Origin of the sequence: Sphaerisporangium flaviroseum (assembly GCF_039537005.1) — a bacterium.
Lineage (GTDB): Bacteria > Actinomycetota > Actinomycetes > Streptosporangiales > Streptosporangiaceae > Sphaerisporangium > Sphaerisporangium flaviroseum.
In genome coordinates this window covers 1-57671 of the sequence record NZ_BAAAZR010000039.1, presented here as the reverse complement: position 1 = coordinate 57671, position 57671 = coordinate 1, and the positions used below count along the sequence as shown (strand labels likewise).

The window sequence follows — 57671 nt, the reverse complement described above, 5'->3', positions numbered from 1 at the left end:
TCCAGGGCGTCGCGCAGGTGGGGATGCCAGCCGGCGATTGCGGGGAAGACTTGCGCGTCCTCGCTGGTGTGGTGGAACTCCAGTGACTGGCAGAACGCCAGGCAGTGCTGCCGGAGTTGCAGTCCAAGCCCCGGCGCCGGCGGTTCGCCCGGGCCCTGGTGGGCCGCCCGCGCGGCGAAGTGGGCGTCGGCCTCGGCGCGCACGTGCCGCAACTGCGAGCGCAGCCAGGTATGGACCTCCACGAGCTTGCCGGCCAGGTCGGTGACCTCCCGCGGGCCCTCCCCCGGCGAAGGACGCTCCAGCACCACGACCGGCAGGATCCGGCTGGTGGCGGCCTGGTAGTCGGCGTACCCGGGCGCCGCCCGCACGATGTGCTCGAACAGCCGGTCACGCCGCGCGCCCTCGGCGGGGACAGCGATCGCCTCGAACACCTCGGTGCCCAGCTCCACCCGCACCATGGGATGGGCGAGCAGGTTGTGGTACCAGGCGGGGTGACGGGGCGCGCCGGCGGCGGACCCGACGACGAGCAGCAGGTCGCCGTCGCGGACGTAGCCGAGCGGAACGGTGTGCTCCTGTCCCGACTTCGCGCCGGTGGTGGTCAGCAGCAGTAGGTCGCCGCCCTCGAAGGGCCCGCCGACCTTTCCCCCGTTGGTTCGGAACTCCTCGATGATCGGTTGGTTGAACGATGTGGGCATACGGTGTCGAATCTCCAAAGAATCGCGTGGTCCGCGGTGATGGTGGATGACGGTGATCGCGCGCAGCGCGCGGCGACCGCACGCGAATCCCCGGTCCGGGGTGTGGACGGCCATTGGGCACGTGAAGCCGTGGACGTTCGCCGTTACGCGGCGGTCGCCGGGAGGCCTGTCGTGCCGAGGTCGCACGGCGACGCAGGGCAACGCTGTGCCCGGCACCACGAAGGACAGGGGACGACGTACGGAGGCGCGTACGTCAGGCGCAGGGTGCGGAGTAAGAACTCATGGCATCGCCCCTCGGTGAAAGGTGCCGCCCGATCACCGGCCCGCCCACTGCTCTTCGGCCGGTGTCACGCGACACGCGCACTATTACAGCCACCCGGTAGCCGCCCTGTCAACGCGGACGATCGCACGGGGACCCCGGCATCTCCGGGCCGCGCCTTCAGCGAAGGGCCGTCACGCCATGGGCCGGTGCTCGGCGATCCAGGCCGTCGCGAAGTCGACCAGGGCGCGCTGAGGCATCAGGCGAGCGGTCGCGTTCCCCACCCGGCCGACCGGCAGCCCGACGCCGGCCTCGAACGCCGCGCCGAGGTCTTCGAAGTCGTCCTCGTTCTCCGGTACGTCGGTCCAGGTCATCCACCGGGCCGGAATCAGGCGCTGTGCGAGGTGAGAACGGGCGGCACCGGCACCTGGAGGTATTCGAGCAGCGCGGCGAGTTCCTGGTCGAGCAGGTATCCGACCCTGGTGATCTCGGGGTCGCCGAAGCTGGAGAACCGGGTGCCCGGCTGGTCCACGGTGAACCAGGTCTCCCCTTCCGCGTCCTCGTAGATCGCCGTGCGGAGAGGGGCGTACAGCAATATCGCGGGATTGCGGTGGAACATGCGCTGGGCGATCGTGTGGTTTCCCATCAGGTACTGCACGCAGCGCCACCGGTCCCCCGACAGCCGCAGAATCGGGCCGAAGTCCGCGCTCCAGTAAATGAGGAAGTCGTGCGGAGCGTTCTCGGCCGTCGCCTCGATGACGGTGTCCCAATCCGCGTTGTCGTCGGCGAGCCGTGCGAAGCGTTCGGCGTCGAACTCCGGGACGGCTTGTTCGTAGCGGGCGCGGAAGGCGTCGAACGGTTCACCGACCGCGATGGCCAGGCGGTTGACCTCATGGGAAACGGCTTCTATCCGTTCGTGTGCCGGCTGGGACATGATTCCCCCGAGACGTTCTTCGATCACAACGGGTGTGACCGTCCACGGGCACGACACACCTGCTCTGGCGAACCATCGACGTCCGCTGCCCGACCTTTGCCCATCGGGGAGAACACGCCGGCGGGGTTCGCGACGACTCGGGGGCCGCTTCCGGCGCGGCTACCGGTCCGCGGCCCGCCTCACCACCGGCCTTCCCGAGCAGCGCTACCTGGAGAGCCGGGCCGCCCGGCCGGCCCCGGAAGGCCACGCCGATCGATCCGCCTGAACCGGGGCCTCGTGCGGGTGTAGTAGTAGATGCCATAGTTCGAGACATCGGGGATGGTATGTCGGCAGGGGAACCGGTGGTCCGCGCGGCCGCGCACGAGGACCTGGAAGCGATCAGCGCGATCTACACGCATTACGTCACCGGCAGCGTCGCCACCTTCGAGGAGAACCCGCCCACCACGGCGGACTGGGCGCGCCGGCTGGAGGATCTGGCCGGCCGGCGACTGCCGTTCCTGGTCGCCGACGTGGACGGCCAGGTGGCCGGATACGCGTATGCGAGCCCATGGCGTCCCAAACCGGCCTACCGGTACACGGTGGAGGACTCGATCTACCTGGCGCCCGGCTGGACCGGCAGGGGCTTGGGGCGGGCGTTGCTCGACCGGCTCCTCACCGACTGCGCGCGAGCCGGCACCCGGCAGGTGATCGCGGTCATCGCCGACACCGGAGACGAGGCCTCGGTGGCCTTGCACCGCGCGTTCCGGTTCCGCGACGCGGGCCGGCTGACGGGCGTCGGACGCAAGCACGGACGCTGGGTCGACACGGTGCTCATGCAGCGCGACCTGTCCACCAACGGCGCCTGACCAGCGCCCCCGAGGCCAGAGGCCCGGTCGTGGGCGAAGACCCGGGTCCTAGGCGAAGGTCCAGGCGAGGTGGGCCAGAGCGGCGTCCGCGTACTGACGGGCGCCGGTGGTCACCCCGTAGACGATGTCCTCGATGAGACGGCAACGGGCGTAGAAGACGGCTCGCTCCCGGCCGGCCTCGTCCCAGTCGCCCTGGTCGTGGGCGAGCGCCAGGTCGAACACCTCCGGACCCAGGTCCCGGTAGATCAGCGCGAGATCGCGCACCGGATCGGCCAGGGCCGCGTCGCCCCAGTCGATGACGCCTGTGACGGTGTTCGCCTCGACGTCCACCAGCACGTGCTCGGCGCCCAGGTCGTTGTGGCAGAACCTCAGCGCGGGCGGTTCCGCCGGCGGCGTGCGCCCGAGGAAGTCCTCCACCAGACGGCGAGCGCTCGCGGGCATGTACCCCACGATCTGCTCGTAGTCCCGTTCGGCGTCCTGCCGCCACGACGTGAGCGGGTAGGTGTCCCGCTCCACCAGGTTCGCCACCCTGTCCACCGGGGTCTGGTGCAGGCGGCCGGCGAACCCGCCCAAGGTGGCCGCCAGCCGCTCGGGCTGGGCCACCGGGTGCTCGTTCAGCGGAAGTCCGGGGAGCTTCCTGTACGCCAGGGCGCCCGCCTCGACGTCGGCGAAGACGGGCTCGGGGACCGGCAGCGTCGACCACTCGGCCACCACGGCCAGCAGCTCGGCCTCACGCCGGATGGCTTCGCCGCGACCGGCCGGATCCTTGCTCATACGGATGACCAGCTCGCCGTTGACCTCGTACGCGAGGTTGTCCAAGCCCTCACCCAGCACGGTGAGGGACCTGACCTCGTAACCGGGAAGGTGCCGGGCCAGCAGTGCGCGGGTCTGCGGGATCACACCCGCACCCTAACCACCCACCGGCCTCCCGGCGCGCACTAGCATGGGCCCAGACGCGAGAAGGGAGCGCCGTGACGACCGAGCGAGGCGACGAGCCGCACAGTGACCTGCCGAGCGAGCTGTCCGCGCCGGCACACAGAGCGCTCACCCAGGCCGGCTACCGGCGTCTGGAGCAGCTGACCCAGGTGAGCGAGGCGGAGGTCGCCCGCATGCACGGCGTAGGGCCAAAGGCACTGGCCCAGCTCCGCCTCGCTCTCCAACATCGCGGCCTGTCGTTCAACGACTGAACCTGCTGTGACCTCGGTATAACCGGCCATGGTGATCGTTGCTCGATGGGTCCGGCCCGAGGTGGTGCGCAAGGCACACGTGAGCCGGTCGCTGGCCAAGCTCGGGCTGGTCAACCGCGTGCAGGTCGCCATCATGGTCCACGAGGCCGGCCTCCTGTAACGGCAAGGCGTTCTCGTGTCATCCCGGCTCCAGCGGCCACGCGAGCAGGTCAGACGGTCGCGACCTCATTCGCCACGCTGGAAGCGGCCTGACCCTGCATGATGCAGGATCGAAAATCTGTAGCGGCCACAGTAGACATTCACCCGTCTTGCGGCTAGTGTTTCCGACATCGCAAGGAACGACTTAACGGGCAGCGCAGAAATCAGCACCACGACGAACTGCCCGGTTGAGCTGGATGACGGAAGTGAACGGCAGAAGGTCGGACGTGCCGGGGCCAGTGCAGTTGCTAGGGGTCCCGGCCGTGGACGCGCTGCCGCGGCGGCCAGACGGGCCGTCGTAGCTGGAAAGTTCGAAGTCGAGAAACGAAGAAAGGAGTGTTGAACGCCATCAGGATCGCCCGTTGCCGGCTGAGTCATGCCGCTCGGGTGCCGCAGCTCCACGGATTGGAAGGTGGTCTACGGTCACGCATATGCGATCCCCGCATCCCCGCCGTCAAGGCCGGTCGATGCGGAATACAGGAAGCCGGCCAGGTGGCCGGTAGATGGTGTTGAACCTCTTTGGGCCCCGGTGCCGATCGGCACCGGGGCCCCTGTCGGCGTTACGGAAGGCTTGATGGATCAACCGCATTTGGCCGTAAGCGGCACCACGCCCGGCGGCGGACCCGATGACAAGTTCGACGACGAGGACTACCCCGCCTACAGCATGGGCCGGGCCGCGGAGATGCTCGGAGTCACGCCGGCGTTCCTGCGCAGTCTGGGTCTCGCCAAGCTCATCTCGCCCCAGCGCTCCAGCGGCGGTCACCGCCGCTACTCGCGATACCAGCTCCGCCTCGCCGCCAGAGCCAGGGAGCTGGTCGACCAGGGCACACCCCTGGAAGCCGCCTGCCGCATCATCATCCTGGAAGACCAGCTCGCCGAGGCGTTGCGCATCAACGCGGAGCTGAAGCGCGGCACGCCTCCACACGGGTGACCCGAAGACCGAGGCGGCGGCGAACTGTAGGGCCTGGGTCCCGGCTGGACGGGCGATCGACTCACATAGCCGCTGAACTGCCTGGGTGAGATCTCGACAGGCGCAGTGTCCCGAGTTCGCCGAGTTGCTCGACGGTGGCGATGGGCGGCTGCACGGTCAGGGTCTCCCTACCCCGGCCGTCGCCGTGTCCTCCTCAAGCCGTACGGAGAAGGACGAAGGAGCTTGCAAGGTCCGCGCCGGAAGGTTATGCAGGTGCGGAGGTGGTGACATGCCGATCGTCTTCGTCCACGGCGTCGCGACGCGCCGCGATCCCGGATACGCGAAGTCGGAGGCCGCGCGGGCGGCGCTGATGCGCGGCTTCCTCGTGCCCGCAACGGGCCAGGTCCCCTTCTTCGCGCCCTACTGGGGAGGGCAGGCCGCCGCCTTCGCCTGGGAGCACGCCTCGCTGCCGCAGGGTGACGAGGAGGTCTTCGGGCCCGGCGAGGAGACGCCGGCGATCCTGCTGGGCGAGGTCTGGGAGTCCGAGCCACCACCGGATGACCGCGTCGTCCTCCAGGTGGCCCGCAACTCGTTCGCCGACGGGATCGACCTTCTCTTCGGCACGGCCGCGGAGGACGTCGACCCGGAGGAGGCGGACGGATTCGCGCGGCTCGCGGTGCGCGCCGCGAAACTGACCCGACCGGCCTGGCTGGACACCGCTCGGGACGACGTCGAGGTCATCAATCGGCTTGCCGAAGACCTGAGCGAAAGCGCGGACGAGGAGGAGGCCTTCGGGCCGGACCGGGCTCTGCTGCACGTCTATGAGGGACTCTCGCGGATCCGGGGCGCGGCCGGGCGGATGACCGGCCGGCTCGCCGTCAAGGCTCTGCGGCCGTCGCTCAACCGCTCGGCGTCGATGTTCCTCGGCGACATCCTCGTCTATCTTCGCCAGCGCGAGCGGCTCCGCGCCGACGGGCCGATCGCGACGACCATCGCCACTGATCTGCGTCGCGCCTGCGAGGCATGCACCGCGGATGATCCGCAAGTGATCGTCATCGCGCACAGCATGGGCGGCAACATCGTCTACGACCTGCTGTCCGGTCTGCGGCCCGACCTGTCCTGCGACGTCCTCGTGACGGTCGGGTCCCAGGTCGGGGTGTTCGCCGAGCTGGGATTGTTCGACGCGGTCCGGGCGCCCGCGAACCCCGCCACCGACCGGATTCCGAAGCCTCCCGGCGTCGATCGCTGGATCAACGTCTTCGACCTCAACGACATCCTGGGCTTCGCGACGGAGAGGATCTTCGACGGCGTACGGGATTTCCGGTACTCGACCGGCAAGGGCGCTTTCGCCGCGCACTCGACCTACTTCATCCGCCCGAGCTTCTATGACCGCCTCGCGACCCGGCTGAGAGAAGCCTCATGACGCGGATGTTCTTCGAGGCCGACCGGCCGGGACCGGCTATGCATGCGCTGGTCATCGGGGTCGGCGGCTATGCACACCTGCCCCATGGCGGCGGCCGGACGATCGCGGATCCGTTGCGCTACGGGAACCTGGGTCAGCTCACCTCGCCGCCCCGATCCGCGTTGGAGTTCGCGAACTGGCTCCGCGAGAGCGATCCGATCCGGTGGGCTGCCCCACTCGCCTCGATCGACCTCCGGATCTCTCCGGCGCCGGCGGATCCCGATCCCGGCGGACCGGGGGTCGGCTTTCCCGACGCGACCATCGACTCGATCACCGAGGCCTATGACGCCTGGAAGGAGCGCTGCGCGACCGACGAGAACAACGTCGCCGTCTTCTACTTCTGCGGGCACGGCCTGCAGAGCGAGGAACAGCTGCTGCTGGCCAGCGACTTCGGCCGGTACGAGGGGAACCACTTCCGCGGCGCGTTCGCGTTCGACAGCACCCGCGCCGGATTCCTGCAGCGTCCGCCTCGCACGCAGTGCTTCTTCATCGACGCCTGCCGCGAGGTGGTCCCCGGGGTGACCGCACCCCTCGGCGGGGCGACGGCGGATCCGCTCGACCGGCCGGACGCCACGCGCCGGCGACGCTGCGATCACGACCTCACGCTGCAATCCTCAACGCCGTTCGCGACCGCCCGGAGCCGGCCCAAGAACGTCTCGTACTTCACGGCGGCCCTGATAAAAGCGTTGAAGGGCGGCGCGGCGCTCACCGACGAATTCGCCGACTGGGTGGTGCGCACCGATCGCATCGCGATGGCGATCGACAGCCTGGTGGAGGCCGAGGCCGGACGGCCGATGCCCACCGCGAAGGGTCCCGCGTTCCTGCCCACGGTGCTCTACCGCCTCGACGGTCCCCCGGACGTCGAGCTCACGCTGGCCTGCGTACCCGAGCCCGCGCTCGGCCGGGCGACGCTGTTCTACGAGCCGCAACACTCCGGACGCGCCGTACGCACGCCGCCGATGCCGGAGAAATGGAAGGTCACCGTCAAGGCCGGGTATTACCGGATCGGCGCGGAGTTCGAGGACCACACCTACGACGCGGTGAGCCGAACCGAACTGATCAATCCGCCGACCACGGCGCAGACGCTGAGGACGGTCGGCCGATGAGCTTTCATCTCAACCTGCGGACCCACGAGCAGGCCCTGCGGGGCGTTCCGGTGGTGGTCGACGTGCTGGACGACGGCCTTCACGTGGTCGACCAGCGCACCGTCCGCGTGAACCAACGCTCCAGCTTCGACCTGCCGGCCGGCCAGTACGCGCTGCAGGTGACGCTGCCATCGGGCGACCGGCTGACGGAGACGGTCACCTCCGCGCCCGGCTCTCCCGACCACGACATCGCCCTCTGGGAGATCTCACCGCACGAGTCGATGCAACGCACGGTGGTACTCAAGAGCGGGCCGGCCGGCGGCGGCCGCAGGTTCACCGAGCCCGGCTTCCAGTCGCTCTGGGTTCGACTGTGGACGCGTGTCGACGGTGTGTGGGGTGTGGGTGCCTGGCCGGATGCGGTCGCCCACTGGGACGACGACGCGGTCGCTTATGTGTTCCCCACCGGTCGCCGGCCCCACATGCTGCAGATCGGCGGACCGCGGATCCCGTGGCGAATGGTCTCGCTGCCCGCCGCCGAGGAGCTGGAAGTGACCGTGCAACCGGCGGGCGACGAGCAGACGCCCAACGTCACGCTGACCGTGGCGACCGAAGACAACCTCGCCGAGGCGACCCTGGGGTACCTGACCGCCGGGGCCGTGACACACGCCGGGCTGATCAGTGACCAGGCCGAAGACCTGCTTAATCGCAAGACGACGAATCCGGCGGGGGCAGCGGTCGGTGGCTACTTCCTGCTTCGCACGAGCAGCCTGGAACGGCTGCACAACTGGCCCCGGAATCTCGCGAACTGGATGCAGTGGATGCCCGACGGCGCGCTGATCCACGCGTGGCAGCTGATCCGGGAGCAGCAGGAGTCCCGCGAACCGGTTCCCGCCCGTCTCGACGAGGCCCGCGAGTTGCTGCTCGTGACCGTCGAACGGGGGCTTCCCGTCTACACCGAGGGGCTCCGCCTGCTGGTTTCGGGTCTGAAGCTGTTCGACTTCCAGGCCGAGGGCGCCGACCCGGAGATCCGCGACGCGCTGGACCGGATCCGGCCGTTCGTGGCGGCAGCGGATCTGACCCAGCCCACTACCAGCTTCCTCGGCTCCGGCCCGTCGGTCGCGTCGACCGCGCCGGCCTACGGCCTGCCTCGCTCGCGTCGCGGACTGGCCATCGTGTACGACGTCGCGGTGGCCGACCTCGTCCCGCTGGGCCTCGTCGAGGCCGGCACGTCGCTGTGGCTGAATCCGCCTCCGGTGATCGGCCCGGCCGAGGCGCAGATGACACCGCACGGCACCGTCCGGCTGGCCGACGGCCGGGAGTTCACCGACCTCTTCGCCGCCGCGGCCGCGGCCAACCGGACCGACATCTGGTACTCGTGGGTCGCCGAGGACTCCGGTCCGCTGGCGTTCGCTCGCGACCGGGCGCGCCGGGGGCAGCTGCCGCCGCCGTGACCCAGACGAGCCACGTCACGGCCTCGTGCGTTCGGGGAACCCGGTCCAGCGCAGGTCGGGCGGGAGGTGGCTCATGTCGTTGAACATCACGATCGCGGGGGGCAGGCCGTTGCGGTACTCGATGACGGTCAGAGCGGTGTTGGCGCTGTTCAGTCCGAGCCACCGGGATGGCGGCGCGTCCAGGGCGTGCCGCATCAGCCACGCGATCTGGAAGGCGTGCGTCACCAGGACTTCGTGTGTATCGGGCCGGGTCTCTTTCGTGGCCGGGTCGGGGACCTTCGCGAACCGGGCGACCAGCGCCTCGGCGAGTCTATGGCCCGAGGCCACCTCGGCGTCGTCGTAACCGTCGAAGAAACCGGCCCAGGCCGGGGGCGTTTCGGCCGCACTGGGAACGTAGGGCACGTGGTCGACGAGTTCGGCTGCCTCGGTCACGGGCACGTTCGGGAGATGCCGGGCGATTTCGTGCGCGCTCGCGACGGCGCGTGGGAGCGGGGAGTGCCACACGGCGTCGACCGGTACGTCGGCGAGCCGTTCGCCCAGCAGGCCGGCCTGCCGGCGCCCGACGCCGGTGAGCTGCCCGAACGCGTCGGCCGCGCCGTGGCGTGCTATGTAGAGGTGTCGCGTTGTCATGAGTGGTCAGGGACGCGGTGTCCTTGGCGTGCCCGCGTCCCATCTCCTTCCGATCCATAGGTGTGGGTTCGGAGCCGGGATGCCTGAGAGGGCGGCTCTTGGTCTGGGAGAGACCGAGGATGATCGGTCACGCGTTGGCCCGCGTGACAGTGCCGGTGGTGCCGTCGATGGTGATGATGGTGCCGTCGTGGAGCCTGCCGGTCACGTTCGGGACGCCGAGCACGGCCGGGATGGCGTGCTCGCGAGCGACGATCGCGGCGTGGGAGAGCACGCCTCCGGTTTCGGTGATGACGCCGGCCGCGATGCGCAGCAGCGGCGTCCAAGCGGGGTCGGTGAAGGGGCAGACGAGGATGTCGCCGGGGCGCACGCGCGCGAAGTCGCCGGGGCCGCGCACGATTCTCGCGGTGCCGGTCACGGTACCGCGGCTGCCGGGTGTTCCGGTGAGTGCGGCGACCGGGGTGTCCGAGACAGTGGAAGGCGCCGATGGTGGTGGGGGTGCGGCGGTGACCGGCCGTGCTTGCAGAATCCAGGTGCGGCCGTCGGCGATCGCCCATTCGATGTCCTGCGGCCCACCGAGTACGGCGGCCATCTCCCTGCCCAGTTTGGCGAGCTGCGTGGCGGTCGCGTCGTCGATCGTCGGTCGGTCCCGGGCACGGGTGGGCACTTCGCGGATGACGAGCTGCGTGCCGCGCCGGTCAAGGCGGGTCTCTTTGCTCGCGAGGGTACGGGTGACCGACCCGTCGTCGGCGACGCGGTAGGCGTCGGGGGTGACCGTGCCCCCGACGATGCTGGGGCCGAGGCCCCAGGACGCCTCGATCCGGGTGGCGTCGTCCGGGTCCGCGGGGGTGAACATGACCCCGGACACCTCGGCGTCCAGGTGGCGTTGGACGATGACGGCCATCACAGGATCGCCGGACGGCCGGTCGTCGCGGCCGGAGGCGCCCCGGTAGTCGATGGCACGTGGAGAGAACAGCGAGGCCCAGCAGGCACGTACGGCATCGGCGACCTTGATGAGTCCGTGTACGGCAAGGAAGCTGTCGTGCTGACCGGCCGCCGATGCCTGAGCGGTGTCTTCATTCGCCGCCGATGATCTTACCGCCACGGGCGGATCGCCGAGCTCGTCGAGTGCGCGTCCCAGCGCGCCGATCAGGGTGGCGTCGACCGGACGGGCCTCGATCACCCTCCTCGCCGCGTCGAGATCGTCCGGCTCGCCGGCGAACCGCCCGAGGTCCAGGTCGCGGACGGCGGAGAGGTAGGCCGCGAACGAGACGACGAAGCCGTCAGGAACCGGCAGACCCGCGCGGAGCAGCGCACCGAGTGCGCCGGCCTTGCCCCCGCAGGTGTCGGCGACAGCGTCCATGAGGGGTACGATCACCCACCCCAACCTTTCAACATATTATTGACAATAATCCGTTGATTGTGCAGGGTGAGTTGCATGCCACGCAAGCACGACATCGCTCACAGCATGCGCACCGACCACATCCAGGCCCGCCATGAGCAGCACGCGCGTGAGCATCTTCTGAGCCTGGGCGCAGATGTGCTCGACGCCCGCCCCTGGCGCCCTTCGCCCGCCCCGCCGTCTGCGGTCGACCTCGCGCAGTTCGCCGTCTGGCGCTGCGCCGACCTGGACCCGCAGGGCATCCTGAGCGCGCTCGCCCTCCTGCCCGCCGCACGCGCCGAGGTCGAAGGACTCGAGGCCGCCCTGCTGTTCATGGCCCGCGGCGCCGGACTGACCTGGGCGCAGATGGCGCACGCGATGGGCTTCAACTCCCCGCAGGCGTGCCAGCAGTGGTACACCCGCCTGGCAGCGCGACAGGACGCCGGCTCGTGACGCGGGACTCCCCGCCCGACCTGCTGGTCCTGCACGCCGTGCGCGTCACCGGGTACGCGGACACCCCGGTGATCGCTCAGCGGTACGGGCTCGATACGGCCGAGACCAAAGAGATGCTGCACGACGCCGAGGCACGTGGGTGGGTCCAGCACACCGCCTTCGCCGGCACCGGAGGCTGGTCGCTGACCGAATCGGGCCGCACCGAGAACGAGCGCCGGCTCGCGGCCGAGCTCGCACGCGTCGGCGGTGCCGACGAGGTCCGTGACGTCTACCGCGGGTTCCTCCCGCTGAACGCCCTCCTGCTACGAGCCTGCACCGATTGGCAGCTCCGGCCCACCGCCGGCGATCGGCTCGCCATCAACGACCACTCCGATCCCGCTTGGGACGCGGGAGTCCTCCACGAGCTCGCGGGCATCGACCGCGCACTCCCGCCACTCGCAGAGCGGCTCGGGAGCGTCCTCACACGGTTCCGCGGTTACGACACACGATTCACCACGGCCCTGGCGCGCGCCCGAGCCGGAGAGGGCGCCTGGGTAGACCGCACCGACATCGACTCCTGCCATCGTGTCTGGTTCGAGCTCCACGAAGACCTCATCGCCACGCTCGGCCTCGACCGGAACGCGAAACCCTGACCTCACACTCCGGCGCGGAGAGAAGGGCGGCCGGGGAGCAGCAGCGGGGTCGCCAGCAGGAGCACGCCGGCCAGGCCGATGGCCGTACGCGGGCCGAGCAGGCCGCCCAGCACGCCCCAGACGGCCGTCAGGAGCGCGGTCGAGGCCTTGGTCGTCACCGCCCAGGCGGACAGCACGCGGGCGACCCGGTGGGTCGCGGTGCGCTCGAGGCGGTAGGTGGCGCAGACGGGGTTGAAGACCCCGCAGCAGAAGATGAGCCCGAGCTCGACGCCCATCACCAGCAGCAGCCCTCCGGTGCCCGGCCCCAGGAAGGCCAGGCCGACGGGCCAGAGCGCGCGCAGCGCCCCGGCCACGACCAGGACCTGGTGCTGCCCGAACCAGGTGACGAGCGGTCGGGCCAGCCGCGAACCGAGCAGCCCGCCGATCGAGGGCGCGGCGAAGGCGAGGCCGTACTGCCACGGTGCGAACCCGAGGTGGCCGAGCATCAGGACGGCCAGCAGCGGCTGGGTGGCCATCACCAGGCCGTTGAACCAGGCGGTGTTGAAGAGCAGCCGGCGCAGCGTCGCGTCGGCGAGGATGTACCGCCAACCGTCGAGCAGGTCCCCGGCCCGCATGCGCGCGGCCTCCCGGCGCCGGGGCCGCGGCTCGTGCCCGCCCATCGCGCCGATGCCCAGGGCCGACAGCAGGTAGCTGACCGCGTCGGCCACCACCGTCGCCACCGGGCCGAGGAGCCCGATCGCCGCGCCGCCCAGCGGTGGTCCGATGATCGTGGTCGTCCAGGCCGTGGACTCGAATCGGGCGTTGGCGACCAGCAGGTCCTCGGCCCGCAGCAGCGTCTTCAGGTACGCGCCGGAGGCGGCGCGGAAGGTGATGTCGGCCGCCGCGACGATGGCCGAGACCAGCAGGAGCTGAAGCAAGGTGAGCACACCGAGCGCGAACGCGGTGGGGATCGTCAGCAGCGCCGCGAACCGCACCAGGTCCATGGCGATCAGCACCTGCCGCTTGCGGCGGAACTCCACCCACGGGCCGAGCGGCACCGCCACGACCGCGCCCACCAGAGCCCCCACGCAGGAGAGCGCGGCGACCTCGGCCGGTCCGGCGTGCAATACCTGAATGGCGATCAGCGGGAACGCGCCGAAGGCGAGCCACGTACCGAGCGCGCTGGTCCCGTACGCTCCCCAGAGCCACCCGAAGCGCCGCCCCAGCCGATGTCCGCTCCTCACGCCCGACGCCCCCCGCTGCTCACCCGCACAACCGATCCGCGATCGGACGTATCAAAGCGCGCGCCATACCCAGGGATCAAACAACCACAAGGTCGTCGGCCACAACGAACGGTTGTACCCCTAGGGTGTCCGCATGGACCTCGACTCCGTCCGGACCTTCGTCGCCGCCGCCGACGCGGGGCGGTTCCAGGAGGCCGCCGCCGAGCTGGCGGTCACCCAGCAGGCCGTCTCCAAGCGCATCGCCGCGCTGGAGCGCATCCTCGGCGTGCGGCTGTTCACCCGCACCCCGCGCGGCGCCGAGCTCACCATTGACGGGCAGGCGTTCCTGCCCCACGCCCGCGAGCTGCTGCGCGTCGCCGAGCGCGCGGTCGCGTCTGTGCGCGCCGGCAGCCGTCCGCTGCGCGTCGACGTGATCGCCTCACGCAGCGGGGCGTCGGGCCTGATGCGCGGCTTCCACCGCGCGCACCCCGAGATCGAGCTCGACGTGGTGATGCTGTTCGATATCGAGACGGCCGTCGCCGCCATCCGGTCCGGTGTGATCGACGCGTCCTTCCGCGCCGTCGCCGTGCCCGGCCGGCTCCTTCCCGAGGACATCGAGTCCGTCCGGGTGCTCGACGAGGCGCTCCAGCTCCTCACCGGGCCCGCCCACGCGCTGGCGGGCTCCCGGTCGGTGACCGTCGCTCAGCTCGCCGGGCACCGGATCTGGATGCCGGGGATCGTCCCCGGTACCGAGTGGGCCGCCTACTATGACGATCTCGTCGCCGAGTTCGGCCTCGCCATCGAGGCGACCGGCCCCAACTTCGGCTCCGACGCGCTCCTCGACACCATCGCCGACACCCCGGCCCTGGCCACCTTCATGGGCGAGCAGACCCGCCTGGTGTGGCCCGCCGACCACGGCCTGCGCCGCATCCCGGTGACCGACCCGACGCCCGTCTACCCGCACTCGCTTTTGTGGCACCGCGACAACCCCCACCCGGCGCTGGCCACCCTCCGCGCCCACCTCGCCGCCACGGCGGCCGGTCACGACGCCGCCGGGACCTGGGCGCCGGGCTGGACCCGGCGCTCATAGCGACAGATCAGCGAGCGTCGACGCACGCCCCGACGAATGCTCCCTCACCTGAGGGATACCGAGCCTCTATCCCGGCCTTCACAAAAGCGGGCGGAATCGCATCGCAGAAGGTCCAGCGTTCAGTGGAGTCCGCGTCTCCGGCCTTCACGTTGACGTACGTAGCGAGTTCGTCGAGGATCTGGACCACCTGGTTCCGTTTAACCTCCTTGTCCCCCGGCATGACGAGCACCACCGGGTTGGCATCCCCGAAGAGCGCCACCGCTGTCGGAACCAGCCACCCCAGGGCCGCCAGGGCGAGAACGACTCCGATGACGGCGAGCCATTTTCCCGCCGAACCCTTCGACGGCCGGGGCGCGGCCGGCGGAGGTGCCTGCGGGGGTGGCGGAGCCGTCTCGGACGTCCAGCGGCCGCCGTCCCACCAGCGCAGGCACGGCTGGCCGCCGGGGTCGGGATAGTAGCCGGGCCGAGGCGGAACGGCGGGCTGCGGCTGCTGCGGTGTGTTCACTGCTTCTCTCCGCCTTCAACGTGCTGCCGCGAAAGGGCACCCGTGATCTAGTAGCGAAGGCAAGGTAGCAGTCCCTTGTCGGACAGGAAACCCGTCGCGCCGGACGGGGGGCGAAGGGCGGTCCCGGCGGGAAGCAGCGCGCCGGCCGCGACCAGCGCGCCCGCCATGCATGCGATTATTCTGCTCAACCGATCTCCTCCTTGAGCATGCGCTTATAGAGAAACGGGCCCCGGCGTTTCCGGGTCCACTAATCGACCAGTGCACAGGACCGGCCTGTCTTCGGGCTGTCTCCGTTCTTTCTCCTTTCTGTCGCCTCGTATTCCTGCAACCGTCCGCGCATGATCCACGGCTCACGGAAATGGTCGCCGAAACGCAGCGAGCTTTCGTCGGAATTTATGGCTCGTGTCCCGGCGCGTGAGGTAGATATGGTGTATGCGGGAAATACGCGAGATATTGACGGATGAACACGGTGTTCCGGTGATCAGCTATGTGCGGGGAACGAGGGACGGCCGGCCGTGGGCGCACATGGTCGAGGTGATCGGGCCGCGCCCGTCCGAAGTGCTCGCGGCCCAATTGCCCGGGTGGTTCGTATCGGCGCCCGAGGAACTGTGCCGGGAACTCGTCGGACATGGCGCCCGCACCGTGCGGCATGCGTACGTGCTCCGCTACGACCTGCGAGAAAGGGAGAACCCGCCGGTGCAGGCGCCGGAAGGATTCAGGTTCGTACCCTGTGACCGGGAACCGAAGGACGTCCTCCCCGCCTGGCGGGCGGCGTTTCCTCCAGAACATCCGGACCACTACACGCGCTCCGATGAAGAGATCCTTCAGGAGGAACTGATCCCTCTCTTCGAGGGCAGGCTGATCGGCCCGGTGCTTCCCTGCGCCTCGCTCGTCGTGGACTCCGACGACCGGGTGGTCGCCGGAATGGTGGTCAACGACTGGGACGGAATCGCGTGGATCGCGAACGGGTTCCGCCATCCCCTCGACGCGCCCCGGGGTACCGGAGCGGCGCTTCTGCGCCATGTCGGGTGGAAGGCCGACCGCGACGGGCTGGAGACCCTAACCGGCACCGTCAGTCATGGCAACCCGGCCCTGAGCACCTGGAAGCGGCTAGGGTTCACCGTCCAGGAGACGACCATGACCGTTCTGCTCTGACGGGCCTCGCCTGCGGGGTAGGCGCACCGGCAGGCTCTCCAGGGCCTCTGTACCGAGGTCGCTGGACCTCCGTGTCACCGGCCCCGCGAGCACGGCCCGCGTCCATCCCGCGTCGCACGCGGCTTGCACGGCCGTTCGCAACGCCTCGCGTGTGATCGGGGCGCCAAGGCAGTAGTGACCGCCGCGGCCGAAGGTGAGGTGCCGGTCGGCGTTCGACCGGGACCCGTCGAACGCATGGGGCTCAACGTACGTCGCAGGGTCCCTGTTGGCCGCGGTCAGCAACAGCAACACCCGATCCCCGGCCGGCACCAAGCGGGATCCGAGCTTCAGGTCCTCACGGGCCACCCGCGGCACGAACCGGAACGGGCAGCTCATCCGCAGCGACTCCTCCACCCAGAGCCGCTGCCGTCGCACTTCTTCCGGGAATCCCGCTTGTGGCAACTGGTGCAGGGCGGCCGCGACCGCGTGGGTCAGGGGATCCACTCCGCCGGTCAGAAGCTGGGCGAACGCGGCGACGACCTCGAGTTCCGACAGCCTTCCCTCGGCGGCTCCCGCCACCAGAAGGTCGTCGGTGCGGTCGCGGGCCAGGCGATCGGCGACATGGCCACCGATGGCGTCCAGAGCGGCCAGTGCCGTCACGCCCAGGTCGGCCCGGGGTTCCGGTGTGGCGATGAACGCCAGCAAGCGGCCGGCCTGATCCTGCACGGCCGCACGCGCGTCGTCCGCGATGCCCAAGGCCAGGCAGGTGACGTCCGCCGCGTAGGGACGGGCGAACTCGGTCACCAGGTCGACCGTTCGCCCCTCTGCCTCGCCCAGTGCCGCGACCAGACGGTCCGCACGCTGCCGCATGTCCGGGATGTACGCCTGGACGGCTCTCGCCGTGAAGCTCCCGGCGAAGGCCCGGCGGACGCGTTGCTGGTCGGGCGGGTCGGAGAAGACCATCCAGGCACGGAAGAAGTCCTCCAGCCGCCGGAGTGAGCGCCTCTCCCCGTCCGGCAGCCGGCTCATGAACGCCGGCACCGCGTCCGCCGACAGGTGCGGGCTGCGCAGCCCCTCCTCCACTTCCGGCCCGCTCAGCACCAGCCAGGATCGCAGCTGTTCGTTGTATTGCACCGGGTCCACGACCCGCAGTTCTTCCAGAACAGGATGGGGGTGAGCCAGAAAGCCGGGTGCGGTCAGATCCGGCTCGACTCTGTCGTTCACGGCCGTCCTTAGATAAACGATCTGAAGCGCCTATTGAGTGACATTTATGGCTCACCGGTGAGCAATCCCATCTTGGTGACCTTCATGGCGGCCTGGAATCGGGTCTCCACCGCGAGACGGTCGAGCAATGTGGAGATCGCCCGGGTGAGCGTACGGCGCGAGACGCCCAGCCGTCGTGCGATCACCTCGTCCTTGATGCCGATGGCGAGCATCTGGATGATGGCCTGCTCCTGGCCGGAGAGGAACCCGCCCGTGTCGTCCGCGGAGTCCTGCAGGCTCGCGATCGGTGAGGCCGCCGACCAGTGGTGGGCGAAGACGGCGCTCATCGACTTGACGACCTCCGTGCTGTGGACGGCCACGTAGCCGTTACCGGCGCTCTGCGGATCGCTCGGGAGCAGGGCCAGGTCGTCGTCCATGACGATCATGCGCAGTGGCAGATAGCCGGCGACGCGGATGTCGGCTCCGCAGCGCATCACCTCCATGCAGTAATCGCGCATGGCGGCGTGCGGCACGACGTGGGCGGAATAGATGGCCCGCAGCTTCACACCGCGGGCGAGGGCGTCCACATCCCTCGACATCATGTGCTCCGCCGTTTCGGCCATCGGCAGATCGGGATGGATGACCAGTTTCCGCTTCTTCACGAGGGTCGACCGGTGGTCCAGGAAAGCGGCGAGTTCGGCCGGAGTTCGCAGCGGTTCGATGGTCAGGCGGTTCGCACGCGACCCGGCCTCGGGGTAGTCCCGCAACAGCACGTTCAGTGCCTCGCGGCAGTGCGTCGACTCGCGCTGGTAGTTCGCGGCGATGGTGCGTTCGAAGTCGAGCAGCCGGAAGAGCGCCACATCGGGATTGACGACCATGTAGCCGGCCGGTGTCCGGGGGGAGGGGACCAGCAGGCCGAGTTCCTCCAGGCAGGAGATGGCCGCCTCGACGTCGAATATCTCGGCACCGACTTCCGCCGCGACCGCGGACGCGTCCCACGACCCTCGGCCGCGTGCGGTTCTGTAAAGCTGTAAGGCCAGGCCGTTGCCCACGTTCAACAGCGTCGAGTTCGTCACCGTGGATCCTCCTTCCCCGCTCGTGGTCACGCTGTGCGCCCGGTTCAGCCGGTGGTCTCGCGGCCAAGCCGAGACGGGCGCAGCGCGCTCCAGTGCTCCTCGACGAATTCCAGACACTTCTCGCGGGCCGCCGCGGCGAAGGCGACCGTCCAGCCATCAGGGACGTCGATATCGGCAGGCCATAGGGAGTACCGCTCGGCCATGTCGACCAGCACCAGGTAGTCGCGCTCGTCGTCGTCGAAGGGGTTCGCCATCGGAGTCCTCCATCGTGAATGTGTGCGGTCTACAGCCCGGATTCCGAGGCGTGGGCGATGAGCCCTTCCAGGGCTTCGAACCAGCCGCGCGCCAGCAGACGAACGGTCTCCTCCGGGACGGACCGCCCGGCCCAGGTCCACACGGCCACCAGTTGCGGCCCCAGCGCCGACTCCTGGGTGACGGCATTGACCTCTACACGGTGGGACAGCGCCATGTCGGCATCGCGCGTCCCGTACATGACGGGCAGGCCGGCGACCGGCGCCCAGCCTCCGGCCTCGTCACCGACGGTGACCCGGCCCAGGTAGTTGAACCCGATCTGCGGCCGGGGGTGATCGGCGAGCCTCGGGCGGGTGCGATCGTTGAGGTATCTCAGCAGGCCGAAGCCGATGCCGTTGTCAGGGATCGTCCTGAGCTGCTGTTTGACCCGCTCGAACGCGGCTCCCAGCGGAGCGCCGCCGGCGCGCACCGTCTCCCAGTCGACGGACCCCGGATCGAGGCGGACGGGGTAGAGGCTGGTGAACCAGCCGGTGGTGCGGGACAGGTCCACACCCTCGAAGATGTCCTCCCGGCCATGCCCTTCGACGTCGACCAGGACGGCCGGTTCCGTGCCGCCGTCACCGGGTGCGCGGCACCGCTGGACGGCCAGGGCGAGGGCGGTGAGCAGTACCTCCTGCACCCGGCCACGCAGTGCCGCGGGAACCAGCGTGAACAGGCGCCGGGTGGAGGAGGACGGAAGGGTCAGCGTCATCTCGCGCATGTCGCGCACCCTGTCGGCCACCGTGTGAGGCGCACCGTCGCCCAGTGGCGGATCCTGCGTGCCGAGGATGGCGTTCCACAACGGCAGTTCCCGTTCGCGCGCCGGTTCGGCGGCCTCTGCCTGAAGCTTCACGGCCCAATGGCGGAAGCGGGTGCGCACCTCCGGCAGTGCCACCGGCCGGCCGGTGCTGACGGCCTGGTAGGCGGCGGCCAGGTCGGGAAGCAGGATGCGCCAGGAGACCCCGTCCACGGCCAGGTGGTGCAGCATGATCAGCAATCTGCCCGGCCGCGCGGGGCCGGCGTCGAACCAGACGAGCGCGATCACGGCGCCGGTCCGGACGTCCAGTCGCCGGCGGGCCGCCGACCTGTGGGCCTCGATGGTCCGCGTGAGACGCTCGGGGTCGAGGCCGGCGACGTCGACCCTTTCCACCGAGGGCGTGGCCGCCGGGCGGTCCGGTGGCGGCACGTCGAGCGACCAGCCGTCGCCGGACGTCACAAGCCGCAGCCTGAGTGTGTCGTGATGGTGCCGCAGGCACCGCACGGCCGTGGCGAGGTGGCCGGGGTCGAGCCCGGCCGGAGTCGCCACCACCATGCTCTGGCTGAACCCGTCGATCGAACCCCCGAGATCGCGCAACCAATGCACGATCGGAGTGAGCGGCACGGTGCCCGTCCCGTCGTCGGAAGGCCTCGTCTCCACGCCGCCGGAAGGCTCCGTCATCACCTCGCCGGAGTCCGCTGCGAGGGAGGCGAGCGCTCTGACCGTCTGGTTCCGCAGCAACTGGCGAGGGCTGACGGTGAGCCCGGCACTCTTGATCTTCGCGAGCAGCTGGATCGCGATGATCGAGTCTCCGCCCAGGTCGAAGAAGTTGTCGTCGATGCCGACCTGCTTCAGGCCCAGTACCTGGGCGAAGGCGGTGCACAGCAGGTGTTCGTGCCGGGTGCGTGGAGTGGTGGCCGAGGTGTGTACCCGGGGAGCAGGCAGCGCCCGGCGGTCGATCTTGCCGCTGGGGGTCAACGGCAACCGCTCCAGCACCACCACCGCCGAGGGCACCATCACCCGCGGCAGGCTCTGCCCGGCCCGATCACGCACCACGGCCGGATCCAGCACCGCCGAGGAGACCGGCACCACATACGCCACCAACCGCCTATCACCCGGCCGGTCCTCACGCACCACCACCGCCACCTGACCCACCCCCGGCTGAGCCCCCAGCACCGCCTCCACCTCACCCAACTCGATCCGCACCCCCCGCACCTTCACCTGATCATCGACCCGCCCCACGAACTCCAGATCACCATCAGCACGCCGGCGCACCACATCACCGGTGCGATACATCCGCTCCCCCACCCCGAACGGACACGCCACAAACCGCTGCGCGGTCAACCCCGGCCGATTCACATACCCCCGCGCCAACCCCACCCCCGCCACATACAACTCCCCGGCCACCCCCACCGGCACCGGCCGCAACCACTCATCCAAAACAAACACCCGCAGCCCATCCAACGGCCCGCCCATCGGCGGAACCTCCCCCACACCCACCCCCACCAACGCCGAACTCAACGTCGCCACCACCGAGGTCTCCGTCGGCCCATAAGCATTGAACAACCGACGCCCCACCCCCCACCGACGCACCAACTCACCACCCCACGCCTCACCACCCACCACCAACGTCGACAAATCCCCCAACACCATCTCCGGAACCGTCGCCAAAGCAGCCGGCGGCATCAAACAATGCGTAATACCCTCCCCCGCCAGCACCCCACCCAACGCCTCACCACCGAACACCCCAACCGGACACACCACCAACGCCGCACCCGAACCAAAAGCCCACACCATCTCAAAAACCGACGCATCAAAACTCGGCGACGCGAACTGCAACACCCGATCCCCCGGCCCCGCCCCCAACCGCGACACCAACCCCGCAGCCAAATTCCCCACCCCCGCATGCGTCACCACCACACCCTTCGGCCGCCCCGTCGACCCCGACGTATAAATCACATACGCCGCATCATCCACCCCCAAAACCCCCAACCGCTCCTGGTCGGTCACATCACCCGAACCAACACCCTCCACCTCAAAAATCCCCAAATCATCAATCACCAACACCGCCCCCGAATCCGCCACCATGAACTCCACCCGCTCCACCGGATACGACGGATCCACCGGCAAAAACGCACCACCCGCCTTCACCACCGCCAAAACCGCCACCACGAACTCCACCGACCGCGGCAACACCACCGCAACCACACACCCAGGCCCCACACCCCACCCGATCAACACCCGAGCCAACCGATTAGCCCACCCATTCAACTCCCCATACGACAACTCCACCTCCCCCACCACCAACGCCAAACCCCCACCAACCCGCCCCGCCTGAACCTCCACCAAACCACCGAACGACGAGATTCCCTCTGCGCTCATTTCCTGTTCTCCGATCAAATGGTCGCGGTCCATCTCCCCTCCTTCGTTCCATGTCGTCAGGGCAGCACTTCCATCTGGACGGTGGAGGCGCTGTAGATCCCGTCGAGGAGCCGGACGCACCAGCCCTCGTATTCGTGCGGCACCACCTGGGACGAGACCTCGACCGTCCAGCTCAGCTCGCGCGACCCTCCGGAACCCAGGTCGCACTCGGCCGACCAGCCCTTGTCGAGGTGCAGGAACGCTCCCGCGGAGATCGCGAAGCCCACCGCGCCGGTGAGCCTCCTGGCCTGGCGGTTGGACAGAGTGGCCCTCATCGTGCGCGCCTGGCCGCGCCTCAGCCACACGACATGGTCGGTCTCCAGGTCGGCGGTGGAGTCGTCCGTCGACCACCCCAGGTCGCCGCACCGGCGGCACTGGACCGTCGAGATGACCAGCTCCGGCTCCACCCGGTGCGCGAACCTTGCCCGGAAGGCACTGTCCACCCCGCATCTGGGACAGCGTGCTGGCTCGTCCCCGGCCTTGCCGAAGGCCGGGAGCGCCTCTTGCGTGAAGTGCCACCAGCTCGAATGGATCTGCTCGACGATGCGCCGCGCGACCTCGGCCTGTATCGCCGCCAGCCGCTCGGTCACCACGGCCAGTTCGTCGGCCGGCGGTACGCCACGCCTGGCCCCCGTCGCGTTCCTGATCGCGCCGCGAAGCTCGCTGACGTCGCCCTCTGGCACATCCACGTCGAGCCAGCGCAGTCTCAGCAGGCGCGGGACGACGGTGCCGTTCACGTATGAGAGCCGGCGCAGGACCCGGCCGTCGTCCTGGCGAGGGCTCCAGCGCCGGGCGGGTCTCGGCGTCACCCGCTCCTCGGGGGGCTTGAGGACGAGCGTGGGATCGCCGAGCAGCCCGAGCCGCGACATCTCTCCACCGACGAGCCTGGCCTGCCTGTTGACGCGTTCGAGGGTCTCCCCGATCGGACGTCCGGCGTCCAGGCCGTCCCGCATCTGGTGCATGTAGCCGGCGTCCTCCAGGTGCTTGCCGATCGTGCCGACGACCGCGACCGCCGTGCCGGCGAGGAAGCCCACGCCGAACCCGATCTCACCGGGGAAGACGTTGTTCCCGACCGCCACGGACATGCAGGTCTGCGTGATGACCACGTTGGCGTCGATGTCGCAGGCGGCGATGCGTTGTTCCTCCTTCAGGTCCTTGCGGTAACAGCCCGCTCCCCTCAGGCACGAGACCGCGCGCCGCTCTTCGAGCAGCGGCAGGGGAGGCCGCAGGTAGTCCGATCGGCCGCAGAGGATGGCGTCGGGCAGGTTCGCGCTGCACTCCATGCCATGCGTGCGCATGGCCAGCACACGCAGCGGCTCGTCCGTCAGCGAGCCGAGTTCGTCCCACCCCACCGCATCGGCGGAGTCGGCCTCCTCGTCGTCGGGATGGTTGATGACCCAGTCACGCGCCGCGTCCAACGCGGGGAGCGTGAGCGTGCGATACACCAGGCAACTCAGTGACGAGGCGTCCCTGGCCGTGACCACGCCGAGGCGAGGGGCCAGATGTCCCGGCCAGTCCCCGAGCGGAGCGAAGTCGTCGACCAGGCCCACCAGTGCGATCGGCTCGCCGGCGTGCCGGCCGACGACCTCGGCCAGCTCGCCCAGGCCGACATGGCTGTGCGGCCTGCTCGTCGCTCCGGCCAGAAGGGCTCCGGCCGCCGTGTTCGCCTGTCCGCCGACGGACAGGACGACGCCGTCACGCGGCCGCGTGTCGGCCGCCGGCCATCGGTGACGTCCCCGGCGCCGGAGCCTGTCGCGGTAGCGCTCCACACTCGGCCCGTTCAGCAGCGGGAACGGGCGGCCGTGGGTCCAGGACCGGGCACGGACGATGAAGTCCTCCTCGCTCTCGACCAGGGCGACCTCGTCCGGTGAACCGCTCATGTGAGCACCTCGGTGCCTTCCGTGCGTCAGGCGGCCACGGCCCTGTCCGGGACGGCCGCGTGCAGGGCGAAGTCCACGGCCGCCTCCGCGTGCAGCCGGGCGCTGGGGAACACCGGGATGGCGGTGTCCTTGTTGTCGAGCAGCAGCTCGATCTCCGTGCAGCCGAGGATGACGCCCTCCGCGCCCTTGGCGGCCAGACCGGCGACGATCTCCGCGTAGGCCTCGCGCGAGGACTCCTTCAGCACCCCGCGGACCAGCTCGTCGAAGATCACACGGTCGATGAACAGGCGCTGTTCGTCCTCCGGGATGAGGACCTCGAAGCCGTGCGCCGCCAGCCGGTCCCGGTAGAAGGTCCCCTCCATGGTGAAGCGGGTTCCCAGCAACCCGATCCTGCGCATTCCCTGGTCGCGGATCTCCGCGCCCACGGCGTCGGCGATGTGCAGCACGGGGACCGTCACCGACTCGGCCACCTGGTCGGCGACGCGGTGGAAGGTGTTGCTGCAGATGAGCAGGGTGTCGGCGCCGAGTCCCTGCAGCTTCTGCCCTGCCTCGCCGAGCAGCGCGCCGACCTCGTCCCACCGGCCGGCGAAGATGAGGTCCTCGAACTTCTTGAACTCGAACGACCAGATGAGGCTCTGCGCGGAGTGACTGCCGCCGAGCCGCTCACGCACCCTCTGGTTCATGATCTGGTAGTAGATGACGGTCGATTCCCAACTGAGTCCGCCGAGGAGCCCGATAGTACGCATGCCACTCCGTTCCGTTACATGACGTGATCAAATGTGAATGGATGCCGATGATCCGTTACGGGCGTGCGTTCGCCGTGGCGAGTTCCTTGCCGACGAGACGCGGTGCCACCGTCTCCCGTGCGCGCCTGCTGTTCGTGGTGGCCTGGTGGGACAGGAACGCGCCGGCGAGCACGAGGACCATCCCGCCCCACTGCGCCATCGACAGCTGTTCGTCCAGCACGGCCAGCGCCACCACCGCCGACACCACGACCTCCAAGCTGGCGAGGACGCTGGCCAGTGGCGATGACAGCCGCCTGACCGCCCCCATGCCCGTGAGGTACGCCACCACCGTGCTGACCACGACCAGCCACGCGACGACGCCCACCACGGGAACCGGCCACGGGCCGACCTCGACGGTGCCGGTGAAGGCCCACCACTGAATGTTCCAGGGTGCGGCCACCGGGGTCAGCACGATCGCTCCGCCGGCCAGCCCCCAGACCAGCAGGCCGAGCAGGTCTACCCCGGCCAGCGACTCGCTGAGCAGGAAATAGGTCGCCAGGCAACAGGCGGCGGCCAGGGCGAACAGCAGGCCGAGCGGGTCCAGCCGGACGCCGGTCCACACCTGCACGACCGAGGCCAGCCCCAGGGCCGCCAGTCCGGCGCCCACCACCGCCTGCCATGACATCCGGCGCCGCCATACGCATTTCGCCCAGAGGAGGACGAGGATCGGCGCCAGATAGGCGATCAGCAGTGCGACGCTCACCGGGACCCGGGAGAGCGCGGCGAAGAACATGCCCTGGGCGCCCGCGACCGCCAGCAGCCCGTAGGCGGCCACGGCCGGGAGCAGCGGCCTGGGGACCCGCAGGGCGCGTGGCCGGCGGAGGAAGGCGTACGGCATCAGCAGACAGGCGCTGACGAGCAACCGGATCCATACCGCCTGGACCGGCTCCAGCCCGACCTGGCCCAAGGCCTTCGCCGCGACTCCGGCGAAGCCGAAGCAGCAGGCGGACAGCAGCGCCATGACCAGACCGGCGGCGTGATGTCGAAAACGCACTGCGATTTCCTTCCACTATCCCGGCTGGGCGATTTCGCGATCCACCGCTTCGGCGAGCCTTTTCCAGTGCTTGGGGCCGGACGGCAGCAGGCGCATGGAGAATGCGGATTCTGTGAGTTCCGCCCATGCGGCGAACTCGTCGATCACCTTTTTCGCCTGAGGTTCGGCAATCACGGCGATCGGTGTGCTCAGAGGCGGGCCGTGCTGGTGGTGAAAGCTCTCGGTCACGGCCAGATCCCCGCGAATGGAGGGTTCCAGCGTCTCCATCCAGTCGGGGTCGTCCAGTAACGCCGGATCGGTGTCACCGGCCCGTTTCAGGTATTCGCGCAACTCCCCGACGAGCGCGTCGGACCTGGGATATCCCGCCTCTTCCCGCGTGGTCACATGGGGTGCGCCCAGGCCGTACACGATGAGCTTTTCCGGCCGCGGGCCGCCGCCCTGGAGCAGGTGCGTGAGGTGGAAGGCCACCAGGCCGCCGAAGCAGTCACCGAAGAAGACCGACGGGACGTCCATGAGCGGAGCGATCGCATCGCGCAGTGCGGCGCACATTTCCTCGATGTCCGTGAAAGGCGCCTGGTCGAAGGCGCGCTCCCTCCCGGGCAGGAGGGGAACGCACAGTTCGACCGGCGACCGGAGCACCTGGGCCCAGCCCGCGAACATCGCCGGCCCGCCCCCGATGTGCGGAAAAGAGAAAAGCCGGGTCGTGGGGGCAGAGGCGCGCTCGTGCCTGATGATCCGGATGTCCACCGCTCTCCTTCGCTGTCACCCGCCGGCCCCCGTCAGGTGGCGGGACCGGCGCCGAATTCCACGTTCTGTTCGAGCCCGGCGACGGTCGGCCACCTGTAGAACAGCCGGGCCGTCACCTTGCCGCCGAGTTCATCGCGAACCCGGTTGACAATGGACATGGCCATTACCGAGTTCCCGCCGAGATCGAAGAAATTGTCGTTCGCCCCGATCTCGGCCAGGCCCAGCGTGTCGGTGAAAATCTGCGACAAGGCCTGCCGCCTTGGGTTTTCCATTGGCCGTCTACCGTCCGATTCCTCGGCGATTCGTTCACCGAAACACTAAGCGGGGGCAGGCGGTGAAACAGGTAGTTCCATGGGCAGCCCGGAGGCAACTCAGGATGGGGGGCGCCGGTCGTCCTGCGCGCGGTCGACGGCGCAGGCGGGGGTGCCCCCCGGCAGGCGGTGCCTGTTGCGCGCGACCCAGCGGTAGGCCCACACGGCCAGGGGGACGACCGGCCGAAGCTCGGCCAGGCGTCCGAGCACCGGCCATGGCCACCGTCCCCGCCGCATCAGCCTGGTGAAGGCCCGGGCGCCGCCGGCGGAGGTCTCGTCCGGGTGCAGCCACCACACCTGGCCCTCCACCTGGTCGGCGGTGAGCGACAGACGCGCGAGGTCCGCCCGCTGCCAGGGCAGGTAGTCGACATCCGGTGCGACGAACCGCGACAGGGCGTTGACGGTGGAGGTGCAGAAAGCGCAGTCCCCGTCGAAGACGAACGTCCCCCGCCGCGGCTGGAATCGGTCTGTCATCTGGTGTCCCTCGGGATCAGGGCGGTCGCCGACGCGGCCAGGGCACATGCGGCGCAGGCGGCCAGCAGGGCCACCGTCAGGCCGTCCCGTGAGGGGAACACCAGCTGCGAGCCGTCTCCCGCCGGGAGTCGTATGCTCAGGTTCGCGTAGACGGCGCTGGTCAGCGCGCTGCACAGGGCGGCGCCGAGCTGCCGGATCAAAGCGTTGAGGCCGTTGGCCGCCGCTATCTCGGCGGCCGGACTTCGCTCGGCGACGATGGCGGGCATGGCGAAGAACGCCAGGCCCAGGCCGACCCCGACGACGACCCCGGCGGTGACGAGCCCCATGATCACCAGTCCGTCGGACCGGCCGGGGAAGGGGATGACCAGGGCGTACCCCGCGCCGACGACGCCGCAGCCGAGCAGCAGGGTTCCCCTGTGCCGCCATCGGGCGGCCACACGGACCGACACCGGGGCGGCCAGCATCATCGCGAGCCCCGCGGCGGCCAGGACCAGACCGGCCTCCACCATGGACAGCTCCACGCCGTACCCTGTGGCGCGCGACGACTGCAGCACGCGAGGGATCACCAGGGCCAGGGCGAACATCGCGAACCCGATGAGCAGTGTGGCGACGGTGGCCAGCAGCATGGCCCGGTCCTTGAGCAGCCGCAGGTTCACCAGTGGCTCATCGGCCTGCCACTGGAGCCGCGCCCACCACGAGATCGTGACCGTGCCCACGAGCGCGGTCGCCATGGTGGCACCGCCGGCCCATCCCCATTCCTGCCCCTTGGACAGCACCAGCAGCGTGCAGACCAGCCCTGTCGACAGCGTGACGGCGCCCGCCCAGTCGAACCGCCCGCCGTGCCGGATCCCGCCGTCCGGTACCCGAAAGACCACCAGCAGGTGGTTCACCAGGCCGATCGCGGCCACCAGCCAGAACAGCGCGTGCCAGTCCGCGTGCTCGGCCATGAGTGCGGCCAGCGGGAACCCGACCGTGCCTCCCACGCCGATGGCCGCGCTCATGGCGGCGAAGCCGTGGGCACGCCGCCCGGCGAGCAGACGGTCGCGCATGATGCCCAGCCCCACCGGCAGTGCGCCGGCCGCGCATCCCTGGAGGGCACGCCCGGCGATCAGCACCGACACCGAACCGGCGAGCCCGCAGACCACGGAGCCGGCGACCAGCGACCCCAGGCACCACAACAGGACCCTGCGCTTGCCGTACATGTCGCCCAGCCGTCCGGCGATCGGGGTGGACATGGCCCCGACCAGCAGCGTGGCGGTCACGGTCCAGTAAGCGTGCGTCTGCGTGGTGTCCAGCAGCTCCGGCAGCGTCCCAAGCAGTGGGATCGGCAACGTGTTGACCAGCGAGACGGTGAAACCCGCCAGGGCGAGGGGCGGTATGGACGTGCCGCTCCGCACCTCGCGGCGCCCATGGTCAAGACTCGACATCGGTCGCGCCCGCCCGCGCCAGGCGTCTGGCGACCGATCGGATGTCCGGCTCGGCCATGAAGTCGACGAGAGGGTACTGGCGGCCGAACCGCTCGCGCATCAGCGTGATGACCCGCAGCGCCTTGAGCGAATTGCCACCGAGGTCGAAGAAGGAGGCGTTCACCGGTGCCGAGGGCATCTGGAGTTCGCCGCACCAGATCTCGTGTACCGCCTCTTCCAGCGGTGTGGCGGGCCGCTCGTCCCGCGCGGCCCCGTCGTCCTCCACGACGTTCGGGAGCCCATCCGCCATGACCTTGCCGTTGAGGTTCACGGGGATCTCGTCCACGCGCACCCAGTGGTCCGGGACGAGATAGGAGGGCAGCACGCCGCGCAACCGGTCACGAAGCGCGGTGCTCCAAGCGATCCCCCGGGGCGCCTCCCCCGGTTCGAGCACCACGTAGGCCACCAGCCGCGGCTCACCGGCGGCGTCGGGACGCGCCACGACCGTGCTGTCGCGTACCTCGGGGAGCCGTCCGAGCGCGTGCCGGACCTCCCCCGGCTCGACGCGATGCCCCCGGATCTTCACCTGCTCGTCCGTACGGCCGTGGAACTCCAGCGTGCCGTCGGGGCGCCAGCGAACCAGGTCGCCCGTACGGTAGAGCGTCGTCTCGCCGGCGGGAACGAAGCTCTCGGCAGTGCGCTCGGGGTCGTTGAGGTAGCCAAGCGCCACGGCCACACCGCCCACGTACAGCTCGCCGACCGCGCCGACGGGCACCTCCCGCCGTCCGCCGTCCAGCACGCGCACCGTCACGTTGTCGATGGGACGGCCGATCGGAACGCGCGGCGTGTCGAGGTCGGTCACCTCGTGGCTGGTCACGATGACGGAGGTCTCGGTCGGGCCGTACTGGTTCAGCAGTCTGACCTGCCCGTGCGCGTCCAGGAACTCCCTCAGCGCCTTGGTGATCGTGAGCGGCTCCCCCGCCACGCATATCTCGCGCAGCGAGGGGACGCGCAGGCCGCACCCGGCCAGGTACTTCAGCGGCGTGAACGGCAGGTGCAGCCGCTGCACGCCGTGGCGGTTCATGGCGGCGCCCAGGGCCTCGGCGTCACGCCGCACCCCTTCCGGCACGACGACCAGCGCGGCGCCCGAGGCCAACGTCGCGAAGACCTCCTGGACGCTGACGTCGAACCCCGGGGAGGTCCATTGCAGCGTACGCAGGGGCGGATGGCCGCGAAGCTGCCAGCGCACCAGGTTCACCGGCCCTCGATGGGGCACCTGGACCGCTTTGGGGCTGCCGGTCGAGCCGGAGGTGTAGACGCAGTAGGCGATGTCCTCCGGCGTGCCGCCGGCCCATGGGGCCTCCGCGACCGGCGCCAGGTCCGGGTCGGCCACGTACAGCAGGTGTTCCCGGGCGAAGCCGGGGTGCGCTCCGGCGAAGCCCGCGTCCACGACCAGCAGCACGGCCTGGCTGTCGTCCAGGCAGAAGGCGATGCGGCTCGACGGCAGCGCGACGTCCAGCGGGACGTACGCGGCACCGGTCTTGAGCACGGCGAGCAACGTGACGACCAGCTCCGCTCCTGGCGCCATGCAGACGGCCACCCGGCCGCCTCGCCCCGCGCCCCGTGCCACCAGGGCGTGTGCCAGGGCGTTGGCCGCATGGTCGAGATCCCGGTAGCAGAGGTCTCCCTCGTCCGCGGCGATGGCCACCGCGTCCGGTGTCCGCCGCGCCTGCTCCTCGACGAGCCCGTGCAGCGACGCGGGCGGGTCGGCCACGGCGGGCGCCTGCCGCTCGCGCAGCGTGTCGCGGTCCGCCGGCGTCAAAGGGGTGAGCTCGGAAAGCGGTGCGCCCTCGCGGTCCATCGCCAGTGACAGGACCTGACGCGTGTAGTCCAGGATGCGGACCACCGCGGACTCCTCGAAGAGAGCGGAGTCGTACTCCACCACGCATCGCAGCCCCGCGCCGTGCCTGCTCAGATAGAAGGTGACGGGGAACGGCGCCCTGTCCGCCGGGACGTCCACCAGTTCGGCGCGCACCCGCGGCGGGTCGAATTCGACGTCGGTCGCGTTCTCGTACTCGACCATCACACTGATCAGCGGGTTGGCGCCCGCCACCCGATCGGGGTTGAGGGCCGTCACCAGGTCGTCGAAGGCGACGTTCTGGTGCTCGTAGGCACGGGTACTGCGCTCGCGCACCCGGCGCAGCAGGCCGGTGAAGTCCGGGTCACCGGTCAGGTCCATGCGCAGCACCACGGTGTTGATGTACATGCCGATCCGGTGCTCGGTTCCCTCGGGCCTGTCGGTGACCGCCGTGCCGATCATGAAGTCCTCCTGACCGCTCATGCGCCCCAGTACGGCGCCGAGCGCGGCCACGATCACCATGAACGGCGTGGCGCCTCGTGTGCGCGCGTACACCTCGAGGCGCTCGGCGAGCGAGGCGCCGAACTCCCAGGTCATGCCGCGCCCCTTGGCCTCGCCCGGACCCGCTCCGGGATGATCGGCGGGAAGGTGGAGCACCTGGGCGCCCGCCAGCTCCCGCAGCCAGAAGGCCGTGTCAGCGGGCTCGGGACCGCCGGCTTCCACCGGTCCGGACGGCGGGGGCGGCTCTGCGGGCTCGGCGGGCCACGCCCGGTAGGAGGCCGCCAGGTCCTGGGTGAACACGGCGGTGGACATCGAGTCGAAGACGATGTGATGCGCCAGCAGAAAGAGCAGGTGTCGCTCGTCGCCCAGCCTGGCCAGCGTGGCCGCGAAGAGGGGCCCTTCGGACAGATCCGAGACCCTGCTCCGCGCCTGCCCCATCAGCTCGGCGCAGGCCTCCGGCACGGTCCGGCCGGCCATGTCGACGACCGGGCACCGCACAGGCGCGGGCGGGAGGAAGACCTGCTGGACGCCGCCCTCCACCTCACGGAACACCGAACCGAGCTGGGGATGGCGGGCGACCACCCGCTCCAGGGCCCCCAGCAACGCTTCGACGTCGAGCCGTCCCTCCAGCAGGATGCCCTTCGGCTCCCAGTAGTCGTTCCGGCCTGGATACATCTGCTCCACGATCCACAGCCGCCGCTGCGCCGGGGAGGCCGGCGCGGGAGCGGGGACGGGCGGGCGTGGCCGCGCCGCACACCGATGAGCCGGGGCATCGGCCGTCTCCCGCAGGCCGGCGATGCGCGGCAGGGCCGCGAGCATCCGCTCGCCGGGCACGCCGAAGTCCACGAAGCAGGCGATCTCGTCGACGCCCGCCTCGACGAGCGAGGCGACGATCGGGCGGCAACTGGCGGCCGTGCCGATCAGGGCGCGATCGTCGCAGTACCGCCGGTACGCCTCGTCGAGCAGGAAATCCAGGTCCTCCTGGTCCGCCTGGGCGAGGTCACCCTTGATCCCCAGGCTGCTCGCGAGGTCCCCGAGCAGGTGCAGGGACGAGCGCAGGTACGAACGGAAGGGCCCGGCGGCCTCCCGCCGCACGTGGTCGAGGTCGTCCCCCAGGTACGTGTGCGCCAGCACGACGACGCGGCCGGCGGCCGGATCCAGCCCGTGTTCCGATCGCGTGCGCCGGTACAGGGCGATGTTCTCTTCGAGCCGGTCGACGCTCTGCGACATCAGGTTGGTGACGATGCCGAGGTCGTTCTCGGCCGCTCGCCGGTAACTGCCGGGATTGCCGACCACCGCGGTGTAGAGCGGCGGCCGCCGCTGGATCGGCCGCGGGAACAACGCCACCTCGATGGCCTCGCCCGTACCCGAGGTGGCTGCTACCGGCTGACCCGCCCACAGCCGCCGCACGACGTCCAGTCGCTCGTACATCAGGTCGCGATGGGCGCCGAAGTTCCCCGGTGCCAGCGCGAAGTCGTCGGCGTGCCAGCCGGACGCGACGCACAGGCCGGCGCGTCCCTGCGAGAGGTTGTCCACCACGGACCATTCCTCGGCGACGCGGATGGGGTCGTGGAGCGGCAGCACGACCGAGCCGGCGTGCAGACGCACGGAGGAGGTCCGCGTCGCCAGGGCCGCGGCGAGTACCGAGGGGTTGGGGAACAGGCCGCCGAAGGAGTGGAAATGGCGTTCCGGTATCCACACGGCGTGGAAGCCGTTCGTGTCGGCGAACTCCGCGGCGGCCAGGATGTGCGCGTACTTGGCGCCGGCGTCCTGGTCCGGGTAGTCGCCGAAGAAGTAGAGGCTGAAATCGCACGCCCCCGCGGTGCGGGTGACCGGACGCCTTGGGGCGGGGAGCGGCGCGGGAGGCAGTTGCCGGACGGCCGTGGCCGGGGGCCCGCCGTCGCTCGGCGTCCCCGGGCGTGCGGCCAGCACATCGAGCTGGCGCGTCATCAGGCCGGTGACCTTGTCGATCAAGCCTTCGGCGAGTTTGAGCTGTGCCGCGTAGACGCCGCCGAGATCGCCGGACATCGCCTCCTGCTCAGGCGCCACGGGGGCGACCGCCGGCGGAAGCGGGGACCGGGGCCGCGACGCCGGCTGGGACGGGAGCGGGACCTGCACAGAAGGTGACGACGAGGGCGGGGAAGCGCGCCGGGGCCGGGCGCCTTCTGCCCCGGCGACGAGGTCGGCCAGCTTGCGCGGCGTGTCGGCCTCCTCGAACAGCGCGCGCAGCGGAACGCGTACCCCAAGCGCCCGCTCCAGCCGCCTGGTCAAGGACACCAGCGACAGCGAGTCGCCGCCGAGCATGGCGAAGGTGCTGTCCACGTCGAGCAGGTCCGGGGCCAGGCCCAGCCGTTCGGCCGTCAACGACCTTACGGTGCCGAGAATCTCGTCGTCCACGTCCGTCCTCTCTTGCCCGCCGCCGTAGGGAATGTGGATGCGCTGGAACGGGTGGCCGGGATGGGCGGGGCGCCGGCCACCGGGCGCCACCCGCTCCCATGCCAGGAAGCACCCCGCGCGGTGCAGCCGCTCCGCGGCCAGCGCCAGCCCGCGCAGCGGATCCACGTCGCGCCGCTGCGCCGCGACCCAGGTCAGATCGGGCGACAGCCTGCGCCCGAGGACGGTGAGCTCGCCTCTCGGCCCGATCTCCAGCAGGACGCCGCGGCCGCGCTCCCGCAAGGAGGCCATGGCCAGGTCGAACCGCACCGCCTGCCCGGCGTGCCGCAGGAGGTGCAGGGGGTCCGGCGTGGTGCCGGCCGGCATGACGGTGCCGTCGAGCGACGAGATCAGCGGCACGTCGAGCGGCGCGAACGCGCACGTGGCGAGCGTGCGTTCCCAGTCGCCGAGCATCGGCCCCAGCATGGTGGAGTGGAAGGCCCTGTCGACGTCCAGGCGCCGCCAGTCGAGGTCCGCCTCTCGCAGCAGGTCCTCGCCACGCCGCAGGGCCGCGGGCGCCCCGGAGAGCACGAAGTCGCGCGGCCCGTTGCGGACCGCGACTTCCAGCCCGCCGAGGCCGGCGAGCGACTCGACCCGCGCGGCGTCGCCGCGTACGGCGAGCATGCCCCCTTCCGCGACCGCCGATTCCATCAGCCGCCCGCGCTGGACGGTCAGCCGCACGCCCTCCGCGAGGGAGAGGGCCCCCGCGGCGTGCATGGCGGAGATCTCGCCGAGGCTGTGGCCGATCACGTACCGCGGCTCCAGGCCCCACTCGCGCCACTGCGCCGTCAGAGCGGCCTGGTAGGCGAACAGCCCGGGCTGCGCCAACGCGCCGGTGAGCGGGCCTTCCCCCTCCGTCAGCGCGTTCAGCAGGCCGCCGCCGGCGCACGCGCGGTACAGCCGCTCGCACTGCTCAAGGACGGACCGGAAGACCGGCAGCGACGCGTGCAGCTCTCGCGCCATGCCGTGACGGGCGCCGCCCTGCCCCGAGAACAGCAGCCCCGGCCGGGCGTCCGGCGAGACCGGGCGCGTGTCCGGCGACACCGTCCGCGTGTCCGGCGACACCGTCCGCGTGTCCGGCGAGACCGGGCGCGTGTCCGGCGAGGCCGGGCGCGCGTCCGCGACCGCGGGTTCACCGATGCCCCGGGCCAGCGGTGCCCGCGCGGCGGGCACGGTGCGGGAGGGCGGCTCCTCCAGCACGACGAAGGCGTTGGTACCCCCGACTCCGAGGGAGTTCACCCCGGCCCGGAGCGGCCCGCCCCCCTCGCCGGTCCACGGCCGCGGCGCATCGGCGAGCGTCAGCGGGCTGGTCTCCAGGTCCAGCTCGGGGTTGGGTTCGCCCAGGTTCCGGGTGGGGACCACGGTGCGGTGCCCGAGCATCAGCACGACCTTGATCAGCCCGGCGATGCCCGAGCAGGTGTCCAGGTGGCCGATGCTCGACTTGACCGACCCGACCGCGCAGAATCCGCGGCGCCCCGGCCCGGCGCGCAGGGCCTGGCTGAGCGCCGCGAACTCGATGGGATCGCCGACGGGGGTCCCGGTGCCGTGTGCCTCGACGTAGCTCAGGTCCTCACCGCGCAGCCCGGCGCGCCGCAGCGCCGTACGGACGACCTCCGTCTGGCCCTGCACGCTGGGGGCGGTGAACCCCGCCTTGCGGCGTCCGTCGTTGTTGACGGCCGTTCCCGTGATGACCGCGAGGACGGGATCACCGTCGGCCAGCGCCGCCGCGAGCGGCTTGAGCAGGACGACGCCGACCCCGTTCCCTCCTACGGTGCCGTCGGCTCCGGCGCCGAACGGCCGGCAGGTTCCCGTGGGAGACAGGACCGACTCGGGATGGTGGGCGTAGCGGAACCTCTGCGGCAGGTGGACGGCCGCGGCGCCGGCCAGCGCCAGGTCGGCGTCACCGTCGCGCAGCGCCTGGATCGCCAGGTGCACGGCCACGAGCGACGTCGAGCAGGCGGTCTGCACCCCGACCGCCGGCCCGGTCAGGCCGAGCCGGAACGAGACCCTGGAGGCCAGGAAGTCGCTCTGCCTCCCGATCGCCGCCTGCATGGCGTCGGCGAGCCCTTCGCCCGCCGCGCCGTCCGGCCGGTGCGACTGGTAGCCGAGCAGCGTCATCCCCTCGCCCGCGAACACGCCTATGCGGGCGTCCACACGGGCGGCATATCCGCCGCTCTCCAGTGCCTGGTAGGCGCATTCGAGGAACAGCCGGTGCGCGGGATGGGTCGAGGCGGCCTCCTTGGGGCTCATGCCGAAGAAGCCGGGATCGAAGGAGAAGACGTCGTCCAGCACACCGGCTCGCCGCCCGCCCGCGAAGGTCGTCGTGCAGTCGCGGCCCTGGCGCAGGTTGTCCCAGTACTCCTGCGGCGTGGCGGCTCTCGGGAACCTGAGCCCCATGCCGATCACGGCGATGGGGGCGTTCGCACCCGCGACCCGGGGCTCGGCCCCCTCGCCGGCCGTGCCGCTTCTCGCCTCCAGGTGGCAGGCCAGGTCGGCGATGGAGGGGTGCTGGAACAGCACGTGGACGGGCAGCCTGCCGCCGAGCGCCTGCCGCAGCCTCTCGTGCAGCCTGACCAGGGTCACCGAGGTCAGCCCGAGTTCGTAGAACGGCCTGCGGTCGTCGGCGCCGCCGGGATCGACGACGGAGCCGACACCGGCGACCGCCCGGCGTATCAGGCCGCGCAGGTCCGCCGCCGCGGTGGCCCGTGGACTCCCCGCGTGCGCCGCGGGGTGGGCGGACGGCGCCGCCGCGGGGCGGGCGGGCAGCCTTCCGGCCAGTTCGAGGCGCCGGATCTTGCCACCCGGCGTTCTGGGGAAGTCCTCCGGCGCCAGAGGGACGACGTGACCGGGCAGCACCCCCAGGCGGCGCATGACCGTCCGTCCCACCTTCTCGGCCACCTCCCCCGCGGGCCCGGCTCCGGGCGAGGGGGAGAAGAAGATGGCGAGCCGTTCGCTGCCCAGGGCCTGGTCGGGCACCGCGCACGCGGCGACGGCGCCCGGGGTGACCCCCTCGACCGACTCGACCAGTTCCTCGATCGAACGGCACGAGTGCTTCTCTCCATGGATGACGACGATGTCCTTGTGCCTGCCGACCATCACGAGCCCGCCGTCCTTGATGAAGGCCAGGTCGCCGGTCGCCAGCCAATCGCCCGGCCCCGCCGCGGCCTCGGCGTCGTCGTGCAGGTAGCCGGGCGTCACGCGCGCGGACCGCACCTGCAGGTGCCCGACCTCGCCCTCCTTGAGCAGCCGCTGCCCCTCGTCCACGACGCGCAGGCTCGCGCCGGGGGCGGGGCGCCCCAGGCCGACGAAGGTGACGCACTCCTCGTCGGGTACCTCCGGCCCGGCGGGGACGACCCGGCCGCCCAGGCTGGAGGCGAGCAGCCGGTGGAGGCCGCCGGGCTCCCCGTACCGGCCGAAGGTGATGCCCGTACAGGTCTCGGTCATGCCCCATGCGGGTACGAAGCGGTCGCGAGGGACACCGTAGGGAGCCAGCGCCGCCATGAGGTCGCCGGCCACGCGGGGGACGATCTGCTCCCCGCCGCTCACGAGCGACCGCACATGGGAGAGGTCCCAGCTCGGCCGCTCCGCGTCGCCGGCGAGTGCGGACAGCAGCGCTTGGAAGCCGAAGGTGGGGGCCCACGTGTGGTGTGCTCGGTGCTCGGCGACCAGGTCGAGCCAGCGTGCCGGCCGGGCGAGCACGAGTTCCGGCCGCACGTGGACGTTGGTCATCCGGAGGAACACCGGCAGCAGGTGGTACAGCAGCAGGCTCGCGCTGAGGTCCAGCGGAAGCCAGTTGAGCGTCTTCTCCCCCTGCTCCCAGCCCAGCATCCGCCGGTTGCCCGCGGCGAAGTCGGCCAGGCCGCCGTGCGTCAGCGGGATGATCTTGGGAGTGCCCGTGCTGCCGGAGGAGAGCATGAGCAGCGCGGTCGCGGCCGGCTCCGGTGGCGAAGGCGGGATGGGCGCGCTCTCCCCTGCGCCCGGCAGGCGGGCGATGTCCGCCACGGTCAGCCCGGGGGCGGCGCCGTGCTCGGCCAGGGCGGCGTGGCCGGCAGCGTCGGTCAGGACCAGAGGACGGCCCAGCCGGCCGCACGCGTCGGCCAGCCGCTCGACAGAGCGCGTGCGAGGACCGGCCTCACGGGGGCCGTCCACCGGGAGCGGCACCGACCCACCGAGCAGGCACGCCCAGAAAGCGGGGAAGAAGTCCTCCGGTGCGAGGCCGTACAGGACGACCGTGTCGCCTGGCCGGTGGCCGCTGCGCAGCAGCCCCGCCAGCACGCGCCGTGCCGCCGCGAGCAGGTCCGGATAGGTGATCAGCGTGCTGGACAGCCCGTCGGGCGCGACGACGACGACACCCCGTTCCGGTGCCTCGGCCGCGGCACGCGGCAGCGCGCCGGCAAGCGTGCCGGCCGTGTCGAGCCCGTCGTGGGGTGGACCATGGCATTCCGCGGGAGGGGCCGCCACCGGATCGCTGTGCATGCCCGTGCCGCCCGTCACTGCCCACGACGCCAGTACGCGCCGTAGCCGTCGATGTCCTGGATCTCGTCCTCGATGCCGTTCTCGTCGCGGAAGTCGTAGACGGCGTCGCGGCAGCTCTGCAGGAAGTAGTCGTCGATGATGACGAAGCCGCCGGTGGAGAGCTTGGGATACAGATGCCGCAACGCCTCCATCGTGGAGCCGTACAGGTCGCCGTCCAGCCGCATGACCGCGAGACGGTCCATGGGGGCCGCCCGCAGCGTGTCCTCGAACCAGCCCGGCAGGAAGCGCACCTGGTCGTCCAGGAGGCCGTAGGCCTGGAAGTTGCGCCGCACCGTCTCCAGGGGCACACCGATGAAATGGTTGAACCTGTGCGTGGCGAGCCGGGCGTCGCCCGGATGCGAGCCGGGGGTGGGCTCGGGCATGCCCTGGAAGGAGTCGGCGACCCAGACGATCCGGTCCCTCACCCGGTGAGCGGCCAGTACGGCCCGCATCATGATTGTCGTACCGCCGCGCCAGACGCCGGTCTCGATCAGGTCCCCAGGGATCCGGTCATCGATCACCCGCTCGATGCACTGCTGGACGTTGTCGAGCCTGCGCAGGCCGACCATCGTGTGCGCCTTGCTCGGCCAGTCGAGCCCCGCCATGCGGCTGACCCGGTCGTAGACCAGTTCCGGGCTCCAGTCGCTGGGGACCGGGGGGTCCTCGTAGATGACGTTCGTCAGCGTCTTCTTCATCAGGTCCAGGTACAGGCCGGTCCCGGTGGCCTCGCGTACGCTGTGCAGGCCGAGGTCGGCGAGCACCACCTCCGCGCACTCGGCCGCCCCCTCCGTGACGAAGAAGTGCCCGGGGCCGCCCATCCACCGCACGCTCACCGGCCGGGCGACCGCCAGTTCCCAGTCGGCGGGGCTGGTGTCCTGGGTGATCGGGTCCTGCGTGCCGACCAGGACGGTTACGGGACAGTCGAGGGGAGCCGACGGGGGGTTGTGCTCGTACGCCGCGAGCAGCAGGCCGTCGCGGTGGACCAGTTCGGCGAAGTACTGGGCGGCCTCCCCGTCCTGCGCGACCTGCGGGGGCAGCCCGCCGAGCCGTTCGAGGAAGCCGATGACCTCCGCGTCCTGGAGCCGGTCGTGCCAGCCTGTGCCCGCCCCCTGCCGGGGTGGGGGACAACCGGATATGAACAGCCTGCCGGCCGCCCGGTGGCCCCGGCCCGCCAGCAGGCGCACGGCCTCATAGGCGATCAGGCCGCCCATGCTGTGGCCGAGCACCGCCCATTCCAGGCCGGCGGCCTCTTTCTCGATGATGTCGGCGACATCCTCGGCGGCCTCCATGATCGAGCCATAGGGATCTTCACCGGCTCTGGCGCCTTTGCCCGCGAGTTCTATCGGCCGCACTGTCGCGCAGTGCTCCAACAGCCCGCCCCAGACAGCGTAGGACCCTGCCGCGCCACCCGCGTGAGGAACGCAGAACAGAATGGGACCGGTCGAATGCGTCAACGTCGCTATCCATTCTCCTACGGCGATGGGCAGGCCTTATCAGGGCGAATTTATCCACCCGTATCAGCCGTGATCGGCAATGCGGGCGGCATTCTTCCGGCAATTCGGCAATTCGGCGATTCGGCCGCGCGATTCAGCGCAGGCGCACGCCCTGAGCGCCGTACCGCTCGGTCACGGCGTCGATGAAGGTGGCGAGCTGGGCGTTGATCTCGTCCGACAGGCGCGCGGGCTCGCTGTCGAAGGTGATGACGTAGGTGACCGACCGCTCACCCGGGGCCGCCTCGCGTGGGACGAAGACGTCACCGACCCTGATACCGCGCGACCACGGAGGGGCGACGGCGCGCATGACGGCGGCCACCTCTTCGCTGAGCACGGCTCGCGGCATGACGAAGTCGAGCATGCGCTCCACCGGGGGGTCCTCGTGGAACGGGGCGGACCGGAGGGGCTCTTTTCCGAGCTCCCAGGCGGCGAGGTCCAGCTCCAGGTAGCAAGGACGGTGCCCGCCCAGGCCACCGCGCTGCCGGACGTCGGGATGGACCTCGCCCAGCAGTCCCGCGTGCCGGCCCTCGATGAGGATCTCGGCACTGCGATAAGGGTGCAGGAAGGCGGCCAGCGGGTGGGCCTCGGGAAGCGCGCGGAACGCCACGACGGCCTGGCAGCGTACCGCGAGTTCCTCCACGGCGCCGCGCACGAAGAAGACGTCGATCTTGCCCGCCTCGCCGGACCACCTGCCCGGATCCAGGTCGCCCAGCGCCATCGCCCAGACGACCTCGCGCTCACTGCAGAGCCCGTTGCCGGCCATGGCGTTCGGCTCGAAGACGCGCGTCACCTCGAACAGGCGGACGTCCTCCTGCTTGAACCGCAGGTTGGAGCCGACGGCCGCGACCGCCTGGGCCAGGCAGTTGTTCTTCAGCATGGAATACCGGCGCTCCTCGGCGTTGAGGATGCGCACGTGCCCGGTGAGCGCGTGCGACTCGGCCGGGGACAGCAGGCGTAGCATGTCCCGGCCGTAGAAGCCCTCGGTGAAGGTCTCGTAGAAGCCGAGCCCGACCAGGGTGTCACCGATCGCCTGGACCAGTTCCTCCTTGGCGGTGAGCAGGGCGCCCGACCCGGTCGGCAGCGGCTGCGCCGGCAGCGAGTCGAATCCGATATGCCGCGCCAGCTCCTCGTAGAGATCCTCGGCCTCCCTGACGTCCCAGATCCGCGCGCCGGGCACCGCGAACGTGCCCTCTCCGTCGTGGCGGAAGCCGTACTGGGCGAGCCTGTCCGCGACCTCGGCCAGGGTGAGCCGCACGCCGAGCAGGTCGCGGCAGTCCTGCAGATCCAGGGAGATCCGCGGCGCCGGGGACGACCACCGCACCGGAGCCCTGGTCACCCCGTCCCTCTTCGCGGCCTTGGCCTCTTCGAGCAGGTGGACCACCCGGCCGGCGCCCAGCAGCACGGCGGTGGGGTCGCCCCCGCGTTCGTACCGCTGCGACGCGAACGACGAGACGCCGAGCGCGGCCGCGGCCTGCCTGATGGCCACCGGGTCGTACGTGGCGGACTCCAGCAACATGCGGCGCGTCCCCTCCCGCACGCGGGACTCCTCGCAGCCCAGTACCCCTGCCACCGCGAGGACCTTCTCCTGGTCCGCCACGACCGGCAGCCCCGCGGGCAGCGACCTCGCCTTCGGCTCACCGAGCAGGTGGGCGCGTTCGCCGGCCCGGCTCGCGCGGACGCGGACCCTTCCGCTCACCCGGTCGGCGTCGAAGACATGGGTGGGCTGTCCGAACTCCAGGGAGGCGGCGTTGGCCGCGTCGACAAGGACGGACCCGGTGAGCAGGCCGCCCGCCATGAGCCTGCGGGACACCTCGTGCGGCAGCGCGGCCGTCCCGTCGAGGACGGTGAGCGGGGTGAGTGAGTAGGCCAGGCACGCCTGCGACTCCACGGACACGTGGACATCGCCGGCGCCCACCTCCAGTTCGCTCACGGGCGGGAGCACCGGCGAGTGGCCCAGCCGCGCGGCCAGTTCCATGGCCACGCCCAGGTAACTGCGATGGTCTCCCCGGTTGGCGAGGAACTCCAGCGTCACCCAGGTGTCCTCGTCCACCGGTTCGATCGTCTTGACCTCCAGGCCGGACTCGTCGAGCGCGTCACGCACGCGCACGACGTCCTCGGGCAGGTGCGGCAGGAACGACCGCAGTCCGGTGAGGGAAATCCTCATGCGACTCCTCGGTGCAGGTAGGCCAGCCGGCGCTGGTTCGGCGCGTACAGCGATCGCACCTTGGAGATACCGAGCCACTGCGCGGTCATCCGGGTGGTGCCCCAGCCGAAGGCGATGCCCCTGACGCCGTCACGGTCGTATCCGAACTCGCGCAGCACCGCGGGGTGGATCATCCCGGCGCCGATGATGGTCACCCAGCCGACGCGGTGACAGGCCTCGCAGCCCTCTCCCCCGCAGGCCGTGCAGGCGATGTCCAAGCCCACCGAGGGCTCGGTGTAGGGGTAGTACTTGGGCTTGAAGCGCAGCTTCACCCGCCGGCCGTACAGTGCACGGGCGACGTAGACGAGGATCTCCTTCAGGTGCCCCATCGTGAGTCCGGGCTCCAGCCAGAACCCCTCCAGCTGGTGGAACATCGCCATATGCGTCGCGTCCACCGCCTCGTTGCGGTAGACACGGCCCGCCGCCGCCACCTTCACGGGCGGCCGCGGCCGCGCGCTCAGCACCCGCGCCTGGATCGTGGTCGTGTGGGAGCGCAACAGCAACCCCGCGTCCAGCCAGAAGGTGTCCTGCATGTCCCTGGCCGGGTGGTGCTGCGGGATGTTGAGCGCGTCAAAGTTGTGGTACGGGTCCTCGACCTCGGGACCGTCCGCACGCTCGAAACCCAGCCGGCGCAGCACCTCCAGACAGCGGCGCTCGACCTCCGTCAGGGGATGCCAGGCTCCGCGGCGAGGCGCCTGGCCGGGCAGCGACATGTCGAGCCACTCGGAGGCGAGCCGCTGCTCGCTCTCCGCCGCCTGTGCGGCCTCGATCCTGCCGTCCACCTCCTCGCGCATGCGCCGGGCCAGGTCGTTGAGCATGGAGGCACGGGCCCGGCGCTGCGGCTCGGGAAGCTCCCCGAGGCGGCGGAACTCCTCTTTGATACGACTGGCGCGCCCCAGGTGGCGGTTCTGCACGGCCGCCAGTTCGCTCCTCGTCGCGGCTCCTTCGAGGTCCGCCGAGAATCGCGCGTACATCTCCTCTGACTCTGCCAACTTCGCTCCGCCGGTTCTGGGGTGATCGAGGTGTTCGGACGTTGAGTGGGTCTCAGACCTGGCCGCGCAGGACGACCCCGTACTTCTCCGCGAGCTCGCGGGTCACCGTTCGCAGTGCCGCCCGCACCTGTGGGGGCCTCATCGGGTGCCGGGTCGACAGGGCGAGTGAGATGGTGACGGAGTGCTCGTCCTCGCCGAGGGAAGGACCGCGCCAGACGTCGGAGATCGACGATTCGATGCTGAGCACGTCAGGTACGGCGATACGGTCGATGGCGGCGCACAGCGTCTCGGGGGTCACCTCCCGTCGGCAGCGCAGCGACAGATCGAGCGAGCGCACCGCCTCGGGCCGGGAGCGCAGCCGCTCGAGATCTCCCCGCAAGGCGCCGGCCAGGTCCTCGCCGCGGCCCTGCACGACCGCGATCGCGCGCATCCTGGCCAGCAGTTCCCTTTCCGGGACGCCCAGCCCGGCCGCCAGGTGGTCAAGGGCGATCAACGCCTTACGCATGATGTACCCCTGCGCGCGGCCGGATACGGCGATGCCGTTGTGGTACAGGCGGGCGAGCAGGCCTAGCAGGTCCGCGAGTTTCGCCTCCTGCTCGCTCTCCGCGGGCGGCAGCGCCCCGATGGGCATCGCGTCTATCACCCAGCGGCTCCGGCCAAGGCACGCGGCCAGCGTCTCAAGGCCTATTCCGAATCCGTACCCGACCGTACGGCCGTCCCACTCGAAGGCGATGAGGTTGCCCAGGTCTCGCCATCTCCCCGGACCCTGCGCGATGGCGAAGGTGGCGCCCCTGCCGGTCATCCGGGGCTCACCGAACTTCCAGCGGTAGTAGCGCCGCCGCTCGGTGTCGCGGGCGACAGGCGGCGACCAGCCGGCCGGCCAGCCGGTGTGCAGGTCGTGGTCGTCCGACGCCGCTTTCATCAGGACCTGTGAACCGTCCAGGTTCAGTGTGCCGCCGAAGAACCGCGCGATCGCCCGGGTCAACGCGGCGCCGTCCGGCGCGAGTGCGGCCAGCATGGTGAACTGCAGGACGAACTCGGGTGCGAACGCCTCGGCGAACATGGTCTTCAGGTTGTGCGCCCTGACGCACGGCTGGGTGACCACCAGGGTCCTGCCGCCCAGTGCGAGCTCACCGCGCAGGTAGGGCTTGAAGGCCACCACCGCGGAGTTGGTGAACAGGACGGTCGGGTCGTCGCGCGGCACGGTGGGCTCGGGCACGAGTTCCTCGGCGCCCTCCCGGAGGAAATGGCCGGTGAAGTCCGCGGTCAGCCGCTCCAGGTTCCGGCGAAGGCGGGTGGCCACCGGTAGATGGTCGTCGGTCAGCTGGCGCGCCATGGCCGGCCCTCCCAGCGCTGGGTCAGGACGTGCGGGCGTGCGCGGTGAACACCCTTCACCTACGGTCGCCTCCCGGGGCCGCGACGATGAACAGGGCCGGGTACAACGCCCACAGGTGCCAGAACGAGATGCCCAGGAGGCGTTTGGTCGCGAGGTGGAAGGCGATCGCGCCGAGCGCGATCAGCCTGCGGTCCTTCCAGCGTGTCACCAGCAGCGGCAGGAAGGCGGCCTCCCCGGCGACGGTCACCACGCTCAGTGCCCGCATCAGCGAGTCGTTGGCGCTGAGCCGGTGTCCGGCGGGCGTCCCGAGCACGGCCAGGGCGCCTTTGAGCGTGGTTCCCTGGCTCATCCACCGCACCTTTCCGTGCAGGATCTTCGACAGGCCGGCCTGGCTGTAGATCGCCGCCGAGCCGAGCTGCATGGCGGTGAGGGCCAGGGACTGGAGCTGCGCCTCGTCTTTCGTGCTCGCCACGGGAGGGCGCTTGCCGACGCTCAGCCATTTGGTGGTGTCGACCGCGGTCGCGGCGCAGAGGAACAGGTTGAGATGGCTGTTGTAGCTCCACAGCCGAGGGTGGAACTGGGCGACGTACCCGTTGAGGACGGCGAAGCTGGCGGCCGCCGTGGCCCGCACCGCGGCATGGCGTACCCCGATCGTCCACAGACCGACGCTGGCCAGCGACAGCAGGCGGAGCGCGTTGAACTGGAAGGCGGTCAGCCTGACCGCGCGATCGCCGCGCTGCCGCACCGCCATCACCGTGTCCTGGTGTTCGGCGAAGAAGGAGCCCGGGGGCATCTGGACGATGGTGCGCAGGACCGCGGCGCCCAGGCTCACGCGCACGAGTGGCAGCCGGTCGGCGGCGTCCGCCTGCCGGAAGAGGATGTCCGACAGCTTGCGCCGCATCAGTCGGCCTCGCAGCGGTACAGCACCTGGTGGTCGTAGAGCGGCCCGTCATCGGCCATGCGGTAGTCTGCGACGTCGACAGTGACCATGAGTACCTCCAACCCGGTGAAACCACGGGGATGTGTCGGCCGTTCCGAGCGTCCTACCTCGTCGAACGCGGCCCACGGCCGTGTGTTGAGCCGGCGCAGGATCGTCCGGCAGAACCTGTCCTTCAGCTCCTCGTCCTGGTTCTCGAGCAGGATCACGGCGAAGATGTCGACGACCCTGAAGAACTCCAGTGGCATGAGGCCGTAGACCTGGCGCAGGCCCGTCCACTCGTCCCCGTCCCTGAGCCTGATCCGCAGCTGGGGGAACCTGCGCGGCAGCGTGCGATTGAACATGTTGTTGGAGCAGAAGGGCCAGCGGTTGCGATCGACGACCGTATGGAAGAACTGCCCCACCAGGACTGCTCCGAGGATCGCCGCCATGAGGGCGGGCTTTCTGCCCACCCGCTCTGGCACCGCCTCGCCGGTCACCGCGGGCCGTCCTCTGCGACCGCGGCTTCGAGCACCGCCAGCCTCTTTTCCGCTCCCGCGCACAGCAGGGCCCGCGCCCCGAACGGCACGCACATGATCGGGTCGGTGTGCCCCAGGGGGAGCCCGCTGAGGATCGGGCCGCGAAAGCCCCGCGCCGCCCGTCCGACCACGGACGCCAGTTCGGGCATCAGGTCCAGGGCGGGATCGGTGAACCTCCCGAGCCCGAGCGCCCGGATCTGGTCGAACACTCCCAGATGGCGTAGCTGGGTGAGCTGTGCCTCGATCTCGCCGATCTCAGCGCTCGCCGTCTCCACCAGGAGCACCGCGCCGTGCAGGTCCGGCCAGAAGTCCGTACCGGCCAGCCTCAGCAGTGTGTCCAGGTTCGCCCCGATGAGAAACCCCTCGGCCTCCCCCTCCTGGAGCGTCCGCACCGGGGGTGCCTGCCCGCAGCGTCGGGGACGGTCGTCGGCCGAGTCCCAGGCGAGGAACTCGGTCACCTGCTCCTCGGGAAAGGGAACCTCGCCCAGAGGGTGGGGTACCGCCACGGTCCGGTCCAGCATCGCCGCCGTATAGGGCAGGCAGCCGCCGGGCTCGCCCCATTGCGGCAGGAGCTGGGGGCCCATCACCACCCTCAGCCCGGTACGTTTCCACACGGCCAGCAGCAGCGCGGTGGCGTCGCTGTAGCCGATCAGCAGCTTGGGATGTCCGCCGATCAGGTCGTAGTCGAGCAGGTCCAGGAGCTGGTTGGCGTTGTAGCCGCCGATGGCGGTCATGACGGCCCGTACCTGCGGGTCCGCGAACAGCTCGTGGACGTCTTCGGCCCGCTCTCGCGGGCCGCCGGCGGTGTGGCCGGTGTCCATCAGCCAGTTGCCGCCCTCCCGCACCTTGTACCCGGCCGCGCCGAGGGCGGCCACCGCACGGGCGCGGCGCCTTGGAAACCGGGCGGCGTGCGGCATCGACGGAGAGCAGAGCCCTACCGTGTCGCCCGGCCGCAGCGGCGCGGGGAGCGGCGGGACGGCAGGGCGGAGTCGCCCGTCGCGGCCGTGAGAGGGGGTCGGTGGAGACATCCCTTACTCCACGTGCTCTCGGCGGGCGACGAAGAAGAGGTTGTTGCCGCGTTCGGCCAGATCCGGCTCGACGCGCGCGCGCCGTTCCATCCGCAGAACGCGCTCGTACCTGAGCGGATCGGCCAGACTCCTCGACACCCCCGCGCTGGTGCCTTCGATCTGGGTCTCCTGGTAGCCCGGGTAGATGAACGCCGGGAACCCCGACCTGACCGAGACGGCCAGGCCCAGCGCGGTCAGCGTCTGCTGCAGCAACGCGGGCGTGAACAGATGCATGACCGGCATGTCGGGGGTGAACCGCCCCCGGGCCTCGGCCAGCGCCGACTCCGCCTCGTCGAGCGCGCCGACATGGACGTTGAAGAAGGCCGCGTGATAGCGGTTGGGCAGGACCAGCGCCAGCTGGGCGCCGGGCGCCATCAGCATGACGAGCTGCCGGAGCACCTCGTCGGGATCCGCCACGAACCCCAGCACGTTGTGGAAGCTGATGACCAGGTCGAAGCGTTCGCCGCCGAGCCGGTCGGCCACCTCCATCAGATCGCCGTTGACGACGCTCAGACGGTCGAGGTAGCCGTCCTGCTCCGCCTTGGCGGTGGCGTGCCGGGTCATGTCCGGGCTGAGGTCGAACAGCACGCAGGTGAGATCGCGGCGTTCCCTCAACAGCCTGTGCGTCCACCGCCCCGTGCCGCCACCGGCGTCCAGGAGCCGCCCGCCTTGGGGAAGGCGGGGCAGTACGTGGTCCTGCAGCGCCTCCCACAGGAGCTGGTCCGACAGCCGCCAGTAGACCTGTTCGTCCACCCGGTCATAGTCGTCGGCCTTCTTGCGGAAATATTCGAGCACTTCTGTCTGCGTCATCGGAGGTCTTTCTCAAGGGGACCGGTCAGGGAAGGATCTGCTGGCCGTTGAAACGCAGCAGCAACGCCAGATCGCGGATGTCCTCGTGTTTCATGGCCCACAGCAGGAAACGTTCGACGCCGAGCCCGAAACCGGACGTGCGCAGCGGATGACGTTCTTTCATCGTCACGTACCACTGGTAGTGGTCCGCCGGCACCTCGTGCAGGCGTAACGCGCGTTCGAGCTCGGCGGCGTCGGTGTGCCGCTCCCCCGATCCGACCGTCTCCCCGATGCCGAACAGCAGGTCCGCGCTCAGTGCCTTGCCCGGGTCGCCGGGGGCGAAGGCCTGGTAGAACGGCACGCTGAGGTGGTCCATGTGGGTCACCCACACGTATCCGCCGAATTGCTCTATGAGCTCGCGTTCACCGGCCCGGGTGAGGCTGCGGCTCCCCGGCTCCGGCTCGGCCACGAACTCCGGGGACGAGCGCAGCCGGGCCACCGCCTCGTCGAACGTGATGCGCGGGAGGGCGGCCGACCCGGCGAGCTCCTCCAGGTGGTCCACGGTTCCCGCCGCGTCCAGTATCGCGGCCCGCCCATGGACGAGCAGCCCCTCGGCGAGATGCCTCAGGTACTCCTCCACGGTCCCCATCACGCTGTCCAGGCCGCCCACGATCTCCGCCTCGCTGTGGAAGAACTGGCACAGGTGCGTCCGGTCGGCGGGTTCGCCTCTGAACGAGGGCATCAGGTAATACGCCCCGCCGGGGGACAGCCGGCAGCCGAACTCAAGCATGAACTGCATCGAATCAGCGAGATAGGTGGGAACCCCATCGAGGTCGACCCGAACGGGGGTGCTGTCGCTGCCGCGGCCCATGGGGCTGGAAATGGACCCCGTCGTTATCGGCAAATGGAGACAGCGAGCGTTCCTGGACGTCCAGAATTCAGTGGTCCGATGCGAGATGACATCCTGGAGCACCACCAGATTCTGATACCACGGATTCTCAAGAACGGTCAGGTAATGCTTGGCAGGCTCAATCCACGAACGTGGGGCAATAACGTTCGGTTGCGGCATGACGACCTTTCACGAGCAGAATCAAAGGGATCTTCACATTCATCGTGTGGCACCGAAACGAAGGGTGTCCAGGCATCTGCGAGGCGTGCAACGGCCATGACGGGAGGTGGCCAACTGCCGCATGCCTTCCGGTTCGCGTCCTCGCGCGTTCACGGACCTGCCGGTTCCCGTCACACCGGCCCCGGCGCGTTCCAGGTCAGGCGTCCCCGCCGAAGTCAGGCACCTTTAGGCCAGACCTCTTTAGGCCAGGCCCCGGCGCTTCTGATGACCCGCTTTCCGTGGCAATACTCGGACGAGTCAGACAGCAAGGGGTTCCGACAACGGGGAGTTAGAGATGGGAACCAGCAACCGGACCATCGTAAAGATCGTCGCCGTCGCCCTCGCCGCGACCGCTCTGGGCCTCGCCGGCACCGGATCACCGGTCACCGCTCAGGCTCCCGCCGGCGTGGCGGTCGTCCTGGCCGACGGTCCCCGGGAGCCCGGTGCTCCCGGCGACGGGAACATATGGGGATAAGCGGACCCCGGCTGTGAGATGAACGCCCATGTACGTGATCACGGCCCGGTTGGCGCCCATCCTCGCCGGGCCGGCTCCACCCGACATCGACCTGCTCCGCTCGTGGCTGACCGCCTGGCGCGGACACGTCGATGTCGGGCACGCCTACGTACGTGGTGACGTCAGCGGGGTCTCACTGGTCCTCTATCTGAGCGGCGCCGATCTCTCCCAGGCCGAGAACGGTGCCCGTGCACTGCTCGACGAGGCGCTCGCCGGGAACGCCAACCTGCTGGGATGGGTGGTCACCCACTGCGCGGCCGACTTCATCTCGGCGGCGATGGACACGCTGTTCGAAGCCGAATCCACCGACCAAGACGAGGGACTGTAGCCGGCATGTCCGTTTCACATATCGAGAAGGATCGTATGAACGTCATGGAAGGACCAGCTTTACAGCAGGAGTCGTTCTGCTCGTTGCTGCGCAACCTCCGCATCCGAGCAGGGCTCACACAGCAACACCTCGCCGATCTGTCCGCCCTGAGCGTGCGCGCCATTCGCGACCTCGAGAGCGGGCGGGTTCACCGGCCCAGGTTGGAGACGGTCCGCCTGTTGGCCGACGGTCTCGGTCTCGAAGGCCGGGCACGGGCGCGGTTCGTCTCCAAGGCGACAGAAGGCGTTGCGCAGGGCGCTTACCCACCGGCCACCGGGACGACGATCGCCGCCGCGCCGCTCACCGACGGGGTGACGTTGAGCATCATGCGGGAAGACCCCTCCCCCGGGGTCGCTCCGCCGGATGGAGCGATTCGTCAGGTCTCCGTGATCCGCCTCGACGATGGCGACCAGCCCGGACACCTTCTCCTGGAGATCAAAATGTGGCGTGGCGACTCGGCCGATCACGCCGCCATGCCGCCTCGCGAGCTTTCGGTCGAGGCCGGGTAGCGCACCCAGTGCCGCATCGGTGTGAACGCGCCCGCCGGAAGGCGGAAGCCTTCCGGCGTCGCTCGGACGCGACCGGGCGAAGGGTCACAGCCAGCCTTGCTGCGCCGCGCGCAATCCGGCCTCGAACCGGCTACGAGCGCCGAGGCGCTCCATGATGCCGGCCATCATGCGCCGCACCGTGCGCTGGGACAGACCGAGACGGTGACCGGCGGATTCGTCCGTCATGCCCTCGGCCAGCAACCTGAGCAGCTCACGCTCCTGTGGCAGCAGCCCCGTCTGGTCCTTGGGCAGAGGCGTGCCGATGGGCGTCGCCACATCCCAGATCTGCTCGAACAGCGCCAGCACCGCGGTCACCGTGCCGCTGTCGGGGATCTGCACGGCCGCCCCCCGGGTGTTCGCCGTGTCCACCGGCAGTAAGGCGACCTTGCGATCGTAGATGAGCATGCGGGTGGGCAGGCTCGGCACCGTGCGAACCTGCGCCCCGATGCCGGTCAGCCACTCGGCGTAGGCGAGGGTGGGCGCGTTCTTCCGGATGCTGTCCAGTCCGATGGTGCGGATGTCGACCCCGCGCTCGCGAACCCGCCGGTCCAACGCCTTGGCCGCGTTGATCAACCCCGGATCCTGGGCGCCTCCCGGCATCATGCTGGCCACTTCCGAGACGGCCTCCGCTGCCAGGATCTCGATACGTGTCTGGATGGCGTCCATCCCGACGATCCTCCCGGCTCCCGGATGATGCGCGTCTGGAACCCGATCGGAGTACTCGCGGACAAGAGCGGCGATCGCGTCCCGGGTCTCGGTGATCTGGTCCTGCTGGCTCTGCAACTCCGCATGCCTTTGATCCAGTAGTCCCTGCAGGCCCACACCCGGAGGGACCAGCCGGAACCCGCCCGGCGATTCCCACGACGGCGACAGCAATGCCAACTCGGCCAGTTGGTCGAAGGCCGCACGCACCTGTTCCTCGGAAACGGACAGCTCGTCGGCGATCGACTTGACATCCAGGTCCGTCCTCGTCAAGAGCAATCTGTACACTCGCTCGGCGAGGGGACGCAGCCCCAGTGATACCAACATCAATCAGACCTCCGGTGGCTCGAAACCAAAGAGATCATTCATCCCCCTGATCACATTCGACCTACACGACCCGTTGGCGAACCAGCCGCCCGAACCTGGGTCGATCCCCGTTGAGCAGTCCCCACGCTGCTCGGCCTTCCGAGCACGAGGCTAATCACGAGGGCATGGCTTCTCGCTGTCGTCCGGCTGTCTCCATGCCCGGCGCCCCGACAGCGGCGCGCAAGCGACGGGGTGAGCGCGTTCACACTGCCCTCCTGCCTTCACCGTCAGAGGTTGCGTTGGATGACGTCGGGGGTCTCCGGGAGCGGGCCGGCCTGTATGGCGTGCAGTTCGCTCGCGTCGATGAGGTGGAGGTCGTGGAGGATGGCGGCGGACTCGGCCCATCGTCGCCGGGCCTGGGCGGACTCGCCCAGGTCGTGAAGCGCGCGGCCCAGCCCCCATAGGTGCTCCGCCTCCCAGTACGTCCCGGAGTGGCCGGCGCCCTCCCCGGTGGCCAGGACCTCCTCGAAGGTCACGGCCGATTGTTTGGGATCACCGGCGAGCCGCAGGGCCTCGGCCAGGTTGCCCAGCGCTATGAGCGTCTTCACCACGTCACCGATTCCCCTCGCCACATCGGTGGCCTGCGCGTGGGCCTTGATCGCCTCGTCGAATCTCCCCGCGCGCTGGTAGGTGAGCCCGAGGTGGGTCAGTATGGCGCTCTCGCCGAAGCGGTTGCCCAGCTCGCGGCTGAGGGCGAGGGCTTGGTGGTGGTACCGGATGGACTCGTCGAAACGGCCGAGAATGCGGTAGGCGTTGGCCAGCCCGTCCAGCTGATTCGCCTCGCCGGTGATGTCACCGAGCTCCCGGTAGGCGGTCAGGGATGTCCGCAGGTGGGTGACGGCGTCGCTCAGGTGCCCCAGTCGCAGCTTGGCCCAGCCGAGGTCGCCGTGTGTGAGCGCCAAATGAAGCGGGTCACCCGTACGGTCGGCGGCGTGGACCGCCATCTCGAACAGGGCCAGATTCTCCTGCCATCGGCCGCGGGCTCGCAGCGGCGGATCCATCGCGGCGGCCAGAGCGACGGCCAGCCCAGGGTCGCCGTCGGGTGCTCGTGCGGCCTGACGTACGGCCGCCATGACGTTGTCGGTCTCGTCGTCCACCCACGCCTGGACGCTTTCATGGGTACTCAACGCCACCCCGGGATGAGCCGGCGTCCGCGGGGGGATTTCGGTGACCGAGGCCGCCGACGGGACCGCGATGAGGGTCGCGGTGCGGGCGGTGGCGAGGTAGAAGTGCAGGGCTTGTCGCACGGCCTCCGCGCGGGCCGAGCGGGTCTCCTCCTCGGCGGCGCGCTCGCGGGCGAACAGACGCAGCAGGTCGTGGGTGTGGTAGCGCCCGGGACGCGAGGAATCCAGCAGTTGGGCGTCCACGAGGCGATCCAGCAGCTCTTCGGTCTGATCTTCGGGCAGACCCGCCAGCACCGCCGCGACCGGGACACCGATGTCCGGGCCTTCGAGCAGGCCGGCCAGCCGGAACAGCCGGGTGACGGCTCGCCCGCCGGCCTCGTTGCCCAGATCCTGGTAGCCGACCTGGAAGGTCGCGCGGATGGCCTGGTCCTCGATCTGGAGCTCGTTGAGGCGGCCCTGTTCCGCGGCGAGCCGGTCGGCGAGGACGGACAGACGCCACGTGTTCCGGGCGATCAGTCTGGAGGCGGCCAGGCAGATGGCCAGCGGCAGTCCCTCGCACGACCGCGCGATCTGGGCGGCGGCCACGGGCTCGGCGTCCACCCGCTCCGGGCCGACCAGGCGCCCGAGCAGGGCGACGGCCTCGTCGGCAGGGAGGGCGCCCATGCGGTGATGGGCGACCCCGTCGAGTGAGGCGAGTGCTTTGCGGCTGGTGACCAGCACGCGGCAGGTCTTACTGCCGGGGAGCAGCGGTCGCACCTGAGCCGCGTCGTAGGCGTTGTCCAAGACGATCAGCATCCGCTTGCCGTCGGTCAGGCTGCGCAGCCGGCCCGCGGCCTCGTCCGCTCCGGGCGGTATCGCCGCGTCCGGGACGCCGACGGAGCGCAGGAACCGGCCGAGCACCTCCTCGAGCTTGAGCGGCGCGACGTTCGGGGTCGCACCGTGGAGGTTGACGTACAGGTGCCCGTCGGGGAACCGGTGGGCGACGCGGTGCGCCACGTGGACGGCGAGAGCCGACTTCCCGACGCCACCCGCTCCTGTGAGGACGCAGATCGTGAAGGCGTCCGGTGCCGTCAGCAGACCACACAGGTGGCGGATCTCGTCGGCGCGCCCGACGAAGGAGGCCACGTCCCGGGGGAGCTCCGCCGGGACCGGCACACCCTGCTCGACGGTCTCTTTCGGCCCCGGCCGGGCGGGGGACGAGGTGACCACGATGGGGTCCTGACCCGACGGGAAGGAGGGTTCCGCCTCGCCGGTCAGTATCGATCGGTGCAGGTGGCGTAGCTCTTCGCCGGGGTCGATGCCCACCTCCTCGCGCAGCAGGCCGACGACGGTGCGATAGGCCTCCAGCGCCTCGGTCTGCCGACCGGAGCCGACCAGAGCGAGCATCAACTGGGCCCAGAAGCGTTCGCGGAGCGGATGTTCGGCCGTCGCCGATCTGAGATCGGGCACGATCTCGTTGCCGCCGCCGGTCACCAGTTTGACGTCGAACCAGCGTTCCAGCACCCGTAGCCGCTCTTCGGTGAGCCGGGGCACCTCGTCACGCTGCAGTGACTCCGACGGCACGTCGACCAGTGCAGGTCCCCGCCACAGCGCGAGCGCCTCTTCCAGCGCACGCCCCTCGCCGGTCGCGTCCTTGTTCTGCGACATCCGGTCGGCCTGGCCGACGAGATCGCGGAACCGGAACAGGTCGAAGGTCGACTCGCGCACCTCGATGACATAGCCCAGGCTCCGCGTGCTGATCAACGGGCGGCCGTCGCGGCCGTCGCCCAGGGTACGGCGCAGGCGGGCGACGTGGGTCTGAAGCGCTCCCCCGGCGTTCCGAGCGGGAGTGCCGTCCCAGAGGCATTCGATCAGCTTGTCCTGCGACACATGCCGGTTGCCGTTCAGCAGCAAGGTCGCCAGAACGATGCGCTGCTTCCCCGATGGAATGGTAACCGGACGATCATCGTAAATGGCCCTAAGGGGGCCTAATACGCCAAACCAGATCATCGGCCTCATTTCGTAGGTCATCCAAAATGCGACAATCGACCTGCTCCATCTTGCCCGCAATTCCTCCCGGGTGCGGTACGGAGCTTGAGGACGCGCTCACGGAGTGCGCCCACCGAATTCACGCATTCCGGTCCCCGCACCGCGCTCAGGAAACGACGCGGAAACACGCATTCAGCCATCGAAACCGGAATACGGTTCGGACTACCAACCGGTCCGTCGACGACTCCTCGACCAGACCCTGATCAAGCACGTCGCCGTCGTCCGGCTTCCGTCACCCGCGGCCCGCGGAACATCGCCGGATTGACTCGAGCCGACGCGCGGGGAACACCGGCGCCTGCCGAGCCGGTTCGACGACCAGCGGCGGCAGGCACCACATCGCCAGCGTACGTCCGGGGGAACACAGGCGCGTGCGGCCATGGTCGCCGACAGGTGCGGTGCTGATGCGGCCACCGTAAGGGCGGCCTGTACGTCGGCTCATGACCCTCGTACCGACGGTTCTGATCATGACGTACGACCGTAGGAGCAGGGAGCTTCAGAGGGACTTCAGCTCGGCTTCATACGTCGGCCTCAAGCCGGGGACAGACCAACGTCGGATGCCTTGTGCGTTCCGCGGCCAGGCGTGAGTGTGGAATGCGTGAAATCTGATCGAGAACGCCTGTGGCGGCTCGTCCCCGCCACGCTGGCGAGGATGGCCGCGTGGAGCGCGTGCTTGATCCTCATCGGCATCGTGGCCACCTACGTCTTCAGCATCGTGGCCAGGCTGCGGATCGTCGCGCTGCCGCTGGCGGTGGCACTGTTGCTGACCGCACTGCTGTTCCCGCTCACCAGGCGGCTACGCGCGGCGGGCCTGCGGTCGATCTACGCCACGTGGGTCACCATGCTCGTCGCGCTCGCCGTACTGGGCGGGACCGGCTGGATCATCGGTGTACGGGGCAACCAGGAGTTCCCAGGGCTGGTGAGGCAGGTGCAGCAGACCGCCAAGTCGGTCGAGGGATGGCTCTACACCGGCCCACTGCACCTGGAGCCGAACCAGCTCAGCGGATGGGTCGACGACCTCGCGACGATGGTCACCGAGCAGCAGCGGCAGATCACCTCCACCGTACTCGCGGGCACCGTCGTGCTGCTCGAGGTCCTGGCCGCCATCGTGCTGTTGCTGTTCGTGACGTTCTTCCTGCTCAAGGACGGCGACCGGATCTGGGCCTGGTTCCTCAAGGCCTTCGGCACCGTCGCACCGCGGGTCGACCGGGCCGGCCGCACCGCCTGGATCACACTGTCGCACTACGTCCAAGGCACCGTTGCCGTGGCCGCGGTGCACGGCGTCATCATCGGCATCGTGCTCGCGATCATGGGCGTGCCGCTGTGGGCCGCGCTCGCCGTGTTGATCTTCTTGGCCAGCTTCATCCCGCTCGTGGGCATCTTCTTCGCCGGAGCCGTGGCCACGCTGGTCACGCTCGGCGCGAAGGGCCCGATCTACGCGCTGATCTTCGTCGGCATCCTGCTCGTCGAGCAACAACTGGAGAACCACGTACTCCAGCCGCTGATCGTCGGCCGTGCGCTCAACCTGCATCCGTTAGCGATCATTCTCGTGCTCGCCGTCGGCGGCATCCTGGCGGGTATCGCGGGCGCGGTCGTGGCCGTGCCCATCGCCGCCGTCCTTTACCGGGCGATCCCCGAACTCTTCCGAGACGACCCCCCACCCGCTGACCCGCCCGGGCCGGAACCGGAACCGCAGGCGCCGGCAGAACCGCAGGCCCACCCGACACAGCCCAGCGAACCGGCGGAGGACCGGCTACCCAGCTCGGAGGGCATCGTCATGTCCGGACAGCATTCAACTCCGAATACCGGTCGGTGGATCCAGGCTGAGTGAGGAACGGAAAATCCGGATGTCTCCACGCGCCGCCCGCCTTACAGGCGCACGATCCGGTTCTGATGCTCCCCAGACCCCCATGCGTGCCCGTTCACGGTGCGACGCGTCTCATCGCGATCACCAGGTCCCGGGCGCCCTCAAAGGGATCCCGGGCCTGTGATCGCCGAGACCGGTCAGAGGTCGGTGCCGCCGAAGCTCATCCAGTCGCTCCAGGTGCCGTTGGGGGTGAGTTGCCAGCGGCTGTAGAGGGCGCCGTTGCCGCCGATGGCGAAGACCTGGAGGCGGCCGTCGGCGTTGGCGCCGGTGGTGATGCGGGGGGTGAGGTCTTGCCCGCCCATGTTGGTCCAGGTGCCCCAGTCGCCGTTGGGCGTGGGCTGCCAGGTGCTGTACAGGGAGCCGTTGCCGCCGGTGGCGAACGCCTGGAGGCGGCCGTCGGCGTTGCGGTTCACGGCGATGGACTGCAGGTCGGTGCCGCCGTGGTTCTTCCAGTCGCTCCAGATGCCGTTGGGAGTGGTCTGCCAGCGGCTGTAGAGGGCGCCGTTGCCGCCGATGGCGAAGACCTGGAGGCGGCCGTCGGGATTGGCGCCGGTGGCGATGCTGGAGGTGAGGTCCTGTCCGCCCATGTTCGTCCACGTGCCCCAGGCGCCGTTGGGGGTGGTTTGCCAGGTGCTGTAGAGGGCGCCGTTGCCGCCGATGGCGAACGCCTGGAGCCGTCCGTCGGCATTGCGGCCAGCGGCGATGGATCGCAGGTCGGTGCCGCCGTGGTTCTTCCAGTCGCCCCAGATGCCGTTGGGAGTGGTCTGCCAGCGGCTGTAGAGGGCGCCGTCCCCGCCGATGAGGAACACCTGGAGGCGCCCGTCGGCGTTGGCAGCGGTGGCGATGCTGGAGGTGAGGTTCTGCCCGCCCATGTTCGTCCACGTGCCCCAGGCGCCGTTGGGGGTGGTTTGCCAGGTGCTGTAGAGGGCGCCGTTGCCGCCGGTGGCGAACGCCTGGAGCCGTCCGTCGGCATTGCGGCCAGCGGCGATGGATCGCAGGTCGGTGCCGCCGAGGTTCTTCCAGTCGCCCCAGATGCCGTTGGGAGTGGCCTGCCACTTGGTGTAGAGGGCGCCGTTGCCGCCGAGGGCGAACACCTGCACCCGGCCGTCCGCGTTGCTGCCTACCACCGGCGCGGCGTCCAGGGGCGCCGACGAACGGTTGGCCAGGGCGTCCAGTTGCGCCTGGGTGCCGTTGAAGACGTTGAGGGTGACGTTGGTCGTTGGGATGCCGGGGACCGAGCCGGTGTTGGTGTACTGCCACATGAGCCAGGTGTTCCACCCGGGAGGAAGGGCGGGGCTGGTGTGGCCGTCGACGTAGTCGGCTACCTGCAGGAGGTAGGAGCTCAGCGCCGTGCTGCTGTCCATGCAACTCGTCATGAAGCCCCGTGCGGTGTAGATGATCGGCTTGACGCCGAAGGCCGCCTGCACGCGGTCCAGCCAGTTTCTGGCGTCGGCGATGGTGCCGTACGCCGGGCAGTCACCGGTCTTCCAGTCCCATTCGAAGTCGAAGACGGGCGGGAGGTCGCCCGGGCGGTGCCCGGTGTAGCCCGTGGCCCGTACGACGGAGATGAAGTGGTCGGCCTGCGCGGCCCCGGTGTTGGGGCTGCGCGCGATGTAGAAGTGATAGGGGGCGACCGGGACGCCGGCCGCTCTGGCGGCGGAGATGTCCCGCGTGAACCACGGGTCGGTGTAGGTCGTCGATTCGGTCGCCTTCAACGTGGCGAACCGCACCCCTGACCCGGCGACCCGCGCCCAGTCGACGGCGGCGTTGTCGGGATGCTGGTAGTGCGTGACGTCCACACCGCGGATGGGGTACTTGCCGGCGGGCGGGTCCGCGGTGGCGTTCGCCGGCGCGGTGAACGGCAGGGCGGCGCCGATCGCCAGGGCGATCGTGACGGCCGCCGCGCGGGTCCACCGGCGCCAGAACGGTCGGTGATTCGTGTTCACAGGAGATGTGTCCTATCTGACGTCGTCTGTTCCGCTAGGCCCGGAGCCCGGGCCTGCCCCATGGGGC

At 70.1% G+C, this 57671-nt stretch carries 48 protein-coding genes (1 of these 48 running past the window's edge); 15 read left to right on the top strand and 33 right to left on the bottom strand.

Annotated features, from left to right (window positions below; all coding sequences use genetic code 11):
- From ABD810_RS33685 to ABD810_RS33675, 3 genes are all read right to left on the bottom strand, one after another.
- Positions 1–695, bottom strand: the 5' portion of a protein-coding gene (locus tag ABD810_RS33685) for a nitroreductase/quinone reductase family protein (protein ID WP_344950252.1). 223 nt of this gene lie to the left of the window's left edge; the window shows 695 of its 918 coding nt (coding positions 1–695); its start codon is at positions 693–695; its stop codon lies off the left edge, out of view.
- A 453-nt stretch (positions 696–1148) separates the two neighbouring features.
- Complete coding sequence (locus tag ABD810_RS33680; protein WP_344950249.1) at positions 1149–1328, bottom strand: AAC(3) family N-acetyltransferase; 180 nt, start codon at positions 1326–1328, stop codon at positions 1149–1151.
- A 14-nt stretch (positions 1329–1342) separates the two neighbouring features.
- The gene (locus tag ABD810_RS33675; RefSeq protein WP_344950247.1) at positions 1343–1888 is read right to left on the bottom strand and encodes a DUF302 domain-containing protein; all 546 of its coding nucleotides are present in this window, start codon (positions 1886–1888) and stop codon (positions 1343–1345) included.
- 323 nt (positions 1889–2211) lie between these two features.
- Between ABD810_RS33675 and ABD810_RS33670 the strand changes: the two genes are divergently transcribed.
- A complete protein-coding gene (locus ABD810_RS33670; protein WP_344950244.1) occupies positions 2212–2733 on the top strand; it encodes a GNAT family N-acetyltransferase in 522 nt (173 codons plus the stop codon).
- Positions 2734–2781: 48 nt separating this feature from the next.
- Here ABD810_RS33670 and ABD810_RS33665 read toward each other — a convergent pair whose 3' ends face one another.
- Positions 2782–3633 (bottom strand): phosphotransferase family protein, encoded by an 852-nt coding sequence (locus ABD810_RS33665; RefSeq protein ID WP_344950241.1) that lies wholly within the window; start codon positions 3631–3633, stop codon positions 2782–2784.
- Positions 3634–3704: 71 nt separating this feature from the next.
- Here ABD810_RS33665 and ABD810_RS33660 point away from each other — a divergent pair, with 71 nt between their 5' ends.
- The 6 genes from ABD810_RS33660 (at position 3705) to ABD810_RS33635 (ending at position 9026) form a co-directional block, all read left to right on the top strand.
- Positions 3705–3920, top strand: a complete 216-nt coding sequence (locus ABD810_RS33660; RefSeq protein ID WP_344950238.1) for a helix-hairpin-helix domain-containing protein — start codon at positions 3705–3707, stop codon at positions 3918–3920.
- Positions 3921–3948: 28 nt separating this feature from the next.
- Complete coding sequence (locus tag ABD810_RS33655; RefSeq protein ID WP_425567000.1) at positions 3949–4080, top strand: helix-turn-helix domain-containing protein; 132 nt, start codon at positions 3949–3951, stop codon at positions 4078–4080.
- A gap of 612 nt (positions 4081–4692) precedes the next feature.
- Positions 4693–5049: a MerR family transcriptional regulator gene (locus ABD810_RS33650; RefSeq protein WP_344950235.1), complete on the top strand. Its 357-nt coding sequence runs from the start codon at positions 4693–4695 to the stop codon at positions 5047–5049.
- A gap of 268 nt (positions 5050–5317) precedes the next feature.
- Positions 5318–6451 carry a lipase family protein gene (locus tag ABD810_RS33645; RefSeq protein WP_344950232.1) on the top strand — a complete coding sequence of 378 codons (1134 nt, stop codon included), beginning with the start codon at positions 5318–5320 and terminating at the stop codon, positions 6449–6451.
- Complete coding sequence (locus ABD810_RS33640; protein WP_344950229.1) at positions 6448–7596, top strand: caspase family protein; 1149 nt, start codon at positions 6448–6450, stop codon at positions 7594–7596. Before ABD810_RS33645 ends, ABD810_RS33640 begins: the two co-directional genes overlap by 4 nt.
- Positions 7593–9026: a hypothetical protein gene (locus ABD810_RS33635; RefSeq protein WP_344950227.1), complete on the top strand. Its 1434-nt coding sequence runs from the start codon at positions 7593–7595 to the stop codon at positions 9024–9026. The genes ABD810_RS33640 and ABD810_RS33635 overlap by 4 nt, the downstream gene beginning before the upstream one ends.
- A gap of 15 nt (positions 9027–9041) precedes the next feature.
- On the opposite strand, the gene ABD810_RS33630 is transcribed toward ABD810_RS33635, so the two are convergent.
- Together ABD810_RS33630 and ABD810_RS33625 are read right to left on the bottom strand one after the other, a co-directional pair.
- Positions 9042–9656, bottom strand: a complete 615-nt coding sequence (locus tag ABD810_RS33630; protein WP_344950225.1) for a histidine phosphatase family protein — start codon at positions 9654–9656, stop codon at positions 9042–9044.
- 127 nt (positions 9657–9783) lie between these two features.
- The gene (locus ABD810_RS33625; RefSeq protein ID WP_344950223.1) at positions 9784–11031 is read right to left on the bottom strand and encodes a PEP/pyruvate-binding domain-containing protein; all 1248 of its coding nucleotides are present in this window, start codon (positions 11029–11031) and stop codon (positions 9784–9786) included.
- Positions 11032–11091: 60 nt separating this feature from the next.
- Here ABD810_RS33625 and ABD810_RS33620 point away from each other — a divergent pair, with 60 nt between their 5' ends.
- Both ABD810_RS33620 and ABD810_RS33615 read left to right on the top strand, forming a co-directional pair.
- Positions 11092–11487, top strand: a complete 396-nt coding sequence (locus ABD810_RS33620) for a DNA-binding protein (RefSeq protein WP_344950220.1) — start codon at positions 11092–11094, stop codon at positions 11485–11487.
- Positions 11484–12119 carry a transcriptional regulator gene (locus ABD810_RS33615; RefSeq protein ID WP_344950218.1) on the top strand — a complete coding sequence of 212 codons (636 nt, stop codon included), beginning with the start codon at positions 11484–11486 and terminating at the stop codon, positions 12117–12119. Before ABD810_RS33620 ends, ABD810_RS33615 begins: the two co-directional genes overlap by 4 nt.
- Before the next feature lie 2 nt (positions 12120–12121).
- Here the strand turns inward: ABD810_RS33615 and ABD810_RS33610 are convergent, their stop codons facing one another.
- The gene (locus ABD810_RS33610; RefSeq protein WP_344950215.1) at positions 12122–13342 is read right to left on the bottom strand and encodes an MFS transporter; all 1221 of its coding nucleotides are present in this window, start codon (positions 13340–13342) and stop codon (positions 12122–12124) included.
- Between the two features lie 133 nt (positions 13343–13475).
- On the opposite strand from ABD810_RS33610, the gene ABD810_RS33605 reads away from it, so the two are divergent.
- The gene (locus ABD810_RS33605) at positions 13476–14411 is read left to right on the top strand and encodes a LysR family transcriptional regulator (RefSeq protein WP_344950213.1); all 936 of its coding nucleotides are present in this window, start codon (positions 13476–13478) and stop codon (positions 14409–14411) included.
- A 7-nt stretch (positions 14412–14418) separates the two neighbouring features.
- Here the strand turns inward: ABD810_RS33605 and ABD810_RS33600 are convergent, their stop codons facing one another.
- Entirely contained in the window at positions 14419–14916 is a 498-nt protein-coding gene (locus ABD810_RS33600; protein ID WP_344950210.1) for a DUF2510 domain-containing protein, read from the bottom strand.
- A gap of 47 nt (positions 14917–14963) precedes the next feature.
- Positions 14964–15104 (bottom strand): hypothetical protein, encoded by a 141-nt coding sequence (locus ABD810_RS33595; RefSeq protein WP_344950207.1) that lies wholly within the window; start codon positions 15102–15104, stop codon positions 14964–14966.
- Between the two features lie 289 nt (positions 15105–15393).
- Here ABD810_RS33595 and ABD810_RS33590 point away from each other — a divergent pair, with 289 nt between their 5' ends.
- Positions 15394–16071: an N-acetyltransferase gene (locus ABD810_RS33590; RefSeq protein ID WP_344950204.1), complete on the top strand. Its 678-nt coding sequence runs from the start codon at positions 15394–15396 to the stop codon at positions 16069–16071.
- Here ABD810_RS33590 and ABD810_RS33585 read toward each other — a convergent pair.
- From ABD810_RS33585 to ABD810_RS33485, 21 genes are all read right to left on the bottom strand, one after another.
- Positions 16027–17274: a cytochrome P450 gene (locus tag ABD810_RS33585; protein WP_344950201.1), complete on the bottom strand. Its 1248-nt coding sequence runs from the start codon at positions 17272–17274 to the stop codon at positions 16027–16029. The two genes, ABD810_RS33590 and ABD810_RS33585, sit on opposite strands and share 45 nt — an antisense overlap.
- Before the next feature lie 44 nt (positions 17275–17318).
- Positions 17319–18329: a LuxR C-terminal-related transcriptional regulator gene (locus ABD810_RS33580; RefSeq protein ID WP_344950198.1), complete on the bottom strand. Its 1011-nt coding sequence runs from the start codon at positions 18327–18329 to the stop codon at positions 17319–17321.
- Positions 18330–18373: 44 nt separating this feature from the next.
- Positions 18374–18583, bottom strand: coding sequence for an MbtH family protein (locus ABD810_RS33575; RefSeq protein ID WP_344950195.1), 210 nt, complete (start codon positions 18581–18583; stop codon positions 18374–18376).
- A 29-nt stretch (positions 18584–18612) separates the two neighbouring features.
- Entirely contained in the window at positions 18613–21792 is a 3180-nt protein-coding gene (locus ABD810_RS33570; RefSeq protein WP_344950192.1) for an amino acid adenylation domain-containing protein, read from the bottom strand.
- 23 nt (positions 21793–21815) lie between these two features.
- Entirely contained in the window at positions 21816–23678 is a 1863-nt protein-coding gene (locus tag ABD810_RS33565) for a hypothetical protein (RefSeq protein WP_344950189.1), read from the bottom strand.
- A gap of 26 nt (positions 23679–23704) precedes the next feature.
- Positions 23705–24424 (bottom strand): aspartate/glutamate racemase family protein, encoded by a 720-nt coding sequence (locus tag ABD810_RS33560; protein ID WP_344950186.1) that lies wholly within the window; start codon positions 24422–24424, stop codon positions 23705–23707.
- A gap of 55 nt (positions 24425–24479) precedes the next feature.
- Entirely contained in the window at positions 24480–25457 is a 978-nt protein-coding gene (locus ABD810_RS33555; protein ID WP_344950183.1) for an EamA family transporter, read from the bottom strand.
- 15 nt (positions 25458–25472) lie between these two features.
- Positions 25473–26204, bottom strand: coding sequence for a thioesterase II family protein (locus ABD810_RS33550; RefSeq protein ID WP_344950181.1), 732 nt, complete (start codon positions 26202–26204; stop codon positions 25473–25475).
- Between the two features lie 32 nt (positions 26205–26236).
- Complete coding sequence (locus tag ABD810_RS33545) at positions 26237–26452, bottom strand: acyl carrier protein (protein ID WP_344950178.1); 216 nt, start codon at positions 26450–26452, stop codon at positions 26237–26239.
- 123 nt (positions 26453–26575) lie between these two features.
- Positions 26576–26989 (bottom strand): thiol-disulfide oxidoreductase DCC family protein, encoded by a 414-nt coding sequence (locus ABD810_RS33540; RefSeq protein ID WP_344950175.1) that lies wholly within the window; start codon positions 26987–26989, stop codon positions 26576–26578.
- Positions 26986–28416 carry an MFS transporter gene (locus tag ABD810_RS33535; RefSeq protein WP_344950172.1) on the bottom strand — a complete coding sequence of 477 codons (1431 nt, stop codon included), beginning with the start codon at positions 28414–28416 and terminating at the stop codon, positions 26986–26988. The genes ABD810_RS33540 and ABD810_RS33535 overlap by 4 nt, the downstream gene beginning before the upstream one ends.
- The gene (locus ABD810_RS33530) at positions 28403–37681 is read right to left on the bottom strand and encodes a non-ribosomal peptide synthetase/type I polyketide synthase (RefSeq protein WP_344950169.1); all 9279 of its coding nucleotides are present in this window, start codon (positions 37679–37681) and stop codon (positions 28403–28405) included. Before ABD810_RS33530 ends, ABD810_RS33535 begins: the two co-directional genes overlap by 14 nt.
- A complete protein-coding gene (locus ABD810_RS33525) occupies positions 37678–39156 on the bottom strand; it encodes an alpha/beta fold hydrolase (RefSeq protein ID WP_344950166.1) in 1479 nt (492 codons plus the stop codon). Before ABD810_RS33525 ends, ABD810_RS33530 begins: the two co-directional genes overlap by 4 nt.
- A 133-nt stretch (positions 39157–39289) precedes the next feature.
- Complete coding sequence (locus tag ABD810_RS33520) at positions 39290–41359, bottom strand: phenylalanine--tRNA ligase subunit beta (RefSeq protein ID WP_344950163.1); 2070 nt, start codon at positions 41357–41359, stop codon at positions 39290–39292.
- On the bottom strand, positions 41356–42390 hold the full coding sequence (gene pheS / locus ABD810_RS33515) for a phenylalanine--tRNA ligase subunit alpha (protein ID WP_344950160.1): 1035 nt from the start codon (positions 42388–42390) through the stop codon (positions 41356–41358). The genes ABD810_RS33520 and pheS overlap by 4 nt, the downstream gene beginning before the upstream one ends.
- Before the next feature lie 52 nt (positions 42391–42442).
- A complete protein-coding gene (locus ABD810_RS33510; protein WP_344950157.1) occupies positions 42443–43726 on the bottom strand; it encodes an alanine--tRNA ligase-related protein in 1284 nt (427 codons plus the stop codon).
- A 55-nt stretch (positions 43727–43781) separates the two neighbouring features.
- On the bottom strand, positions 43782–44627 hold the full coding sequence (locus tag ABD810_RS33505; protein ID WP_344950154.1) for a hypothetical protein: 846 nt from the start codon (positions 44625–44627) through the stop codon (positions 43782–43784).
- Positions 44627–45142 (bottom strand): hypothetical protein, encoded by a 516-nt coding sequence (locus tag ABD810_RS33500; RefSeq protein ID WP_344950151.1) that lies wholly within the window; start codon positions 45140–45142, stop codon positions 44627–44629. Before ABD810_RS33500 ends, ABD810_RS33505 begins: the two co-directional genes overlap by 1 nt.
- Positions 45139–46209: a S66 peptidase family protein gene (locus tag ABD810_RS33495; protein WP_344950147.1), complete on the bottom strand. Its 1071-nt coding sequence runs from the start codon at positions 46207–46209 to the stop codon at positions 45139–45141. The genes ABD810_RS33500 and ABD810_RS33495 overlap by 4 nt, the downstream gene beginning before the upstream one ends.
- Before the next feature lie 3 nt (positions 46210–46212).
- Positions 46213–47058 carry a class I SAM-dependent methyltransferase gene (locus ABD810_RS33490; RefSeq protein ID WP_344950144.1) on the bottom strand — a complete coding sequence of 282 codons (846 nt, stop codon included), beginning with the start codon at positions 47056–47058 and terminating at the stop codon, positions 46213–46215.
- A gap of 25 nt (positions 47059–47083) precedes the next feature.
- On the bottom strand, positions 47084–48106 hold the full coding sequence (locus ABD810_RS33485; RefSeq protein WP_344950141.1) for an asparagine synthetase A: 1023 nt from the start codon (positions 48104–48106) through the stop codon (positions 47084–47086).
- 334 nt (positions 48107–48440) lie between these two features.
- Here ABD810_RS33485 and ABD810_RS33480 point away from each other — a divergent pair, with 334 nt between their 5' ends.
- From ABD810_RS33480 to ABD810_RS33470, 3 genes are read left to right on the top strand one after another with little or no spacing between them, the layout of a single operon-like run.
- A complete protein-coding gene (locus ABD810_RS33480) occupies positions 48441–48620 on the top strand; it encodes a hypothetical protein (RefSeq protein WP_344950139.1) in 180 nt (59 codons plus the stop codon).
- 28 nt (positions 48621–48648) lie between these two features.
- Positions 48649–48987 (top strand): hypothetical protein, encoded by a 339-nt coding sequence (locus ABD810_RS33475; RefSeq protein WP_344950137.1) that lies wholly within the window; start codon positions 48649–48651, stop codon positions 48985–48987.
- A 35-nt stretch (positions 48988–49022) separates the two neighbouring features.
- Positions 49023–49535: a helix-turn-helix domain-containing protein gene (locus tag ABD810_RS33470; protein ID WP_344950134.1), complete on the top strand. Its 513-nt coding sequence runs from the start codon at positions 49023–49025 to the stop codon at positions 49533–49535.
- Positions 49536–49619: 84 nt separating this feature from the next.
- Here the strand turns inward: ABD810_RS33470 and ABD810_RS33465 are convergent, their stop codons facing one another.
- Complete coding sequence (locus ABD810_RS33465; RefSeq protein WP_344950131.1) at positions 49620–50549, bottom strand: helix-turn-helix transcriptional regulator; 930 nt, start codon at positions 50547–50549, stop codon at positions 49620–49622.
- A gap of 320 nt (positions 50550–50869) precedes the next feature.
- A complete protein-coding gene (locus tag ABD810_RS33460; protein ID WP_344950128.1) occupies positions 50870–53755 on the bottom strand; it encodes an AfsR/SARP family transcriptional regulator in 2886 nt (961 codons plus the stop codon).
- Positions 53756–54389: 634 nt separating this feature from the next.
- On the opposite strand from ABD810_RS33460, the gene ABD810_RS33455 reads away from it, so the two are divergent.
- A complete protein-coding gene (locus ABD810_RS33455) occupies positions 54390–55622 on the top strand; it encodes an AI-2E family transporter (RefSeq protein ID WP_344950125.1) in 1233 nt (410 codons plus the stop codon).
- Between the two features lie 173 nt (positions 55623–55795).
- Here the strand turns inward: ABD810_RS33455 and ABD810_RS33450 are convergent, their stop codons facing one another.
- A complete protein-coding gene (locus ABD810_RS33450) occupies positions 55796–57604 on the bottom strand; it encodes a DUF8189 domain-containing protein (protein WP_344950122.1) in 1809 nt (602 codons plus the stop codon).
- Positions 57605–57671 lie beyond the last annotated feature (67 nt).

Excerpts from the sequence above, each read along its gene's own strand:
- ABD810_RS33560 (WP_344950186.1), bottom strand. The coding sequence starts at position 24,424 with ATGCGTACTATCGGGCTCCTCGGCGGACTCAGTTGGGAATCGACCGTC.
- ABD810_RS33485 (WP_344950141.1), bottom strand. The coding sequence starts at position 48,106 with ATGCCGCAACCGAACGTTATTGCCCCACGTTCGTGGATTGAGCCTGCC.
- ABD810_RS33655 (WP_425567000.1), top strand. The coding sequence starts at position 3,949 with ATGGTGATCGTTGCTCGATGGGTCCGGCCCGAGGTGGTGCGCAAGGCA.
- ABD810_RS33605 (WP_344950213.1), top strand. The coding sequence starts at position 13,476 with ATGGACCTCGACTCCGTCCGGACCTTCGTCGCCGCCGCCGACGCGGGG.
- ABD810_RS33680 (WP_344950249.1), bottom strand. The coding sequence starts at position 1,328 with ATGACCTGGACCGACGTACCGGAGAACGAGGACGACTTCGAAGACCTC.
- ABD810_RS33570 (WP_344950192.1), bottom strand. The coding sequence starts at position 21,792 with ATGGACCGCGACCATTTGATCGGAGAACAGGAAATGAGCGCAGAGGGA.
- ABD810_RS33460 (WP_344950128.1), bottom strand. The coding sequence starts at position 53,755 with ATGATCTGGTTTGGCGTATTAGGCCCCCTTAGGGCCATTTACGATGAT.
- ABD810_RS33630 (WP_344950225.1), bottom strand. The coding sequence starts at position 9,656 with ATGACAACGCGACACCTCTACATAGCACGCCACGGCGCGGCCGACGCG.
- ABD810_RS33565 (WP_344950189.1), bottom strand. The coding sequence starts at position 23,678 with ATGAGCGGTTCACCGGACGAGGTCGCCCTGGTCGAGAGCGAGGAGGAC.
- ABD810_RS33645 (WP_344950232.1), top strand. The coding sequence starts at position 5,318 with ATGCCGATCGTCTTCGTCCACGGCGTCGCGACGCGCCGCGATCCCGGA.
- ABD810_RS33495 (WP_344950147.1), bottom strand. The coding sequence starts at position 46,209 with ATGTCTCCACCGACCCCCTCTCACGGCCGCGACGGGCGACTCCGCCCT.
- ABD810_RS33505 (WP_344950154.1), bottom strand. The coding sequence starts at position 44,627 with ATGCGGCGCAAGCTGTCGGACATCCTCTTCCGGCAGGCGGACGCCGCC.
- ABD810_RS33635 (WP_344950227.1), top strand. The coding sequence starts at position 7,593 with ATGAGCTTTCATCTCAACCTGCGGACCCACGAGCAGGCCCTGCGGGGC.
- ABD810_RS33490 (WP_344950144.1), bottom strand. The coding sequence starts at position 47,058 with ATGACGCAGACAGAAGTGCTCGAATATTTCCGCAAGAAGGCCGACGAC.
- ABD810_RS33575 (WP_344950195.1), bottom strand. The coding sequence starts at position 18,583 with ATGGCGAACCCCTTCGACGACGACGAGCGCGACTACCTGGTGCTGGTC.
- ABD810_RS33650 (WP_344950235.1), top strand. The coding sequence starts at position 4,693 with ATGGATCAACCGCATTTGGCCGTAAGCGGCACCACGCCCGGCGGCGGA.
- ABD810_RS33480 (WP_344950139.1), top strand. The coding sequence starts at position 48,441 with ATGGGAACCAGCAACCGGACCATCGTAAAGATCGTCGCCGTCGCCCTC.
- ABD810_RS33670 (WP_344950244.1), top strand. The coding sequence starts at position 2,212 with ATGTCGGCAGGGGAACCGGTGGTCCGCGCGGCCGCGCACGAGGACCTG.
- ABD810_RS33470 (WP_344950134.1), top strand. The coding sequence starts at position 49,023 with ATGAACGTCATGGAAGGACCAGCTTTACAGCAGGAGTCGTTCTGCTCG.
- ABD810_RS33540 (WP_344950175.1), bottom strand. The coding sequence starts at position 26,989 with ATGACAGACCGATTCCAGCCGCGGCGGGGGACGTTCGTCTTCGACGGG.
- ABD810_RS33535 (WP_344950172.1), bottom strand. The coding sequence starts at position 28,416 with ATGTCGAGTCTTGACCATGGGCGCCGCGAGGTGCGGAGCGGCACGTCC.
- ABD810_RS33475 (WP_344950137.1), top strand. The coding sequence starts at position 48,649 with ATGTACGTGATCACGGCCCGGTTGGCGCCCATCCTCGCCGGGCCGGCT.
- ABD810_RS33520 (WP_344950163.1), bottom strand. The coding sequence starts at position 41,359 with ATGAGGATTTCCCTCACCGGACTGCGGTCGTTCCTGCCGCACCTGCCC.
- ABD810_RS33510 (WP_344950157.1), bottom strand. The coding sequence starts at position 43,726 with ATGGCGCGCCAGCTGACCGACGACCATCTACCGGTGGCCACCCGCCTT.
- ABD810_RS33640 (WP_344950229.1), top strand. The coding sequence starts at position 6,448 with ATGACGCGGATGTTCTTCGAGGCCGACCGGCCGGGACCGGCTATGCAT.
- ABD810_RS33620 (WP_344950220.1), top strand. The coding sequence starts at position 11,092 with ATGCCACGCAAGCACGACATCGCTCACAGCATGCGCACCGACCACATC.
- ABD810_RS33675 (WP_344950247.1), bottom strand. The coding sequence starts at position 1,888 with ATGTCCCAGCCGGCACACGAACGGATAGAAGCCGTTTCCCATGAGGTC.